At 65.6% G+C, this 45833-nt stretch carries 65 protein-coding genes; 5 read left to right on the top strand and 60 right to left on the bottom strand.

Going from position 1 to position 45833, the window contains the following annotated elements:
- Nucleotides 1-43 precede the first annotated feature (43 nt).
- From WC683_07630 to WC683_07810, 37 genes are all read right to left on the bottom strand, one after another.
- Complete coding sequence (locus WC683_07630) at nt 44-709, bottom strand: hypothetical protein (GenBank protein ID MFA4972469.1); 666 nt, start codon at nt 707-709, stop codon at nt 44-46.
- Nucleotides 710-718: 9 nt separating this feature from the next.
- Entirely contained in the window at nt 719-1225 is a 507-nt protein-coding gene (locus tag WC683_07635) for a hypothetical protein (protein MFA4972470.1), read from the bottom strand.
- Nucleotides 1222-1899, bottom strand: a complete 678-nt coding sequence (locus WC683_07640; GenBank protein ID MFA4972471.1) for a hypothetical protein — start codon at nt 1897-1899, stop codon at nt 1222-1224. Before WC683_07640 ends, WC683_07635 begins: the two co-directional genes overlap by 4 nt.
- Before the next feature lie 10 nt (nt 1900-1909).
- Nucleotides 1910-3613 (bottom strand): portal protein, encoded by a 1704-nt coding sequence (locus tag WC683_07645; GenBank protein ID MFA4972472.1) that lies wholly within the window; start codon nt 3611-3613, stop codon nt 1910-1912.
- Nucleotides 3610-3921, bottom strand: coding sequence for a hypothetical protein (locus WC683_07650; GenBank protein MFA4972473.1), 312 nt, complete (start codon nt 3919-3921; stop codon nt 3610-3612). The genes WC683_07645 and WC683_07650 overlap by 4 nt, the downstream gene beginning before the upstream one ends.
- Before the next feature lie 162 nt (nt 3922-4083).
- Nucleotides 4084-4278 carry a hypothetical protein gene (locus WC683_07655; GenBank protein ID MFA4972474.1) on the bottom strand — a complete coding sequence of 65 codons (195 nt, stop codon included), beginning with the start codon at nt 4276-4278 and terminating at the stop codon, nt 4084-4086.
- Nucleotides 4278-4568 (bottom strand): hypothetical protein, encoded by a 291-nt coding sequence (locus WC683_07660; protein ID MFA4972475.1) that lies wholly within the window; start codon nt 4566-4568, stop codon nt 4278-4280. Before WC683_07660 ends, WC683_07655 begins: the two co-directional genes overlap by 1 nt.
- Complete coding sequence (locus WC683_07665) at nt 4565-4987, bottom strand: hypothetical protein (GenBank protein ID MFA4972476.1); 423 nt, start codon at nt 4985-4987, stop codon at nt 4565-4567. Before WC683_07665 ends, WC683_07660 begins: the two co-directional genes overlap by 4 nt.
- On the bottom strand, nt 4984-6543 hold the full coding sequence (locus tag WC683_07670; GenBank protein ID MFA4972477.1) for a hypothetical protein: 1560 nt from the start codon (nt 6541-6543) through the stop codon (nt 4984-4986). Before WC683_07670 ends, WC683_07665 begins: the two co-directional genes overlap by 4 nt.
- Nucleotides 6536-7027 (bottom strand): hypothetical protein, encoded by a 492-nt coding sequence (locus tag WC683_07675; GenBank protein ID MFA4972478.1) that lies wholly within the window; start codon nt 7025-7027, stop codon nt 6536-6538. Before WC683_07675 ends, WC683_07670 begins: the two co-directional genes overlap by 8 nt.
- Nucleotides 7028-7030: 3 nt before the next feature.
- Nucleotides 7031-7408 carry a hypothetical protein gene (locus WC683_07680; protein MFA4972479.1) on the bottom strand — a complete coding sequence of 126 codons (378 nt, stop codon included), beginning with the start codon at nt 7406-7408 and terminating at the stop codon, nt 7031-7033.
- Nucleotides 7405-7632: a hypothetical protein gene (locus tag WC683_07685; protein MFA4972480.1), complete on the bottom strand. Its 228-nt coding sequence runs from the start codon at nt 7630-7632 to the stop codon at nt 7405-7407. Before WC683_07685 ends, WC683_07680 begins: the two co-directional genes overlap by 4 nt.
- Nucleotides 7629-7823 carry a hypothetical protein gene (locus WC683_07690; protein MFA4972481.1) on the bottom strand — a complete coding sequence of 65 codons (195 nt, stop codon included), beginning with the start codon at nt 7821-7823 and terminating at the stop codon, nt 7629-7631. The genes WC683_07685 and WC683_07690 overlap by 4 nt, the downstream gene beginning before the upstream one ends.
- A 17-nt stretch (nt 7824-7840) precedes the next feature.
- On the bottom strand, nt 7841-8071 hold the full coding sequence (locus WC683_07695; GenBank protein ID MFA4972482.1) for a hypothetical protein: 231 nt from the start codon (nt 8069-8071) through the stop codon (nt 7841-7843).
- A 246-nt stretch (nt 8072-8317) separates the two neighbouring features.
- Entirely contained in the window at nt 8318-8494 is a 177-nt protein-coding gene (locus tag WC683_07700; GenBank protein MFA4972483.1) for a hypothetical protein, read from the bottom strand.
- Nucleotides 8484-8834, bottom strand: a complete 351-nt coding sequence (locus tag WC683_07705) for a hypothetical protein (GenBank protein MFA4972484.1) — start codon at nt 8832-8834, stop codon at nt 8484-8486. Before WC683_07705 ends, WC683_07700 begins: the two co-directional genes overlap by 11 nt.
- Nucleotides 8835-8911: 77 nt before the next feature.
- Nucleotides 8912-9067 (bottom strand): hypothetical protein, encoded by a 156-nt coding sequence (locus tag WC683_07710; protein ID MFA4972485.1) that lies wholly within the window; start codon nt 9065-9067, stop codon nt 8912-8914.
- A complete protein-coding gene (locus WC683_07715; protein ID MFA4972486.1) occupies nt 9064-9345 on the bottom strand; it encodes a hypothetical protein in 282 nt (93 codons plus the stop codon). The genes WC683_07710 and WC683_07715 overlap by 4 nt, the downstream gene beginning before the upstream one ends.
- Complete coding sequence (locus tag WC683_07720; protein ID MFA4972487.1) at nt 9338-10015, bottom strand: hypothetical protein; 678 nt, start codon at nt 10013-10015, stop codon at nt 9338-9340. The genes WC683_07715 and WC683_07720 overlap by 8 nt, the downstream gene beginning before the upstream one ends.
- Entirely contained in the window at nt 10012-10491 is a 480-nt protein-coding gene (locus WC683_07725; GenBank protein ID MFA4972488.1) for a hypothetical protein, read from the bottom strand. The genes WC683_07720 and WC683_07725 overlap by 4 nt, the downstream gene beginning before the upstream one ends.
- Nucleotides 10488-10805: a hypothetical protein gene (locus WC683_07730; protein ID MFA4972489.1), complete on the bottom strand. Its 318-nt coding sequence runs from the start codon at nt 10803-10805 to the stop codon at nt 10488-10490. The genes WC683_07725 and WC683_07730 overlap by 4 nt, the downstream gene beginning before the upstream one ends.
- Nucleotides 10802-11038: an HNH endonuclease gene (locus WC683_07735; protein ID MFA4972490.1), complete on the bottom strand. Its 237-nt coding sequence runs from the start codon at nt 11036-11038 to the stop codon at nt 10802-10804. Before WC683_07735 ends, WC683_07730 begins: the two co-directional genes overlap by 4 nt.
- Nucleotides 11038-11547, bottom strand: coding sequence for a hypothetical protein (locus WC683_07740; GenBank protein ID MFA4972491.1), 510 nt, complete (start codon nt 11545-11547; stop codon nt 11038-11040). Before WC683_07740 ends, WC683_07735 begins: the two co-directional genes overlap by 1 nt.
- Nucleotides 11544-12431, bottom strand: coding sequence for a hypothetical protein (locus tag WC683_07745; GenBank protein MFA4972492.1), 888 nt, complete (start codon nt 12429-12431; stop codon nt 11544-11546). Before WC683_07745 ends, WC683_07740 begins: the two co-directional genes overlap by 4 nt.
- Nucleotides 12409-12822, bottom strand: coding sequence for a DNA N-6-adenine-methyltransferase (locus WC683_07750; GenBank protein ID MFA4972493.1), 414 nt, complete (start codon nt 12820-12822; stop codon nt 12409-12411). Before WC683_07750 ends, WC683_07745 begins: the two co-directional genes overlap by 23 nt.
- Nucleotides 12823-12835: 13 nt before the next feature.
- Nucleotides 12836-13597, bottom strand: a complete 762-nt coding sequence (locus tag WC683_07755) for a ParB/RepB/Spo0J family partition protein (protein MFA4972494.1) — start codon at nt 13595-13597, stop codon at nt 12836-12838.
- Nucleotides 13594-13905 (bottom strand): hypothetical protein, encoded by a 312-nt coding sequence (locus WC683_07760; GenBank protein MFA4972495.1) that lies wholly within the window; start codon nt 13903-13905, stop codon nt 13594-13596. The genes WC683_07755 and WC683_07760 overlap by 4 nt, the downstream gene beginning before the upstream one ends.
- Before the next feature lie 11 nt (nt 13906-13916).
- Entirely contained in the window at nt 13917-14699 is a 783-nt protein-coding gene (locus WC683_07765) for a hypothetical protein (protein ID MFA4972496.1), read from the bottom strand.
- Nucleotides 14665-15225 carry a phage antirepressor KilAC domain-containing protein gene (locus WC683_07770; protein ID MFA4972497.1) on the bottom strand — a complete coding sequence of 187 codons (561 nt, stop codon included), beginning with the start codon at nt 15223-15225 and terminating at the stop codon, nt 14665-14667. Before WC683_07770 ends, WC683_07765 begins: the two co-directional genes overlap by 35 nt.
- Nucleotides 15216-15407, bottom strand: a complete 192-nt coding sequence (locus tag WC683_07775) for a hypothetical protein (GenBank protein ID MFA4972498.1) — start codon at nt 15405-15407, stop codon at nt 15216-15218. Before WC683_07775 ends, WC683_07770 begins: the two co-directional genes overlap by 10 nt.
- Nucleotides 15404-15868, bottom strand: a complete 465-nt coding sequence (locus tag WC683_07780; GenBank protein ID MFA4972499.1) for a hypothetical protein — start codon at nt 15866-15868, stop codon at nt 15404-15406. Before WC683_07780 ends, WC683_07775 begins: the two co-directional genes overlap by 4 nt.
- A gap of 1 nt (nt 15869) precedes the next feature.
- Entirely contained in the window at nt 15870-16547 is a 678-nt protein-coding gene (locus WC683_07785) for a hypothetical protein (GenBank protein ID MFA4972500.1), read from the bottom strand.
- A 13-nt stretch (nt 16548-16560) separates the two neighbouring features.
- Nucleotides 16561-17553 carry an ERF family protein gene (locus WC683_07790; protein MFA4972501.1) on the bottom strand — a complete coding sequence of 331 codons (993 nt, stop codon included), beginning with the start codon at nt 17551-17553 and terminating at the stop codon, nt 16561-16563.
- The gene (locus tag WC683_07795) at nt 17550-17804 is read right to left on the bottom strand and encodes a hypothetical protein (GenBank protein MFA4972502.1); all 255 of its coding nucleotides are present in this window, start codon (nt 17802-17804) and stop codon (nt 17550-17552) included. The genes WC683_07790 and WC683_07795 overlap by 4 nt, the downstream gene beginning before the upstream one ends.
- A gap of 20 nt (nt 17805-17824) precedes the next feature.
- Nucleotides 17825-18040: a hypothetical protein gene (locus WC683_07800; protein MFA4972503.1), complete on the bottom strand. Its 216-nt coding sequence runs from the start codon at nt 18038-18040 to the stop codon at nt 17825-17827.
- Nucleotides 18040-18327 (bottom strand): helix-turn-helix domain-containing protein, encoded by a 288-nt coding sequence (locus WC683_07805; protein ID MFA4972504.1) that lies wholly within the window; start codon nt 18325-18327, stop codon nt 18040-18042. Before WC683_07805 ends, WC683_07800 begins: the two co-directional genes overlap by 1 nt.
- A complete protein-coding gene (locus WC683_07810) occupies nt 18324-18584 on the bottom strand; it encodes a hypothetical protein (protein MFA4972505.1) in 261 nt (86 codons plus the stop codon). Before WC683_07810 ends, WC683_07805 begins: the two co-directional genes overlap by 4 nt.
- A gap of 90 nt (nt 18585-18674) precedes the next feature.
- On the opposite strand from WC683_07810, the gene WC683_07815 reads away from it, so the two are divergent.
- Entirely contained in the window at nt 18675-18863 is a 189-nt protein-coding gene (locus tag WC683_07815; GenBank protein MFA4972506.1) for a hypothetical protein, read from the top strand.
- On the opposite strand, the gene WC683_07820 is transcribed toward WC683_07815, so the two are convergent.
- Nucleotides 18853-19044 carry a hypothetical protein gene (locus tag WC683_07820; protein ID MFA4972507.1) on the bottom strand — a complete coding sequence of 64 codons (192 nt, stop codon included), beginning with the start codon at nt 19042-19044 and terminating at the stop codon, nt 18853-18855. The two genes, WC683_07815 and WC683_07820, sit on opposite strands and share 11 nt — an antisense overlap.
- Nucleotides 19041-19295 (bottom strand): hypothetical protein, encoded by a 255-nt coding sequence (locus WC683_07825; GenBank protein ID MFA4972508.1) that lies wholly within the window; start codon nt 19293-19295, stop codon nt 19041-19043. Before WC683_07825 ends, WC683_07820 begins: the two co-directional genes overlap by 4 nt.
- A gap of 110 nt (nt 19296-19405) precedes the next feature.
- Between WC683_07825 and WC683_07830 the strand changes: the two genes are divergently transcribed.
- The 4 genes from WC683_07830 (at nt 19406) to WC683_07845 (ending at nt 22264) form a co-directional block, all read left to right on the top strand.
- Entirely contained in the window at nt 19406-19762 is a 357-nt protein-coding gene (locus WC683_07830; protein MFA4972509.1) for a helix-turn-helix domain-containing protein, read from the top strand.
- Nucleotides 19763-19893: 131 nt separating this feature from the next.
- Nucleotides 19894-20775 carry a hypothetical protein gene (locus WC683_07835; protein ID MFA4972510.1) on the top strand — a complete coding sequence of 294 codons (882 nt, stop codon included), beginning with the start codon at nt 19894-19896 and terminating at the stop codon, nt 20773-20775.
- A gap of 109 nt (nt 20776-20884) precedes the next feature.
- Entirely contained in the window at nt 20885-21052 is a 168-nt protein-coding gene (locus WC683_07840; GenBank protein ID MFA4972511.1) for a hypothetical protein, read from the top strand.
- Nucleotides 21053-21139: 87 nt separating this feature from the next.
- Nucleotides 21140-22264 carry a tyrosine-type recombinase/integrase gene (locus tag WC683_07845; GenBank protein ID MFA4972512.1) on the top strand — a complete coding sequence of 375 codons (1125 nt, stop codon included), beginning with the start codon at nt 21140-21142 and terminating at the stop codon, nt 22262-22264.
- On the opposite strand, the gene WC683_07850 is transcribed toward WC683_07845, so the two are convergent.
- The 21 genes from WC683_07850 to WC683_07950 form a co-directional block, all read right to left on the bottom strand.
- Nucleotides 22229-22777: a hypothetical protein gene (locus WC683_07850; protein MFA4972513.1), complete on the bottom strand. Its 549-nt coding sequence runs from the start codon at nt 22775-22777 to the stop codon at nt 22229-22231. The two genes, WC683_07845 and WC683_07850, sit on opposite strands and share 36 nt — an antisense overlap.
- A 3-nt stretch (nt 22778-22780) precedes the next feature.
- On the bottom strand, nt 22781-23056 hold the full coding sequence (locus WC683_07855; protein ID MFA4972514.1) for a hypothetical protein: 276 nt from the start codon (nt 23054-23056) through the stop codon (nt 22781-22783).
- 12 nt (nt 23057-23068) lie between these two features.
- On the bottom strand, nt 23069-24523 hold the full coding sequence (locus WC683_07860; protein MFA4972515.1) for an InlB B-repeat-containing protein: 1455 nt from the start codon (nt 24521-24523) through the stop codon (nt 23069-23071).
- Nucleotides 24523-24963, bottom strand: coding sequence for a hypothetical protein (locus WC683_07865; protein ID MFA4972516.1), 441 nt, complete (start codon nt 24961-24963; stop codon nt 24523-24525). Before WC683_07865 ends, WC683_07860 begins: the two co-directional genes overlap by 1 nt.
- 87 nt (nt 24964-25050) lie before the next feature.
- The gene (locus WC683_07870; protein ID MFA4972517.1) at nt 25051-25647 is read right to left on the bottom strand and encodes a M23 family metallopeptidase; all 597 of its coding nucleotides are present in this window, start codon (nt 25645-25647) and stop codon (nt 25051-25053) included.
- Between the two features lie 3 nt (nt 25648-25650).
- Nucleotides 25651-25875 (bottom strand): hypothetical protein, encoded by a 225-nt coding sequence (locus WC683_07875; GenBank protein ID MFA4972518.1) that lies wholly within the window; start codon nt 25873-25875, stop codon nt 25651-25653.
- 11 nt (nt 25876-25886) lie between these two features.
- Nucleotides 25887-26543, bottom strand: a complete 657-nt coding sequence (locus tag WC683_07880) for a hypothetical protein (GenBank protein MFA4972519.1) — start codon at nt 26541-26543, stop codon at nt 25887-25889.
- 31 nt (nt 26544-26574) lie between these two features.
- Nucleotides 26575-26823 (bottom strand): hypothetical protein, encoded by a 249-nt coding sequence (locus WC683_07885; GenBank protein ID MFA4972520.1) that lies wholly within the window; start codon nt 26821-26823, stop codon nt 26575-26577.
- The gene (locus tag WC683_07890) at nt 26810-27118 is read right to left on the bottom strand and encodes a hypothetical protein (protein MFA4972521.1); all 309 of its coding nucleotides are present in this window, start codon (nt 27116-27118) and stop codon (nt 26810-26812) included. The genes WC683_07885 and WC683_07890 overlap by 14 nt, the downstream gene beginning before the upstream one ends.
- Before the next feature lie 7 nt (nt 27119-27125).
- Nucleotides 27126-29189, bottom strand: coding sequence for a hypothetical protein (locus WC683_07895; GenBank protein ID MFA4972522.1), 2064 nt, complete (start codon nt 29187-29189; stop codon nt 27126-27128).
- A gap of 1 nt (nt 29190) precedes the next feature.
- On the bottom strand, nt 29191-36096 hold the full coding sequence (locus WC683_07900) for a hypothetical protein (GenBank protein MFA4972523.1): 6906 nt from the start codon (nt 36094-36096) through the stop codon (nt 29191-29193).
- Nucleotides 36093-38432: a hypothetical protein gene (locus WC683_07905; protein MFA4972524.1), complete on the bottom strand. Its 2340-nt coding sequence runs from the start codon at nt 38430-38432 to the stop codon at nt 36093-36095. Before WC683_07905 ends, WC683_07900 begins: the two co-directional genes overlap by 4 nt.
- Nucleotides 38433-38441: 9 nt before the next feature.
- Nucleotides 38442-39749: a hypothetical protein gene (locus WC683_07910; protein ID MFA4972525.1), complete on the bottom strand. Its 1308-nt coding sequence runs from the start codon at nt 39747-39749 to the stop codon at nt 38442-38444.
- Nucleotides 39746-41725 carry a hypothetical protein gene (locus WC683_07915; GenBank protein ID MFA4972526.1) on the bottom strand — a complete coding sequence of 660 codons (1980 nt, stop codon included), beginning with the start codon at nt 41723-41725 and terminating at the stop codon, nt 39746-39748. Before WC683_07915 ends, WC683_07910 begins: the two co-directional genes overlap by 4 nt.
- Nucleotides 41726-42664 (bottom strand): hypothetical protein, encoded by a 939-nt coding sequence (locus tag WC683_07920; GenBank protein ID MFA4972527.1) that lies wholly within the window; start codon nt 42662-42664, stop codon nt 41726-41728.
- A gap of 3 nt (nt 42665-42667) precedes the next feature.
- Nucleotides 42668-42808 (bottom strand): hypothetical protein, encoded by a 141-nt coding sequence (locus WC683_07925; GenBank protein MFA4972528.1) that lies wholly within the window; start codon nt 42806-42808, stop codon nt 42668-42670.
- A 64-nt stretch (nt 42809-42872) separates the two neighbouring features.
- Nucleotides 42873-43115, bottom strand: coding sequence for a hypothetical protein (locus WC683_07930; protein ID MFA4972529.1), 243 nt, complete (start codon nt 43113-43115; stop codon nt 42873-42875).
- A 29-nt stretch (nt 43116-43144) separates the two neighbouring features.
- Nucleotides 43145-43567, bottom strand: coding sequence for a Bbp16 family capsid cement protein (locus WC683_07935; GenBank protein MFA4972530.1), 423 nt, complete (start codon nt 43565-43567; stop codon nt 43145-43147).
- 15 nt (nt 43568-43582) lie between these two features.
- Nucleotides 43583-44572, bottom strand: coding sequence for a major capsid protein (locus WC683_07940; GenBank protein MFA4972531.1), 990 nt, complete (start codon nt 44570-44572; stop codon nt 43583-43585).
- Between the two features lie 21 nt (nt 44573-44593).
- Nucleotides 44594-45400 (bottom strand): hypothetical protein, encoded by an 807-nt coding sequence (locus WC683_07945; protein MFA4972532.1) that lies wholly within the window; start codon nt 45398-45400, stop codon nt 44594-44596.
- Nucleotides 45400-45672, bottom strand: a complete 273-nt coding sequence (locus WC683_07950) for a hypothetical protein (protein ID MFA4972533.1) — start codon at nt 45670-45672, stop codon at nt 45400-45402. The genes WC683_07945 and WC683_07950 overlap by 1 nt, the downstream gene beginning before the upstream one ends.
- Between the last annotated feature and the right edge of the window lie 161 nt (nt 45673-45833).

Genomic DNA, 45833 nt, shown 5'->3' on the forward strand with positions numbered 1-45833 from the left:
GAAGACCCGCGAGCGGGTTGCCCCACCCGCGGGTCTCGCCTGTTTACATGCCGGCAGGCAGCGGCAGTTCCGCGAACACGATGCTCACGACGTAGGTCGAGGACGAGGCCACGACGCCCACGACGGAGATCGCGGTCGCCGGCGGCAGGATGAGCATGCCGTCGAAGTCGTAGTGCAGCCACGCGAACTCGAGGTTAGCCTCGGTGCCGGCTGCCCAGGAGCTGAGCCCCAGGTTCATCAGCACGGTCGGCTGCGTGGTCCAGGTGACCGCCGCTCCTGCGTACCGGGCCTGGCAGGCCGGACCGTTGAGCAGGAGGTTCTTGGGGGCGATGTTCGTGAAGGACGCGAACGTGCCGCCCGTCGCCACCTCCGACGCGGCCGGGGTGTAGGCCAGCATGTAGCTGTTGTCCAGGTACGTGGCGATCGCCGCCATGCCGAAGTTTATTCGGATGGGGATCACCATCTTGTTCGAGGACGGCGGGTTCCACAGCGTGGGCGAGTTGGTCGCCGTGCTGTAGATGGGGAGCGCCGCCGGAGCCGCGGGGCTGGTCACGGTCGAGTACATGTAGCCCCGCCGCGTCCACTCGAGATAGGTCGGGGCGCCCGGAGCCATCAGGATCTTGCCGAAGTCATCGACCGGGACCTCGACCGGCTGACCGTTGGAGACCGGACCGACGAGTCCAGGTTTCCCCGAGATTGGAGTACCCATGGTACCCTCCTATGATCCGAGCTCGCGGTCGACCTCTGCCGCCGCCGCGTCACGGTCCGGACCGTGACCGCTCTGCGCCTCGAGGATCGCGCGTATCTGCTTGAGCTCAACGAGCGTCAGATACGTCATCTTCGCGAGCTGTGAATCCTGAATCTGAAGCACCCCGGCAGACGCGTAGGCTTCATCCATGGAGCCCGCGCCCTGCCGGGCGAATACCTGCACATCGACGAGGAAGTAGCCCTCGATGATGCAGCGAACCGAACCCTCGGGCTCGGCGACCACGGTGAGGTAGTCGGGCTGCTCGACGACGTAGGTCCCCTCCCAGCGTCGTCCCCTGTCTGGCTGGATCGGCCCCTCGACGAGGTTTGCCTTCCCGGGGCACCCAGCCAGCACCGTCCCGACAACGTCCCCTTCGTTCTCGAACGTGACCTTTGTCACGACATAGACGTAGCCTGCCTTTGGCTCGACAGCCGTCCCGCTCGCGAGAGCGTTGTAGAGGTGGATCTTGGCGCTCATAGGACCTCCAGAACGTAGGTCATGCACGTGATGGAGCCGGTCTCGAGCTCCGGCTGGTAGAGCACGTGCAGCACGTTGTCCTCGTCGGTCTCCACGATGACCGGGTACGTGCCCTCTGCCGGCAGGAGCAGCGCCGCGGGGATGACCGGGGACCGCAGCTGCGCGGTACTCACGACCGTCGGGTGCCACTGGTGGTAGGTGCTGCCGGTGTCCCTCGAGAGCCGTACGTGCAGCTCGAACTCGAGCATCCACGGCGCGTCCGTGTACTCGCCCTCGGCCAGGGAGATCTCGTGCGTGTCGATCAGAACGGGAGCCTGCCTCACGTAACCCCAGGTGACCCCGGAGTCGGTGATCTCGTCCCCGTTGCCCGTTGGGCCCCCGCTCGAGTCGGAGGTCCCGGCCGCGGTGCAGATGTACTCCTTGAGGTCGTCGTTGGTCGCACGGTCGCCTACCGCGTAGACGTGGGAAGCCGCCCAGTTACGCGGACTGATGACGACCATGAAGCGCGCGGTGGCCGGCCCCTCGGCCTTGCTCACCTTGCCGGCGAGCTTCCCCCGCACGACCATGCCGGCCTTGAGGTATCCGGAGCCCAGGCCCAGGACGGGCACGAGCTCGGCCGCCTCGGCCTCGGTGAGGGCCGAGTAGTTCGCGTCCAGTGTGTACAGCACGCTCATCTTCTCTCTCCTATGCCGCGCCCGGTACTGCGCCCTGGGGCGCGCCCGTCGTGGCGCCCCGCCGCGCGGCCGCCTGCTTGGCGATCTGCTCGAGCATGGATCCCTGCTTCACGGGCTGGTTGAGGCTGTCGGTGTTCTGGATGATCTGCGCGTCCTCGACGGCCGCGGACTGCGCGGCCTGCTGCTTGGCGAGCATGTCGGCGCGCCTCTTGCGCCTCATCTCCCTGTCCGGGATCTCCCGGATGATCCGCTGCGGCATCCCGGCGCTGTCCATGCCGATCCGGTAGAGCTCGTCGTCGTCCACGTTGTCCATGCCGTCGGGGGAGAGCTTCACGAGCCGCTCGAGGAGCTCGAGACCGGCGTCCACGCCCTGGCTCTGGTGGGTGCGCCGCTGCGCCTGCGCGAGCGGCCCCTGGAGCTCCACCTTGATCCGTCCCTGCAGCTGAGGAGGGGGCGCCGGAAGAGCTCCGTTCGCCTTGAGGATCAGGAAGCTCCTGCGCACGAGGGGCACGAGGACCTCGGAGTTGAACCGGCCGATGATGGCACCGAGGACCGCGGCCTGCTCGGCGACCCGCTGCCGGATCTCGGTCGCCGTGTACGGGCCGTGCTCGAGCTGCTGAAGGAGGAGGAAGATCTTCGCCCGGAAGATCTCGTGGATCTGCTGGCGGACCGCCTCTTCCTGGTCGCGGGCGATCGGGTAGTTCCGCGAGACGTCGATCGTCTCGATCTTCTCATCGGGATTGCTGTAGTAGTTGTAGCCCTGCGGGACGAGTCGCTCCTTGCCGCGCAGCGCCTCTGGCACCATGAGCGGTGGCATGCTGGCCATCTGCGCCGACTGCAGGAGGTGCATGGCCATCTGGTTGACCCGGAGGATGTCCTGGATCGCGTCGGCCGCCGGCGAGCGGCCGTACACCTCGTCGCTGTTCTTCCGCCACCGGCCGACCAGGTACGGGAACGTCTCGTAGCCGCCCTCATCGAGCGGGGTCTTCATGTCCACGTCGATGTAGATGGACGAGTACGGGTGCCGCGGGTCGCGCTGCGTTCTGAATGACTGGTCCCTGGAGGGGAACACGGCGTGCAGGATGTGACCCTTGGTGAAGGGGTTCGTCTTGGCGGCCTCGCGCCGCCGATCGTCCACGGCCTGCGGCCAGGTCTCGACGATCTGCCGGTTCGGCATCGTGTACACGCGGTAGAGCACGTCCACCTGGCCGTTGCGGTTCTCCGCGATGTAGCACTCCTTCATGTGGCGCGTGGAGAAGATGATCGAACGGTTGGTGATGTCGTCGTCCACGAGCATGACCGCGGTCCCGATGGAGGCCAGGTCCATCAGGAACTCGTTCATCGCCTCGTAGAAGGCGGTGCGCTGGTAGTAGGCGAGGAAGATCTCCTCGACTCCCTCCAGGTAGTCCGCCACGCCCGGGAGGACTTGGAGCCTCCGGTCCTCCATGACCAGGCGCATCCACGGGAACGCGGGAGAGACCAGGTTCCCCTGCATCCCGTCGACGAGGAGCTGAAGGTCTCCGATCGCGGTGCCGTCGTAGCACTTCGTGGCCGGCACCTGGCCGCTCGTCGCCTCGATGTCCCAGAAGCTCCTGCGCGGCAGTACGTAGTCGGTGATGTCCTGCCAGAGCGGCTTCCAGAGCTCGCGCTCTCGGGCGAGCTCGGTACTTCTCCGGATGTGGTCCTCGACTACTTCGGGCGCGGAGGCGATCAAATCGTGAGCCTCCCGCCGCCCCGCCGTCCCGCGCTCGGGTAGAGAACGTCCTCGGGCCCTCGCCGCGGAGCCGCGGCCTGGCCGAGCATGCTCTTCGTCTCGGCGATGGGCTTGGTGAGGACCGTCTCGGAGCCCGCGAGGATGCTCCTGGCTGCCTCGGCCGCGACGTCATCGCTGCCGACGAGCCGGACGGCCTCCTCCCGGGTATTCACCCGGAGGGCCTCGCGGAGACGTTTCCAGACCTTGTCGGGAGCGCTCGAGATCTGCTGACCGATGTCCTGGGGCTGGGTACTGGCTGGATCCGACATGGTGCCTCCCGGAACAGGCAGTGCGGGGGGCGAGTACTTGACCACGGCTCTCTGCCTGGTCGTCAGCTACTCGTTGGCCCCCCGCGCCGCCGGTTATTCCGGGTTGGCACGATGGTTCAACAGCGCGAATCTACCCCAGGACGGCAGCACCTGTCAACGGGGTCACTCCACCGTTTCCCGTACACGGCTGCTCTCGATCTGGCCGTCGATGCGCTTGGTCTCGTTGTAGATCCGCTTGATGGTGGCGACCTGGCCGTCCCTGAGGTAGGCGACGATGCCGACCTCGCCGTACGGCACGGACAGGACGGTCCTGCGGAACCAGGCGATCAGGTCCTCTACGGTCTCCGGCTGTCTCATCAGGGCTCCTTCTGCACCGGGAACTCCAGCGCCGGCATCGTCGAGGCGAGCTCGATCTTCCCGGGCAGGAACTCCCCGCAGGTGTCGTGGTTCAGGCGAACCGAAGGCCAGACCGCGATCGCTCCCATCTGGCCGCCCTGGCCCTGCATCGGGAACGCCGCCGGCGGGTAGCGGATACACCGCCCGAGCCCCTGCGGCGCCATCTCCGGCGTCGTCATGCTGTGCTTGCAGTGGATGCACGCGTTCCCTGCGCCGTTCCGCGCGGCGCCTTTCATCTTCTGTTCGCTCATGTCCCCTCCCGTGAGATATCCATCGCGTCCATCATTCCCGGCCGCCTCCCAGCTGCGTCCGTGATCACGTTCACCACGCGGATGACCTCGTTGAGCTTGATGTAGATGTTCTCCATGCTGGCCGCCATGTCGCACTCCGCCTCGGTCACGTGTGCCTTCTCATCCTCCGCACGCCAAGCCATCTTGACAGGCTCGATCGGGTCCGGATTCTGCCTCAGGAAAATCTCCGTTGACAGCAGCGGATCCGTCGAGGCGCTCGGCTTCAACTGCCGCGCGTCCGACAGCGCTTTGTCCAGGCGCGCCATCAGGAACCATGCTTCCGACGTCGAGAGGTACTGCACTGGCCACTGAGCGTTGGCCAGGCATATGCACGCCCCTCCCGTGCCCAGGTCCACGGCTTTGACACTGATCTTACTCATCGTCTCCCTCCCAGTCCCCACCTCAGTGGGTCGTACTGCTCCTGCGGGGGCGCGCTCAACTTCATCGGGTCCTTCTCCTCTCCCTGAGGGAAGGCCGCCCCCAGCTCGTCGTCCATGATCCTCGACAGCGCGTCGAGCATGTCGTCGTGCACCTCGAATGGGTGCGCCTTGTACTCCTCCTGCAGGAAGACCCGCACCAGGTCTACCAGCTCCCCGTCGTACTGCGTGTACGGTAGCGACTCCGGGATCCAGATCCGCCCCGCGGAAAAGGGCGCGACCAGACGTCCGATACGCTCCGTCTTGCTCAGCCGGCCGGCCAGTGGCTTGATGCCGAAGCGGTAGTTGTCCCGCTGCATACGGTCATGGAAGTGCTCGATGTCCGCCTGGAGGCCGTACTGCTCGTAGCCGACCTGCACGGGCCGGTACTGCTGGTGCCACTTAAAGAGCACGTTGGCCCGCTCCGTCAGGCTCAGCCGGTCGCGGATCATGTTGATGAGGTAGTAGTTCCGGTCGGAGCCGAGACCCACCACCCAGAACACCGTGTAGTCGCTGCCCAGTTTCTTCGAGTTGGCCGGATCCACAAGAATGTAGAGGTTCAGCCCTTTGGAGCGGTCCGCGCGCCAGTAGCGCAGCCACTCCTCCCGGAAGCCCTCCATGCTCGACTGCTTCGGATCCAGGAATAGCTGGCACGCCGCGTTGTACGGGCCGAGCTCCTTGATCCTCTCCGCCAGGTGCTCCCGGGTCCAGATGACCGGCTCTCCGGACTCTGTGCCATCGTACGTCGCTGTGTACTTCCGCTGCCGAAAGACCCCGTCCTTGATGAGCTCGAGCACGGGGTCCGCGTAGTGCCAGATCGTACCCCGAAGCCGCCGGCGGCCATGCTCCGTGCCCAGGTTGAACGAGAGCCGGATGGAGTCCAGCGTCTTCCGGATCATCGCCGGCGTGCGCACCGAGTCGATCGTGACCGCGTCCTCATAGTCGACGTCGGTGAAATGCTTCGAGGTCGGTTGTCCATCCACGATACCCCAGGCCTCGATCGAGGCTTCCTTGGGGTTGCCCAGGCGCTTGAACACCAGGCCGTCGTCCTCGCTCCACTTCGGCGCCTCACGCTTGGGGTCTCTCCAGAAGATGTCCGGCCAGAGCTCGTGCAGCGCCGGGTTCGTCTCGCACTCCGTCTTGATCTGCCGGAGGAAACCCTTGGCGATCGGCCGCGTAAAGGAGAGGATCCCGTACGTGCGCTCCACGTCGTGGATGATGCCCCACGGGATCCCGCCGTGGGTCCCGATCGAGCTCTTGTAGTGCTCACGGGCCCAGGTGTCCGCGATGCCATCGTTCTCGCGCTGCCACTCCCGGCATCGCGCGAACACCCACGGCTTCTCTACGTCCTCGCGGTTGTAGACGTAGCGGAGGAAGAAGAACAGGTCCCGCTCGCCGAGCTCCCTGGTCGCCGCCTCACGCTGCCCTCTTGTCTTGCACCCGTTCAGGGCGACCTTGTACCCGTCGAGGGCGCGCTGCATGCGCTCGGCGTCGGGTGGCCTGAGGGGTTCCTTACGCATCGCTCACCACGGCATCGATGACGCGCTGCACGGCTTCCGGGAGACGTTCCTTTTCGCTGTCCTTCCCGTCAGACACGGACCGCCTCCTGAGGGAGGCCGACAGGAAAGCGTACTTGAGGCCCAGGTCGTACCAGCGGAACTTCACCAGGTACCACTTCTGCTTCTCCTCGACGTTCGTCGACGCCTCGATGAGGCGGTTGAGCTCGCGGCCGTCCCGCTCGTAGTCCTCCTCCACGCTGAGCATGGCCAGGCGCCGGCGTCTGTCTCTCTGGGCCTGGGCCTTGGTCACCATGGCCCGGATGTGTTTGACGTGCCGGCGGACCGAGGCCTCTGTGAGCCCGTAGGCCTTTGCGACAGCGTTGACCGGCTTGCCCTTCACGAGGAGCTTGTCGATGAGGGCCCGCTTGGGGTGCTGGCAGACCTTGCAGCCCCTGGCCCCTTTGCGTGGGGTTTCCGTCGTTTTTCGTCGCCGTGTCTCCGGCACCGCTTACTCCGTGAGGTCCTCTGTGCGGTCCTCCCCGTGCCCTCGGCCGTAGACGGGCTTCGGGTTCCTCCTCCACCTCCAGAGGAAGGGGAAAGGTTGCCGCCCGTAGAGCTTTCGTGGATCCACCCGGTACACCCGGCCGTCCGCATACACCTGGGTGACAGCGGTCCCGAAGACCAGCATGTCCACGATCTGGCTGAACGCGACTCGCATCGCTCGATTGATCTCGGCGTAGGCCAGCTTGGTCGCTCTCTCCAGCGCCGTCGCGGTGACCGGCTTCGCGTTCGGCTTCGGCCGCGGCGTGCCGCTGAGGAAGCGCTCCATGGCCGCAAGGCGGCGGGCCTCCTGCAGGGTACCCAACTGGGCCAGCGTGATCTTCATCGTTCCCCTCCCACCATCACCGCCGCGAGTACCGCGTAGAGCGCCCTCGCTTCTTCCGCCGTCCCGCACCGCGCCACCCCGTGCTGCGAACCCACCGCGAAGGGCACCCACCACTCGCCGTTGTGAAGCTCCTCGTGCCAGACCAGGATGGTGCGGTCCACCGGCCCAGGCGCGGCAGACCCGGAGAGGCAGAGGCAGGCGGCGAGCAGGAGTAGGGGCCTCACAGCGTACACTCGTCGTCGTCGTCAATCTTTGGCACAAAGGCCATTGCTATTCGCAGTTGCTCCTCCGCCTCCCGCGCCCTACGCGCCTGACGCCGCGCCTCGGAGAAGGCGTACAGCGCCAGGTCGTCCAAGTAGTGCTCACGGCTACGGCGGAGACGCACCACTTCGCCGGTCACGCTCCTTACGGTCACCCACCTCGACGGTCGGGTCATCGCTTCCTCCCTATCTGCGCCATCGCAGCAGCCGTCACGGCCTCGGCGTGAGCCAAGGCCCCGTCGAGCGTCGTGATACCCAGCTCGTGCAGCTCGCGCAACTGCGCCTCGACTTGCTCATCCGAACCGAACGGGAAGCATGTCGCTCCCCACAACAGCGTCATCAGGTCGCCTTCCGGTATCTCAGGGAAGTAGCGAGTGATGGCGTCCACGCACTTCATGCTCATCGCTTCCTCCTTGGGACACAGCCGCGACATTGCCACCATATGAGTAACGTCTCGAACCAGTAGATCAGCGAGTGCCGCCTCAGATGGACAATCATCTCACGCCACCGCCGCGACCCGCCGTCTACACGATACCAGCGAAGCCACCGTTGCCACAGTTGCCGGGTCATCTCACCCTCCTCATCACCACCGCCAGCCCCACGAACACCATCCCGGCTCCCGTCGCTACGCCAAGGAGGTACACGAGGATCACGGCTGTTCCATCCGCGACTTCAGCGCAGCACGGTAGACGTTGATCGCGTCCAGTTCTATGTCGTTCCGGGATGCTGCAATGGCGACCAGTCGATCCTCCACCGCCTCCCGCAGCCGGTCCCGCTCCGCGCAGACCTCGGCGTACTCCTCGACGCTGATGTAGTCACTGCTCATGGTTGGCCGCCTTCGCGAGTTCGCCATCATTTAGCCATGCAACTACACCCCTGTGGTCCTTCGTCCCCATCGCGGCTGGGTCATCTTGGTAGATGTGATAGGGTTCGGTGATTCGGTGAATCTCTGGCAGGATGTTTTTGGTAGGCCGGTGGTGCGCTATGTGGTGCACATTCCCAAGCGCCTCCCGCAGCCGCTTGATCTCCGCCTCCTGCGCGGCGACGTGGGCGAGGAGGGCGTGGCGGTCCTTCGCTGCGTCATCCAACCATCCAGACAGGCTCGCCGGATACCCAGGCTCGCCGGTCGCCCGCTGCTTTACCGCTGCCAGTTCTGCCGCGTTCATCGCTTGGCCTCCTTCTGCTCCGCGACCCATCTCTCGGCGTCCTCGCGGCGTACGAAGTACATCTCGTCTATGCCGTTCTATTGCATCGCCTTGAACGCCGGAGTGCACTGTTCGCATGTCTCTCCACACGGCATTAGGTCGTCCACCCCGCACCCGCACTCGCAGTCCGCGTAGCACAGCCCGTCATAGCCATGGTCGCGAAGCCACTGCGCCAGTATGGTCTTGGCGGTCATCGCTCCTCCTCCCGTGAGTAGCGGGCCCGCAACTCCTCAAAGTCGAAGCTCGTGTCCAGTACGATGTCAGCGTAGTCGTCCATCAGCAGATGCTTCTCGACGGCATCAAGCGCCTCGTGGTATCCCGCCCGCCGCAGCCGGTCCCGCTCCCGGCGAAGGCGCGTGACCTCGGAGACGAGACGGTCGATGATGGCGACAAGCTTGTCCCGGTCCACCAAGTCCCACCCGCGAGACTTGCCTACCGTCTGCCACTCCTCCGTCGTCAGCACGTCACTCATCGCAGCGCTCCTTGTGCTCCGCTGCCACCATCTCCGTTAGCCATCCGTTGTACCGTTCCCTGGCCGCATCACAGGCCGCAGACCTGGCCGCATCACAGGCCGCAGCCCCGGCCGCAGCCCAGGCCGCATCACAGGCCGCAGACCTGGCCGCATCACAGGCCGCAGCCCCGGCCGCAGCCCAGGCCGCATACCTGGCCGCATCCCAGGCCGCAGCCCAGGCCGCATCACAGGCCGCAGCCCAGGCCGCATCACAGGCCGCAGCCAAATCCATGTCGGTCGCCTGTCCCGCCAGCCACCGACGCTTGGCCGCCATCGCCTGCCAGCATCGCTCGTCCGTCACCCCGGCCAGCTTGAGTGCATCCTCAGCCACCCGACAGGCAAACTCATGCAGGATCCGAGTCGCATCTACCTGCCACAGCGGCTTGCGGTGCCGACTGCACAACTTGTCGGGCTGAATCTGGACTTCTCCCCAGCATTCCACCCGTCGCACCAGACTGCCATGTGCATACTGGAGAGCATCCAGTATCCGCTTGCTGGCGTGCATCCCGTTCTCGCACATCACAAGCGGACCCTTGGCGCTGTACGTCTTCCCGATGATCTCCTTCACCCCGTCCTGCGCACGCGTCCCGTCGTCCTTCACGAAGTGCCACGCCCAGACCACCTCGCTCATCGCTCGGCCTCCTCGATGCGCTCCACATCAGGGTCAAGGCGCTCCACGCGCTCGACGGAGAGGTAGTGGTCTTCGCTCGCCTCCCCGATGAAAACGAGGTGTGGATACTCCCAACCACGTTCACTGTCCCAGTACGTCCCCGTCCCGCTGTCCTTCCCGCGCCACCAGCGCACCCTGTCCCAGCGCTTGAGCGGAGGTGGGGAGGGAGGGAGGAGATACCAGCCCGTGTCGAGCCCGAGCGCTGCGGAGTCGTGCAGGAGGCAGTACATACTCGCCTCAGTCTCTCCGCGCCGATGGCCCGCGTTGCTCTCTCCCAGGCCGTCGTTCCAGACCTGTTCGCCGCGCAAGATCATCACGGCTGCGAACTCCCGGCTCCCCACCACCACCGGGATGACCTCGCGCCATGGCGGCGGGAACCCGTTCGTATCGTTCTTGATTACCACCAGTTGGTCGTCTTCGCCAATCCAGTACCTCATGTCTCCTCCTCGATCAGTTTGCGGCAGCGCCGCAGCACACCCTCCCACCGCTCCATGCGCCTCGCCACCGACTCCGCTCTCCTCACCTTCGCCCGCGCCCTGTCTGACTCGGCCATCGCTGCCCGGTACACCTCCCGCAGCGTCAGCGCCTCCTTACGCCACCGGTCCCGGTCACGGGTCAACGTCGCCACCGTTCCGTACAGGTGGATCTCCACCCGGTCTGTCGGCTCCCACGGCGCCCCGTACACCCGGCAGATCGGGCAGGGACCGCGGCGAGAGGTGAAGCGGCCACAGGTGCGACAGCGGAAGGTCACCACGTGCTCACCCTCCTGTGGCACCGCTTGCACAACGCCATGAGCTCCTCGGGACGCTCGGCGCCGAAGTGCTCGTAGGACCGGTGGTGCACCTGGTACTCCCGATCGTCGAAGTTCACACGCCCGCATACCTGGCACCGGTAGCCCGCGCGCCGTATCGCCTCGAGCCGCCGCTCCTTCCACGCCTTGGAGCGAAGATACCGACGCCAGACCTTGGCAGGGGGAGCTCTCATCAGAACGTGCGCCTCCATTTCCGCCTCGCCTTCACTCGGTCGATCGCGTTCTTCCCGCGCCTGGTCTCGCACATGACGTGCAGTACCACGACCTTCCTGAGGTCCAGAGCCTCGGCCACCTGCGCCCAGCCGTAGCCCATCAGGTGGAGCTCGGCGGCTTCCGTGACTTGGGCATCCCGCATAGCCTTCTCGCCGTACCGCGTCTTGGCCTTCCGCTTCCCGTCGCACCACGCCTCCAGTTTGCGTGACACGGCCTTCAGCCCGACCACGATCTCGTGCTCCGGAATGCCGGTCGCGTCCTCGATGTCCACCGGCGCTAAGTACTGCGTGGCCATCTCGATCACTCTGCGGAGCTGCTCGGCCGTCCAGACGCCAGGATCCCGGAGGCTCACGGCGTCGAGCTCAGCATCGTGGCGAGCCTTCGCCGCGGCCACAGGATCCTCAGCAGGGGCCCCTCGGTCAGCGAGTGCGTCCTGGTAGGCGATCAGGCGCGTGTGTCGCTCGGTCATGGGCGCACCCCCACCGCGAGCTCGGCCAGGTCCTCGGCGGTGGCGCGCGGACCTGGCTCCTCACCGGGACCGGCCCCACAGGAGAGGCACGTGAAGCCTGCCATGGGTTTGCCGCAGGCCGGGCAAGGCCGAGATGACGCCTCGGGACGCTGGGGTGGGGCCCAGGCAGTCTCGAAGTCCTCGAGGAACCAGTGTGCGTGCTTGTTCGGCGGGGCGGTCTGTATGAACCTGCGGAAGCCGGCTCCGAGGGCGGCGTGGCCGTGGGTCTGGAGGAGCTCGAGGAGGCGGACCTGGTCCTTGGGGCTGATGGCGAGCTTCCTGCCGCGGGCCTTCCGGTGTAGCCGATCGATGTAGCTCAGGAACACGGCGCCGGCGTTCTGATCTGAATCCTGCTCACGAGGTGGATCCATGGGAGAGGGACTCTCTCTCTCTTCTCTGTCTTCAGTCTCCGGATCCGGAGTATCAGTATGTCCGAAAGTACCGGACACGGTTTCACCGGACACGGTTTCACCGTGTCCGGTATCTTCGGACACGGTGTTTTCGGACACGGTGGAATGCTCGAAAACCAGGTATCTGGACCCGGAATATCGTCCCTTTTGACGAGTCTGCTGCCTGACGACGTACCGCGCCTCGAGGAGCTCGCGCAGGAGGACGGCGACGGTATCCTTGTTGGCGCCGAACTTCCTTGCCAAGTGCCGGACGTTGAAGTCCCAGTCGTCGGGCATGCACAGCATGACGATCAGAAGGCACCTGGCGGCCGGACTCACGCGCACGTCCATCGCGGTGGCCTTGGCGACCATGACGTACGGATGCTCGCGGTCCTTCGGGTGCCGGAAGATCGTCCGCTCGTCCTCCAGGCCATCAAGGCACTGCTGCACTTCCACGTTCCCCTCCCCCTCGCCACACTACGACCATGCTGGCAAACGTCGGCCTACCCGCCCCGGCGTGACCTGCGAATCGCAGCCTGCCCCGGATCCAGCGGATCTCCGCGCCGGTCCCCAGCACGAGCTCGTGGAACCAGGCCGTATCGGTCCTCACGGGCAGAAGAGCGACCACGGTCGCCCCTCGCTGCCACTCCCCGACCGCGCGGCGGAGCCACCGCGGGATGTCCCGGTACGGCGGGTTGAGGAACACGGACCGCCCCCAGCGCGCGCACATGCCGTCTCGCGTCGGGTCGGCCGGCACGGGGTCGCAGTCGAAGCGGAACTCGGCGTCGAGCCGAGCGTACAGGTCCGGCGGCGTCCGCCAGGTCTGATAGTTGCGTCCCGTGGCCACGCTGCTTTTGCCCCTATGCTCGCTGATTCTCCGGCCTGATCCGTTTCGCCTTCAGTCGCAGAAGCGCCTCGATGGCCTGGTCGCGGGCCTCCGCGTTGGCGCACACCACATGGATCGTGAGCGAGCCCTCCCCGCCCATGATCGCGATGCCGCCGCTCCGGTCGATCCTGGCCACCCGCCGGCGGATCTCCCGCGACTCACCGATCGCCGCCTTGTCACCTGCGACGGCCCTCTTGGCGGCTTTCATCCGAGCGTCCACGTCCCTCACTCGCGAAAGATTCGTCAGATCCGTCTTTGACATACCATTGAGCTCCGCCTCCGACACCCCCGCGGCAAGGAGCTCCTCCGTCATCTTCGCGGCAGAGTACGTGTCGTAGACCCAGGCGTCCGACTTTCCCACGAGTTTCCCGAGCTGGTAGGCCGAGATGCCCGGGCGCGTGGCCTTGATCGAGTCAAGGGCCGCGGCAACCTCCCTGGCGCTCATGTCCTTCCGCTGCACGTTCTCGATAAGCTTCAGGTAGGGGATCTCCGAGCGGCTCACGTCAGAGCGGATGATCGCCGGGATGGTTGGCTCCTTGCGTGCCTTCATGGCCGCGAGGCGACGGTGGCCGGCGACCAGTTCGTAGCGACCGTCCTCGAGGGGGACGACGAGCACGGGCTGGAGGATGTCGAACTTCTCGATCGACTCCATCAGCCCGCCGAGCTCCTCATCCGGATCCAGCCGGACGTTCTTGGTGACCACGATGCTCTTGAGAGGGATCTCCTTGACCTTCATGTCCTGCTCCTCATGAGGCGCCGATGCGCCCGCTGCCTCCTGCGCTCAGCCCGGGCGCGCTCCGCGCTCAGTGTCCGGCTCGACCCGCGGTGCCCGAAGCTTCGCCCGCTTCTGCGCTTCTCGAGACGGCTCCTATGCGTCCACACTTCAATGCCGTGCTGCGCCCATGTGGATCTCAGTCGCCGTAGTCGCCGCTGCCGGCGGACCACGGGCGCCTTCACGCTCGCGAGCTTGGCGCGGGCGTTGCGCCGGCGGTTCCGGGCCTTCCGGAGCATGACCTGCTTCGAGGTCGGTACCTTGTGCTTCATCGTTCCTCCTGTCACGCCGAGGCGTTCTTCGGCTCGTCGTTCACTTCGTGGATGAGAACCCGGATCGCCTTGATGAGGTTGTGCGCGACTTCGACCCTGCGCGCGGCGGGCTCGAAGGACAGGATGTAGCGCCGCACCAGGTCGAGCATGCTCGTCTGCATCGCGTCGTCCGCGTTACCGGCGATCCTGAGATGAGAGAAGCGCTCGGATGCTTCCTGGAGTTCCTTCAGGTAGGCGTCAGCACGTCGCAAGACGTCATCGATGTCCTCGAGCGATTCCCCAGGGTTGCTGGCCTGCGTCTCCTTGGCCTCCGCATCCCGACGCCGCATCCTGGCGTTGAACTCGTCTACGCGGGCCTGCCTCTCCGGGTCGAGTTTCCTGCGCTTCTCCACCACGCCGCGCACGTGCTTCTCGGTCACCCGGCCGGGGCGAGCGGTCTTGACCGCCTCATCCCATGCCGCGGCCTGCTCCTCGGGCTCGAGCTCGGCAAGGGGACGGACCTGGCGCTCGTTGTCCGGTTTGGGACCCATGGGTCCCATTCGTCCGGCGATCTCCGCGGCTTGGATCTGGCGGTTGACGTGCCTGTGGCTCCACCCCCACCGCTCTCGGCAGTAGTCCTCGAAGGTGTCGTGCGTCGCGCGGTACAGCCGCGAGTCGCGGATTGACATGAGCGCCCCTCCGACCTCGATGAAGGTCTGCTTCCCGCGCTCGATGATCTTCTCGTACTGCTCGAGCCGGATCCGCTCGATCCTGGTGAGGTCAGTCGACGACGATGAGATCATCGAGTACTCCATCCTGGATAGCGGCCTCGATCTTCCCCCGGAAGTAGGCAAGCCCTTTCGGGGAAATGAGCGTCCGGCGCTGCACCTTCGGGATGCCGTCCTCGGTCTCCTGCCGAGTTGGCACGTCCTCGAGCTTCATCCGGCCGGCGTCTACGTGCTCCTGGAAGGGCCGGTGGTAGAGCCATCCGCTCACCGGGTCCTTCTTGCGCATCACGGCCGAGGTGTTCCTGAGGTAGGCGTAGAGCTGGTTCTGCCCCAGACGCTTCCCGTTCCCGAGGTCGAGCGCCATCTCCTTGGCCGCCTCGTCGACCGTGTACCACTTCGTCCCGCCGCGGGCCTCGGTGACCGCGCGTCCGATGCTCTCGTTCTCGGTCTTCCTAGTGAGCCTGATTCGTGCTTCCTGTAGAAGCGCGGTGCTCTGCCGCAGGAGGATGTCCATCTGCCCGATGAACCCCAGATCAGATCCGTCGCCTTCTGTCGTCACGTCGTCCTTCACGTATCCCCTCCCTTGCCGCTGACCGCTACCATTCAGCCGCACACCGCCGGCTTGCACCCGCCTCGGCACCGGAGAGCGATCCTCTTTCTCGTGTAGCTCTCCCGGATCTCCTCGAGGCGGGCGCCGCAGCGCGGGCAGCGCTCAGTCAGAACGCGAACCGTCGTGCCCTCTCCAGCGCGCGCCAGCGGATCGTTCGTGGCTCCGTGAGTCTCGGCTCCCTTCATGGAAAGACTCCTCTCCGGGCCCCGCCGGTGGGCCAGGCCTTGTCATGCGAGACTCTACGAAGGTTGTTCCGCTCCAGCACACGCGTAGCCCTCGTTGAGTGATCAAAGAGCGTAGCGACAGGTGGCCAGCCCTGCGCCAGAGACCCCTGCGGGGTGCCCGCCAACGGCGGGCTCGCGGCCGGCGTTCCGCTATGGGGGAGGCGGGAATCGAACCCGCAGCGCCGTTGTCCATCGTCCGCGCTCGCCTTGCAGCCCCGTGAAAACGGGGGCGTGCGGTCGTTACCCGCCGAGCCAGGGTAAGGAGTGTGGAACCCCTGGCGCCGCCCCCGACGATTCGTCCAGACCAGGCCCACCGCGATCGCCAGGAGAGAGCACGCCACGACAGTCGCGGAGAGGCAGATCACCACTACCACCGCCGCGCGCAAGATCGTCTCGCCATCCCCGGCGACCAGGCGGACCATCTCAGGCAGCCTTCAGCTTGTTGTTCAGGTCGTACAGGTCCCTGCAGATCAGGAACCGCGCGATGTGCCCCTGCAGGTTCGGCATCCGCGCGTACTCGAAACCCTCGTCCTCGGAACGACCGATCCGGAGGATGTAGTCCTCCGCCACCTCGTAGCCGTTCTCCTCGAGGAGCAGGTGGTAGCCGGCGAGCTGGCTCCACTTCTCGTCGGCGGCCCCGTACAGGGCCTTGCACGTCTTGATGTCCACGAGCGTCGGCACCCCATCGATGCGCGCGTAGATGTCGCAGGTGCCGCCAAATCGGTGCTTCTCGCTCACGAGCTGGAGCTCGCGGCCGAGGACCTCGATCTCGTGCTCCTTCATCCAGTCCAGGAACTTGATGAGGCTCGTCTCCGCCCGGTCGTGGTCAACCGCGGAAAACTCGTCGAGGTAGCTCTGGTCCGCCTCCTCACCGGCGATCATCTCCTCGGCGAGGTAGTGCGCCAGAGTGCCCGCGTTCGCGAGGGCGTCGACGTACTTGCTCGAGTCGATCCCCTGGAGGCCCAGGTTGTTCGCCCACTTCACGAGGGCGGGCTTGTCCATGACCCCGGTGATCGTCGTGCATCCCGGTACGCGGGTGCCGTCCTTCAGCCGGTAGATCTGATGTCCGCGGTCGCTCTTTCGAGCCTTGTCTGCTGCCATGCTGTTGCTCCTTTCACCACACCTGGTCGATGGGCTCGGGGATGTCCATCTCCTGCTGCTTGGTCTCCCCGCCCACACGCTCCGCATCCGTTGCCGACTTCTTGATCTGGTCGAGCTTCTCCATGTCCCGCTCACGCTGACTCTTGGCGGGGGGCTTGCCCGCTTCCGTCGCGGGCTTGGCCTCGACAGCCGGCGACGGCTGCGTCTGCTGCGCCGGCGAGGGCTCTGCACCAGCAGCCGGCTTCTGGGTCGCCAGGACCTGCTCCTTGACCTTCACCAGCTCATCCACGCTCTTCGCCTGCTCGATGCGCTCCCGCAAGGGGACCCGCTGCTCCTCGGGCAGATTGAGCTCCTTCACGAGCGCCGTGATCTCCTTGATGACCTCCATCTGGTCTGCCGGCCGCTTCCGACCGCCGTTGTGACTTGGCGCCTGGGCCTGCTTCTGCTCGCGCGCCGGCGGCTCGTGGTCGTCGACGCTGTTGGCGTCGTCGTCGTCGTCAGCCGTCATCAGCCCGAAGGCGTTGCAGAAGGCGTACCGCTTCGCGTAGGTCAGAGCGCTAGCGACCTTCTGCGCGTCGTTCATGTAGGCCGTGGGGTCGATCGGGATCGAGAACTCGCTGATCTCGACGTGGCCACCGGCGTGGTGGGCCTCGCACATGGCGGTGACGGCCTGCGGGTCCTGTCGGCTCTTGATCGTGTAAGAGAAGCCGTACTCCTGCAGCAGCCCTTTGATCTGCTCGACGATGGTGTCGAGGGGCGCGTAGCGGTAGCGGATAGTCCTGTTGTCGCGGCCGTACACGACCTTGGTCTTGGCGATGCTCGGGCAGTTGGACTGGAACCTGGCCAGGGCCTCGAAGAAGGCCTCCCGCGCCTGCTCCGCCTTGATCTGCTGCCGCATCGCCAGCAGCTTCTCCATGGCGTCAACTGGCAGGCCCTTGCCAATGGCCTGCGCGATCAGGTTCTCTGCGCTGAACACGCGCTCGGTCGATACCTGAGTGTCACTCATGGGGTTACTCCTTGTCTTGGCGGGGTGAGGATCGGGAACAGCGTCTCGGCGCCGCCCCACCAGCGCACTGCGCGCTCGATGTGGTCGAGGGTCGCCCCCTCGAGGAGCTGCAGGATGTCGCTGTCCGCCTGGTCGAGCCGGATGGACTTGACGGTGATGTGCTCTCCGGCCTTGTCGATGGGCATGGGCCAGTCGGCCTTGATGACGAGCTTCACGTCCCTGACCGTGAGCTTCATCTCGATCGTTGCCATGGGTACTCCTTGTGAACCGATCAGCGAGACGGACGACGTCCCGCTGTCCTGCGGATCGCGACGGCGACCCGCGCGACTGCGGAAGCGGCACCCCCTTTCTCCTCCCGGTGGTTGTGATGGGTTGGGCGGACGTTCCAGTTCAGGTAGACATGGAACGGGATACGCATCTCGGGCGCGGCGTACTCGCTATCGAGGTATCTCTCGGCGGCCTGGTCGATCTCGGTGTCGGAGTACATCAGCCGGCCCTCTGGTCGATCCAGTCGAGGAGGGCGCGCTCGCTCAGGACGTAGACCCGCTCGCCGAGCCGCTTGTAGGGCAGGCGGCCAGACTGCATCTCGCGGCGGACTGTGGTCGTGGAGGTATGCAGAAACTCGGCTGCCTGGGAGATATCGAAGACCCTGGGCCGTGCGTCGGCGCCGAGGGCGGCTTCGTCAGCGGCCTTCCGCTCGAGCTCCAGGCGGGCAGCCTCGAGGGCCGGGACCAGGTGCCGCAGGATGGTGGCCGCTACGCCTGCCGCGCTCATGCCTGACCCCCCGCCTGGTCGTCTTGAGGAGTACTCGCGTGTACTGGGAGCGCGTCCTGACCCTCTTCCTGGTCCTGGGATACCTTCCGGGCTTTCCGGAGCGTCTGGAGGCGTTTCTGCTCGCCGGCCTTCCTGGCCGCATACTCCTCGATCGCCACGACGGCCAGGTTGCCGACGGTACGGCGCTGGACCTTCGCGATGGCGCGGAGGATAGAGGCGGTTTCGTCGTCGACGGTGAAGCTGAAGCGGACGCTCATGCTTGACCCCCGAATTGCAGGGGCCCTCCCGCCGGCGTAGACTGGAGATCGGTGAGTATCCCAGTCAGACGTCCGAACAGGAGGGCCCGCATGAACACAGGAAAACCGGTCAACAGTGAAGACGCTCGCCGCGAGAGCTTCGACCTGCTCACCAAGATCCTGGCCGCGAAGCCGGACTTCATCACGGCGTCGATTGATCCCGAAGAGACAGCGGAGCGATTCCTGAAGGCAGCGCGGAAGCTCGGCGCGTACATCTGGCCGGACTTCTTCAAGGCCTGACGGACTTCCAGCAGGCGCGTTTGAGGACGACCGTCAGGTAGCCTTCGACGTCCTTGATCTCTCTCACCTCGCACCCGGCGGCCTCGAGCACGTCCACGATGCGCTTGAAGTCGACCACCTGGCGGGGTGGCTCCTTGGGTGTCTTCTCCGCCAGGGGGGCACTGTTCTTGTGGCCTCTCATCGCTTTTCTCCTTCTCTCTCGTCCGGGACCGTCAGGCGCGGCGAGTGCATCCGGATCCCAGGCCGATTGATCCTGTTTTTCGCGGCCTCCTCGCGGTCGAGCGCCGCGAGGATCGCCTCGCGCACCCACGCACCCCGCTTCATCGGGCGGCCCGGACCGCAAGCCTTGTCGAGGCGACTGCGCTCGTCGCGGTCCAGGGGTACGCTCAGGGCCAGAGTCTCAACGCGATTGCGTGTTTCTTTCAGCGCCACGGCCATATAGATAGCGCGTTTGCGTATTCTTGTCAATAGGAACTTAGCGGTTCTCCGCAATTGCACTATGTTGCTGTGTGGGGAGGGGTTAGGAGTGCTCGTTGCTCAAGATGCTGGAGGTCATTCGCGAGAGTGAGTACAGCCCAGAGAAGTACGGCGCGGCCAAGCGGCTCTCCGAGAAGTCGGGGATCGCGTACAGCACCATCCGATCCTGGTTCGATCGCGAGAGCAGGCCAAACGTGGAAGAGGCCGCCAGGATCGCAGTGGCAATGGGCGTATCGCTCGACTACCTGATCACCGGCCAGGAATACTGGGCCGAGTTGCAGAACGGCAGGGTCAGGCGGCTCTGCCGGCGCCTTGGGGCGCTCTCAGACCACGACATTGAGACCATTGAGATGTTGGTCGACCGATGCTTCGCCAGGATGAACGCCAACCCAGAGAGAGGTGCCGAAGCGACCAGGGCATGAGATTCCCCATCATCGGTTCGGCGTGGTGCTCCCTTTTCCCGGATCGGGAGTACACTGAGGCTGGTGTGCGAAATCCCTGAGGCGAGGGGCACGGCCGGTGATTCGTGATAGGATGGCCAGAGGAGGCCGCCATGGTGCGCCGATCGCCACTGCTCTTTGTGCTTCCTCTCTCTTGCGTCCTGTTCTCCGCCTGCCAGCTCATCGAGCCACCACTCCAGCAGACGCACACAGTGAGCGTGTCGGTTAGCCCTCTTGCGTCAGGCTCGGTGGTACCTTCGGGCGGAACGTGGGATGACGGATCGGCGGCGACCTTCACGGCCTTCCCCGCGAACGGATATGTCTTCGACCGATGGGACGGGATAATCGGCAGCGAGAACCCAGTGACTATCGTCGTCGAGTGGGACCTCGAGATCACTGCACGCTTCGCACGGTTGTACGCCTATCGATTCAAGAACGATTCCTCTCACAGCGTCACGGTGATCCCCTGGCAGTACCAGACGTGGGAGCAGTTTGAGCTCGAACGCTTCCGGACGATCACAGTCGAGTCCACGGACGACGAGATCTCCTTTGACTACGAGCCTGTGGACCTGGTGAAGTTCACGGACAGCATCGTCGACTGGAACGCCACCGCCGGCGAAACAATCACCTTCCACAACCGAACCCTCCTCACGGTCTCGAACAGGTGCGGAAGCGATCTGCTCTTGATCGAGTGGGAGACGGAGGCGGACAGCCTCTACTTCTTTGGCAACGACGACATCTGGTGCGCGACGCTCGGTGAGCCCGTCGGCGGCATGCGCGACGGCCACTCCGACACGGAAGAAGTCAGTCCCGGGTCAGGGTACATCAGCTTCTGGTTCGCCGAGTATACGGGCCAATACAGGACATCGGACGTAGTGACCATCGAAGAGGGCGACCAGATCTACTTCACGTTCTACGGCTCCACTTACATCGAGCCGGTCTCGAACGTGGCCGTGGACGCGCGTGCGTCGCTTTCCTCGTACAGCGGGCGATGATGGGGGCAAGACTGAATGCGGGGCAACCGTGCGATTCCATTCCAGAAAACCGACGCGAAGTATTCCACGCCGGCAGACGACCGCGCCGGCCCCGGGTGTGACACGACGTGTGACAGCTACGGCAGAGACGCCGCCGCAGGACAGGCCGCTTTCGCGCCAGGCGGCGCCTGACGACCTCGCCAGGCCCCGGTTTCCGCAGGTGTCGGCGGCCATCGCCGGCATCTACTCATCGTATCTCTCCGCGGAGAGAGGAGGTGCCGAAGTGCAAGTCCACTGACATGAACCACTTGCGGCATTTCCGCCTACCATGATCGAGCGGCCGCTCAGGCCGACTGTGACATTTCTGCGACAGGGAGGAGGCGCGATGCGGTACTCGAAACCCTACACGCTACACCGCCGTGGAGAGGTCTGGTACTACCTCCTGCGAGGCGAGAAGACCAGGCATTCCACCGGCGAGAAGTCGAAACGGAAAGCCATCGACTTCATGGACCGGATCATCGGCGCACCACGCGGCGCCCGGCTTACACTGGCGGAGTTCGCGGACGGCTTCTACCGTGAAGGATCCGACTACCTCACCCGACAGCGCTCGAGGGGGAGGAGCATGGGGAAGCATTCCGCGGCTGACAGGCAGACGCACCTCGACCGGTGGATCCTCCCGTCGCTCGGCAAGACACTGCTCTCCGAGCTCACCCCGGTCACCATCGAGCGGTGGATCAGCAGGATCCAAAGGTCGAACCAGACCAGGAACCACATCCTCCTCTCCCTCCGGATGATCCTGCGCGATGCTCGTCGTTCGGGCCTCCTCTTGCACAACCCCGCTGACGACGTTGAGCCCTTCGGTCGAGTGTTCCGCCACCGCGACGCGCTCTCCCTCGAGGAGCTCGCCCTGCTGTTCCCTCCAGAAAGGGAGGAGCTCGTCCGGATCTGGGGCAGCGGCCGCCAGGCCGTCGCCTACCTGCTCATGGCCACCACCGGCATGCGACTCGGGGAGGTCTGCGGGCTACGGTGGGAGCACATACGTTTCGACATCCCCGCCGTGCTGATCGTCCAGGCCGTGAAACGCGATGGCTCCATCGGGCCGCCAAAGAACGGGAAGCCGCGCTCGGCGCTCCTGCCGGAGCGGACGGTCGAGCTCCTGACCTGGTGGAGGAGAGCCACGCGCTACCCCGACTTCGTGGTACACGGTCTCCACGGCGGACATGGGAGCACGTCGGCGTTGGCTCATGCGTGGGGCGTCGCGGCCGGGCGGGCTGGGATCTCCGTGAGCGGACGCTTCCTGGGCGCACACGCCCTTCGGCACACGTACGAGACGCGCCTGAGAGGACTCATCCCCGATGACGCCCTGCGTTACATGCTGGGCCACCAGTCGATCGCGATGACGGAGCGCTACGACCAGGCGACGCCGGAGGAGCGAGTCCTCCGCATCATCGGGCAGCGATCGGCACTCGATGGGCTATGGAATGAGAAGGACCGCGAGCGCCCCGAGTAGCACCGCGGCCGGGATCCCGGCCAGCGCGACGACGCGCCACGTCCGCGCGCTACTCTCCAGCGCCAGGATCCTCGACTCCGCCGAGCGCTTGTAGGCGGAGGAGGCCTTCGACAATGCGTCCAGATCGCTCCTCAGCGCTGCGAGCGAGCTCCTCGATGCTGCCAGCTCCGACGACAGCGTCTCCAGCGAGTCCGAGAGCTCCGCGGAGTGCTCCTGCCAGAGCTGTAGCCTCGCGTCGAGCTGCTGCGCTTTCTGCTCGGCTTGCGTCAGCTTCTGCTCGAGCTCGGCGCTCAGCAGACTCTGCTCGCTCGACTGCCGCCCGAGCTCCTGCAAGGTCAGCTGCAGCTGTCGCGACTCCTCGAGCAAACTCCCGATCAGCGCGGTCTCGCTCGGCGTCAGCGCGGGCAGTGGCCGCGGCAGAAAGAGCGCGAGCAGGACGCACGCCCAGCAGAGCCACCGCGCCCGCGCCCAGGAGAGCCCCGGCCAGGAGCGCCAGGAGGATCGGGAGCGCACGCTTCATCCCAGCTTGTCAGCCAGGCGGCCGGCGACCTCCGGAAGCTTCTGGACGATCACCACGTATCCGGCCTCGGCGAGCGTTAGGATCATGCCCGCGATGAGCACCCGCAGGAGCCACGTCTGTCCGATCGCGAGGCCCCAGGCCACGGCGACCAGCGCCAGGAGCGCGCGCCAGACCCACGTCGGCGCGTTCCGGAAGTAGCCCTTGACGTGCTGGATGGTGCCGACCGTCGCCACGACGGCGAAGCCCACCAGCGCCACGATCGAGATCTCCATCGTTCCCCTCCCCTACCCCGCTATCAGCGCGCACTTCAGCTTCCACTGCGCGTATAGCGTCACGTTGGCTGCCGGCATCGTCAGCGTAGCCCCCGGCAGGTAGTCCGTCCCCTCGCCATCCGCTTGTGTGTTCCACCCGACGAAGTCCCGGTAGGACTCCCGCGCCAGTCCCCCGGTGTTACCGAGGACGGTGACGGACTCGCCCTCGTTGTAAGGGCTCGACCCGTCGCTCGGCACACTCCCACTCGTCGCCCCGTTGTCGGCGTACACCACGGCATACGTCTCAGCCTCTCCCTGTAACGGATGCGGGTAGGTGTACGGAGTGTACGGGTAGTAGGCGTTCGCCCCTTCCGCAGAGAACGTCATGTCGTCATCGCCAGGGTCGCCAGGATATGTCGACTTGCCGCCCGTAGCCGCAGGGGCGTGCATGAAGTAGTCCCGATTCTCTTGGATGAACACAGCATCCTTTTCGGAATCCTGGAGGTCGATGGCCGTGATCGCCACGCTGTCCAGCGTGTTGTTCCAGAAGAACGAGTTGAAGATCTGATCCTTTGCCGGCCACGCTTCTCTCAGCGGCGAGAACAAAGCAGTCTGCCAGGACTCCTCATCGGACAGGACAATCTCTCCGGCAGTTGATGTGACCGATGTGAACGTGTTGTCGTGCATCAGAATCGATCCACCACGGAAATAGCAAACCCGATATGCTTTGTCGTAGGTGAAGGTGTTCTCGTAGACCTCCACCAGCGTTTGCCCCCGATAGTCCCATGCGTCCGCCGATTCTGGGTCAACAACGCCGTCGCCCCAGTTGCCATGGACATCGATCGGAGAGAAGAAGTCGCCATACGCCGAGGCATCGAATGCGTTGTACCGAATGACCGTTCTGGCCCCTTGCTGGTGGTAGATGCACTCGTTCAACCCCGATATCGCACTCCCATCGTGCGTGAACGTGTTGTCCTCAATAAAGAGTGCATGCTCCGTCCCCGTGGCAAACGTTCTCGCCCATGCACGGTTGTCATCACCAATGATCCTGATGGATAGGTTGCAGTTCAGAAAGGTGTTGTGGTCAACACACCCCTCGACCCACCCCTGAACCAGCAGGTTTTCACCACCATTGAGCAGCCGTGTGAACTTGCAGTTGTCCACCCTTACCTGAGTCAAGCAGTATGACCCATCGCCGGCGCCCGCGACCGACGCTCCCTTGCCGTCGACAAAACCGATACCCGTCAGTCGGCAAGCCTTGTCCGAACCAGGAGCGAGCGTAATGAGCCGTCTCGCCGCACCATCCGCCGTCAGCACAGTGCTTGCCGACCCGGCCCCCTGTACCGTAATCCCCTTCGCGACCGTGAGCGTTCCGGCCCACGTCTCTGCTCCTGCGGGGATCGCCAGTACATCTCCGTCAACACACGCCTCGTATGCCGTCGTTACGTCTGCGAGGGATGCACTGTCAGCGGTGTGAGTGTCACCCACTATGATCTCCTGCGCCGGATCGTAGCGGCCTTCACCGGAACCGCCCCGCCGGACTCATTGTAGGTCACCCACATCACATATTCCCACGTCCTGTCAGACGCGGCACTGTCACCGAAATCGTCCGGGAGCGTCGTTGACCCGATGTTGTAGTACCCGGAGTCTCCCGCGCCGGTTGCCATGTAGTACATCTCCAGATTGGCCGCAGTAACGAACACAATCCAGTACGGAGTGTTCGCCGCCAGCGCTACCTCAAACGTCCCGCTCGCTTCCGCAGGCCCCCCAGTAGCCTTGACGATGGTGACCGCCGCCGCCAGACGATTCGCCGGGAGGTTGTTGGCCGCGTCGTCCGAGTACAGCGCCATGTATACGTTGGCATCACCTGCCCCCAGGTTATTTACATAGCAGTGCAAAGTCACCGAGTTGCCACCAGTCGCGGGCATCGTGTACTTGGCGAAAAGGGCCAAGTTGACGTTAACCCCGAATCCAGCAGATCCGTCTGTCGTTGTATACCCAAGCGTCGCCATCCCCTACCCCCTCAGTCCTGCGACCGGCGCACACAGCACCTCCGGGTCCGGCCGCTCCCCGTAGGGCGTCAACACCCAGCCCTTGTGGATCTCCCAGTGAACATGGGGCCCGGTCGAATACCCAGCGTTGCCGACTTCTGCGATGACCTCGCCCTCCGCAACCACCGACGACCACGCCAACGTGTGCCAGATCATCGTCGGCCACCTCGTATCACTTGGCTGCTCCTGGTAGGACCACTCGTGTTCCCACGACAGCTTCCGCAGTTGCCGCATGTACGTGTGCGCGAACAGGTGCACCGTACCGCCGTGCTCCTGGAGCAGCGTCACGCCCCCGTAGATGTCGTAGGTGTACTCGCCCCATGGCAACCGTCGCTTCAAGCCATCCCGCAGATCCCACGCCCATCCCGGCCCGCCGGGAGCCCGCACCACGACAAAGCGCCAGACGTGCCCCGCGGCCGGGGCGTAGATCGGCTCGCCTACGCCGGCCGCGATGTCCACTGCGCCGTGCACATGGTCGCGCTGCGCCTCCGGCACGGACAACGGGCGCATCTCAGCCCACCGCGACGTGATCGTGCCTTGGCAGGGCCAGACGTAGCTCACACCTCACTCTCCCATGGGGAACCGAGCGGCGATCCCATCGTCGCCGCCTCCCATCACCTGGATCTCCACGCTGACTGCGATCGCTGCAGGAGCAGTGATCGTGCCGTTCCACACAGGCGCCGGCGTGACCGCCGACCATCTTGGTGTCCTATCAGAGGTGAACGCCGGGAACGCGCCCCCAGGGAACGAGCGCAGCGGGAAGGAGTTGATCGGGCCAGGTTGGCTCATGCGTTGCCCTCCTACAAGGAGATGACGACTTCCGAGCGATTGCCGCTCGCATCCACCGTCATCACCACGACAGAGTTGACCCCGCCGACCTCCTTGAACGTGAGCGTCGTGGACGCGCCTCCGGACGCCAGGCCGACCAGGATCGCGCCCATGATCCTGGTCATCTGCCGCAGGGTGTAGGTGTTCACCACCACCTCATCGAGGACCGCATCTGCCGTCGCCTCGGCGTCCAGCGGTGTCGCGCTGTCCACGTGCAGCGCGTCACTCCTCATGTAGCCGGAGTCCGTCAGCGTCGTCGGCACCCGCGCCGAGAGCCCGCTCAGGTTCTCGTCCTCGAGCTCCACCGTCCCGCCGATGACGATCATCCCGGTGATGGTGCCGCCCCAGGCGACGAACTTTCCGGACCCCGCGGCGAACGCCGCATCCGGCAGGTCGAGCCGACAGACGCCGTCCGCGACGTGGATGAAGCCGCCGTCCGAGTGCGCGGCATCCACGCTCGCCAGGGTGGCCTCGGTGATGGCGGTTTTCGTTCCGCCCTCGCGCCAGTACCACAGGTCAATCCCCGAGCTCTCGAACGTGACTGCCGTCTCTGGCGTCCCGTCCGTCGAGTCGATGACCACCACATCCACAGAGACGTCCGTGGTTCCCTTCTTGATTGGCCCTCTCATATGTCCTCCCTCGCGGCTTCTATCCTTGAGCTCACAGGCCAGCCGCCTTGAGCAGCCGGTCGAGCTTCTCGTTCACCGCCTTCATCGCCTCATCCTGGCGGGCCTGCCACTTTTGGTAGTCCTCGCAGATCGCCTCAGTGTGCGCGATGCGCCGCTCGTGATCGGTGAGCCGTTGCTGCGGCCCCACTGACGCTGACAAGCCGAAGGCACCTCCGATGACGCCGATCACCAGGCCGGCGACCCCGAGTGCCTTCACCACGTTGCCGTTACCGTTCGCCACTGGATGCCTCCGTTCTCGCCAACGCCTTCGCGAGCTCCTCGCGTAGATCAGCGCCGTCCGCCACTGCAAGCAGGATGTCGGGGAGGGCGGTCGCCAGGGTGGCGCGGCGGGCATGCCGCGTCTTTTCCGCCACATCGACGGCGGGGCTCGCGATCTCGGCTCGTCCGGCTACCACACGCACTGTCTCGCCCGGCGATAGATCGCGCTCGAGCTCGTACCAGTCTGGACCCGGCGGCTCCCGCGCCCAGCGCTTCTCAGTCTCGTGCTCGCCCCGTTGTATCCACCAGAGTTTCATCACGCCCTCACACCAGTGGCCCCAAGAAGAAGAGCACTCCGCCCGCTCCGTACAACGCATTATTCGCCGCCATCGGATGGGACCCGATAGCGCCGAAGTTCATGACCACTTGCCACGTGATGTACGGAACCCCGGAGACCCAGAAGACCGGGACGAGAGCCTGCGCGTAGACGGCATGGCCCACCGCAACTCCAGCGACGACGGCATCGCATCGCACCAGGCAAAGGTAGTTGGCTGCCGTCGGGGCGGTATTGTAGGATGTCGAGTAGACGGCGTGCGCACTGAACTCACTTCCGAGGTCAACCTTGCCGGCGGCAGCGGATAGGGAGATTCCGCAGAGTACGAGAGCGCCGCGGACGTTCGTCAGCGTTGACGGCAGGACAGACGCGAGACTCACGTTCGTGAGTGACGACGACGCAACCTTCCATGTGCTCGTATCGGTGTAGCCCACTTCGACTGACGAGATATAGGTCGATGCGTTCTTCCAGTGGACGTGCCCCCCGTAGGCCATGCCGCTCATGATGGGCGAGTTGGATATGTCGTGGATCACCGCCCCGGCGGCGTCCTTCGCGAGCAGCCCCGTGGACGGCGAGACCTCGATGCTCCGGTTCCAGTCGTCGGTCAACCCGAGCGCCCCGTCGTGCAGGCGGATACCGTAGCGGTTGATGCGCACGCTCCGGTACTTGTTCGTGACCTCGGTCGGGTCGTAGTATCGCACGCCGCCGGAGTAGTGCGTCGTCGTCTCATCCTCGGTGGACGCCTGGTAGCAGAGGTCCGCGAGGTAGCAGGCGCAGGCGTACCCCGTGACCAGGCCGCCGACGTAGAGGTAGTTCGACGCAAAGGACATCGAGGCTATCGTCCCGGCGCTGCCCGTTGCGGTCTGCTCGACCCCGTCCACGAACAGACTCAGCCCGTCGTTCGCGCAATCCCACACCACCCTGATATGCTGCCAGGCCCAGAGCGAGTTGTCCGTGAAGGCGTTCGTGGAGCGGACGACGCGGTAGTTACTGCCGTCGACCGCGGCCCACGCCTCCCACTTGTCGCTGGCCGCCTCGTAGAGCAGAGAGATCTGATTCGTCGCCGCGCCCCCGCCGAGTCGCCAGACGTACTTGTCTCCCGTGGCGTCGTAGGTGAACAGCGGCCGGACCCAGACGTCAATCGTTCCGCTCAGTGCCGGCGACAGCGGGTACCTGCAACTCCCTACCGAGCGCGAGGTCGGGGCGTAGGGCGTCGGGTAAGGCTTGAGTTGGACCTGGAGCGCCGTCGCGTAGACGTTCGCGTTGTCGTCGGCCGACCCCGTGTACACCCGCAGGCTCATCGTCGTGCCGGTGAACGCCGTGGTGATCGCCCCGACAAGTATCGCGTCCGTCCCGATGGCCTTCGCGAAAGCGAGCGTCCCGGTGGACGCGGTAGCGGTCGGCGTCGCTCCGGAGAAGTCGCAGTCTACCTGGCAGCGCAGCGTCGCCCCATCGTAGGCACGGAGCGTCGGGGCGTTCGTCGTCCCCTTCTTGACGACGGCCTGGATCGCGTGCACGTCCGTCGTGACCGTGATCTCCTGGTACTCGTAGCCGGCCGCGGCGCTGCTGTTCTGGATGAGCCACAGCTTCCGCCCTTGGAGCGTGTAACCGCTGTCCGTCGGCGCGTCGACGTTCGACTCGCTCCACGAGCTCGTGGACAGGTCCTCGGGGTCGACGACCAGGTTCGTGACGGCCGGAAAGCACCCGATGACGCCGAGACCGCTCCACTTCGACCAGTTGTTCGCGAGCTCCGTCCCGAGCTCGTCCTTGATGTAGGCCGGGCTGTACACTATCTCCTTGGTCGTCGGCTTGCGCCCCAGGCTCGAGACACAGTCCGGCTGGCTCAGGTCGAAAAGCTCGCCACCGGCCGGGACAGGGTCCAGACCGCGGATCACGGAGTTGCCAAGGGTAACCGTCTCGTTCCGGGCGACCAGGGCGTCGATCGCCGCGAGCATTCGCCTGAACTGCGGGCCGATGAGCCTGCCGGTCACCTCGAGGTCAGAGAAACGCCCGAACGTGGCCCCCTCGTCCTGGTAGCGAGACTTCGTCGGCACGCTACTTCTCCTTATCCTCGGCCGGCACTCGGCCGATGAGCTCGCGGAGGTCGACCTCCCACTCTCCGCCCTCCACGTCGTAGGCCGCGCGCACCAGGTTCTCCAGGGCCGGGACGGGCACGCCCAGGTACTCGAAGACCATGGCCGCAGCGTTGTACACGTCCTTCTCCGTCATGGTGCCGGCGGCCAGCTTCGTGAGCGCCTGGGCTACCTCCGAGACGGGCTCGAAGACGTTGATCCCCTCGTAGCCATATCCCTTCGCCCGGGTCGGCTTCAGGCCCGCGGCCTGCATCCCCTTGGCGATGGTCGGCTCGAGCACCTGGCCGAGGCCGAAGGGCGCCAGATCCGAGAGGCCGAGGAGGGCGTCCTCCATCCACTCGTCCGCGTTCTTCGGCGGCCGCTTCCGGCGGACCATGCCGATGATCAGCGCGGAGATCCCCACGGAGACGAGGATCCCGATGGCGCGCTCGAAGTGGTGCTCCTTGATCGCCTGCGGCAGATCGTAGCCGACCATGTTGAGCATCTTGTTGGACTGGTCCGTGAAGCGCAGCATGAACCGCACGAACTCACTGTTGGTCCAGTAGATGGGCGCGCGGTCCCCGGTCTCGCCGGACGGCTGCGTACGGTAGGTCGCGTCGTTCGCCGCGGCGATCGCCTGCGCCTCGTTGACCTCGCCCTTGCCGGCCTCGGCCGCGCGCTCCATGCGGTGCATCTCGGTGTCGTAGACCGCCTTCCATCCACTCAGGATGGTGAGCTTGTTCGCGAACTTCATTCCTGCGAACCCGGCCCGAATGAACTGGGCCCACGCGCGCCGCGGTCCGGAGCGGAGGCTTGCCGCGTTGGCCATCTCTGACAGGATGGGATCGATCGCGCGGGAATCGATCATCTTGCTCATGCCCGGCGACCGCTCGGTCACGAACTCCATCAGCTGCTTCGGATGGATCGTGGCCTGCACCAGGCCGGAGAGCACGTGGCCGAGGTCCGTGCGCTCGAGGTAGCGGAAGGGGCCCTCGGCCTGGATGAGCACGGTCGAGAGCTTCCAGGCGAGCTGGGCCGTGCCGAGGGATCCGTACACGAACTTCACCCACTTGTTGGCCAGGTGCGCGCCCTCGAGGGCGTCCCACAGTTGAGGCCGCGCGCGCAAGGTGATGTACTGCTGCAGGACCCGGACAGCCTCCTCCCCGTGCTTGTGGCGGAGCGCGTTCCGGAGTTCCTTTGCCGTCTCGCTCCTGCCGTTGACCAGGTAGTGCGCATCGCGCACCCACTGCTCCTTCGCGATGTATGAGGTCTGCTTCTCCACCGCCTCCTTGACCAGGCCGAGGAGGTTGGTCCGGAGCTCGGGCTGATGCTCCGGCTTGATCTCAATGCGCTTCTTGAGCATGCCCTTCTGCAGGAAGGTCTTGCCGATCGCAGAGCGCGCGTTGTTCTCCGTGCTGAGCTCCTGCGCGTAGGCCATGCCGATGTCCGTCAGGCGTTTGATGGGGAGGTAGCGGGCGACGCGCTCGGTCTCCAGGTTGTCGATCTCGAGGCGCACGCGCTCGAGCTCCGGGAACGTCTCGCTGAAGATGTCGATGATCGCATCGACCCAGTCGCGGTGCGCCTGGGGCAGAAGGCTGAGTACCTCACCGAGGCGCCCTTCGCTCCAGCGGTTGCCGTACAGGAAGGCCTCGCGCGCATGCTCATCCTGCTGCGCCCCGTAGGCGTACATCGCGTCCTCGATGTTCACCCTGGTGCCGTCGGCGAGCGTGAGCCACTTCACCATCTCCACGGGGCGCAGGTTCCCCTTCTCGTAGGCGGCGCGGATCTTCTCGTCCCAGGCTTCGGCTAGCTTGACGGCCTCGGCATCCGCGGCTTTGAACTCCTCCCAGAAGAACTTCTTGAACGGGCCTGCCGTATCGCCGACCCCGGAGGTCCCGTCCAGGGCCTCGAAGAACCGCTGCGGCGTGGCCAGGTTGACGTTGAGGACCTTCTTCCGCTTGAGCCGCGATGCCTCCCGCTCTGCCGGCTCGGAGCCGAGCTCCTGGGTCCACGCAACTTTGCCGCCGAGGGCGCCGATCATGCTGCTGCCCATGTTCTGCCGGCGGATGGACTGCGCGTTGAGCCAGGCCTTGCGCAGCGCCGTGCCCTCTTTGCGGAGCTTCTGCACCGCTTCGGCGAGCTCGTCCACCTCGTCAACCGTGAGCTCGTTGATGTCCTTGCGCAGCAGGATCCCGCCGAGGACGTCGGGCGGGACCTGGTTGGGGTGCTCGTCGGCCCACTTCTGGATCCGGTTCTTCACCCTCCGCAACGTCTCAGGGAGGGGCCTGCCGATCGTGTCCTGGATCGCACGCATCTGCTTGGCGTAGTCCCAGCGGACGAGCTGCCCCGGCGGACGCATCAACTGCTTCACCCGGCGGGCCACGTAGCGGTTGGTCTTGACGAGCGCCTTGTACCGCTCGAAGGCCTGCCCGGTCAGGACGCCCTTCCGCTTGGCCTGGGCGAGAGCCTCGCGCATGACGCCGATCTTTCCTCCGAGCTCCGCGTGCTGCTTGCGTAGAGACTCGACCTCCGCGCGCAGTCCCTTGACCTCCTCCGACTCCTGCTCCTGCTTCTTCTCGTCCTGCTCGACCGCGGCGATGAGCGGGGCATCGTCAGGATTTCCCTCCTCGTCCTCCACGGGGATCTGCTCGGCCGTCTGGTCGAAAGCCCCGTCGATGTCGTCCTCGCCGGGCTCCACATTGTAGCGGGTGGAACCCTTGTCGGACTCCGCGGCTTGGTCTATACTTGGGATGGAGGGTACGGTTGTGGCCAAGCGTCCGGATACGTTCTTCGTGGACCACGATGGCGTCCCGCTGTATGTCGAGAGGAACTCGCTCAAGGCGTTCCGGGTCCTCTCTGACAGGATCGACTCCAAGCCATACCCGGCCAGCCTCAACGCGATCTTCGCCGAGGATCCCACGATCTCCCGAACGGAAGCGTTCCAGCTCGCGTTGCGGAGAGCGTCATCCCAGGCGGCGTCATAGAGCGACCAGCTGACAGCCGATAGTTCCTTCAGGATGCCAGCAACCTTCGGAGTGGCTTCCACTTTCCCGTCGTCGATTGCCTCGCGCAGATCCCTGAGCACGCGGTAGATGACGTGCCCTGCGCCATCTTTCGCCTCCTTCATGGCCTTGACGGTTACCTGGATCTCCTGGATCGATCCGTTGGACAGCCTGATGTTGAGCAGCACGTCACGGTAGCCGTCGTCAGTCGGGTGCGAAAGCCTGTCCTTGATGCGCGGGACGCGCTCGGGTCCAAGAGCCGCCAGTTCCGCGACGATGGCCCGGACATCCTCCACCGAGCTCGCCGTGATCGTATTCCCATCTATGTCGAGGACGCGGTCGAACACCGGCGCCGCGGCGCCTTCTTCGCGGGCGTACCCGGTCGCCTTCCGCTCCGTGCGCGCGCGGTCCTTGAGCTCCTCCCTCGCGCTGACATCGGCGCCGTACTTCGAGGAGATCCCCTCGGCCAGCGTCCGAAGCTCCGCGCGCCCATCGGCCGCCAGCTGGTAGATCGTCTGCACGTCGGCCGTCGGCTGCCGGAGCGGTGCCGCCGTCTGGCGGTTGAACATCGTGCCTGTCTCTGCGACGTCGTCTGACTGGAAGAGGTCGAGACTATCCTTGCCAAGCCCGGCCCGCTTGCGGAGTTCCGTCTGCTTCTCCGCGCTCGTAGTCCAGTCCGACCAGGCCAGGATCTCGTCCTCGAGCTCCACTATCCGCTTCTGGATGGCTTCCGTGTCTCCGGCCTTGAACCCGTACCGCCGGACAACCTTGGCCTGCTCGCCTCTCGAGAGGCGCATGGCGGCCTTCAGAGCAGCGGACTCAGCGCGCAACTCGGCCTGCTTCTTGGCGGCTTCCTTCGCGAGCGCTGCCGCTGCGACCATGAAGGACTCATTGCGGCCGAAGAGATCCCCCTGCTCGGCCTCCTCGATCCCCGTAGTCTGCTGTTTCAGGATGGCGAGGTAGTTGGTGAGTTCCTGGGAAGTGAGTTCCTTGGCCTTCTGGATCCCTGCATCCTGCAGGGCCTCGTTGGTAGGAGCAGCTGCCGCTATTGCGGCGGCTTTCTCTTCTCCGATCTCACCGTTTCGGTAGAGGGCATATAGACCATCGGAGGCATACTTGCCAATTGCGAAGCCCTTGCGTCCCTTGTCGCGACTAAGAAGTCCTCGGCTGGATGCTTCTTCCTCGGAAATGGCAGAATGTTTAAAGTAGTTCGCATAGTCTCGTACGCTCCCTTGCCCGTCGCGGATGTTCGCTTCCGCGTCGAACGTCATGGCCCGTTCGGCCGTGAACCCTTCCGACTCCCGCACGATCTGCGCCGGAATCGTCTTCTCGCCAAGACGCCGCGCCAGGTCCAGACGGTGCCGGCCGGTGATGACCTCCAGTCTACCGTCGAGTCGCTCCCAGACTACGATCGGGGCCGTGCCAAGACGCTGGTAGCGCTCGGCCCGCAGGGGCTCGATCACTCCCTGGGCATTGGCGCCTTCCTTGAAGTTAGGGACCTCCTCAGAAAGCGTCAACTGGTCGAGGGGAACCTCGACGCTTGGTACCGCAGCTGGATCAATGATGGTCGGGGTTTCTGGCGGGGGCGCCTCCGCTGTCTCACCGAAGAGATCCGCCTGTACTTGCCGCTGCACCGCGGTCGGAGCAGGAACTCCCGTGGCTGCGGCAGTCGTGCTCGGTGAACTCTCGATCCCAAGGACCTCGTCCATGACCCGCTTGGTGTCCTCCGGGATCAGGTCGTCGTAGTTGCGCCGTGCGTTGCGGAGCAGATCGGCCATCTCCGTCATCAGCGGCCTGAGCTCCTCGAAGGCGGTCTCCCCGGTCTGCCAGAACTGGATCATGCCCTCGGCCCAGCGCTCCTCGCCCTCGGCGCCGGTGCCGAAGGAGCGCTCAACAATCGCCCGCTCGTCGGCGCTCAGGTGGCGACCAAACACGTGGGCGAACTCGTGGGTCAGAGCCTTGAAGTCAGTTTGCTCCACGGCATGGATGATCGCGCGCGAGTCCGCGAGGAAGTCCACTCCGGCATTCGCCTGTACACCCTGGGCCCTCGCCTTCTCGATGATCTGGCGCGACTCCTCGATGGGAGAGAAGATCCCCTCCGCAAAGGTCTCCTCCACGTACTGAGCGCTGGTCTTCCCCTCGCGCTTCGCGCGGAAGTCCACCAGGAGTGAGCTCGCGGTGACCTCCCGCTCAGATAGTTGCGGGAGGCGCTGGCGGATGATACCACGGACGGTCTCTTCCTCGGGCGCGAGGGGCACGACCTGAGAGGTCGGGCCTTGGGGTGGTGCTGGCGCCTCAGTCGCGTACTGGCCAACGACCTCGTTCAGTTCGTCACGCAGCTGCGCGAGCTGGATCATCTCCTCGGCCGCGGCGACGTCGAACTTCTCGAGCTTGCCGAAGGCCTCCTCCCGTTGCGCGAGGGCGGCATCGATCTCGGTCCCGCGGAGCTCGAGCTTGGCCAAGGGCTTGGCAACCTCGGCTGCCGGCTTGCCGGAGATCTCCGCCTGAGTCGCGATGACCTGGTCGGCCAGGCCCTGGACGAACTCGGTCTTAGCCTGCTGCGTGCGGCCGAGGATCGTCCCGGGTTGCTCGCCGGCCATGGCCTTGTGGATCACCATCTGCTGCTTGACTGTGAGGGCCTGGCGGTACTGCTGTACGCCGGCGCCCACAGAGCCGGGGGCCCCCATGACGAGCATCGCCAGAGCGGTCTGGACGTAGGTGTCTTTCAGCCTCGTGGCCACTTCCTCTCGGCTCGCGATCGGCAGGTTGGTCCCGTGCGTCTGATTCATCCACGAGGCCGCCAGGGCGTCACCGACGATGTTGACCGCTTCCTGGGCCACCTCGGTTACGGGCTCCGTGACAAGGCCCGAGACCATCGCTCCAGCTCCGGCGACCACAGCCTTGCCCATGCCCGTGGTCGCGCGCTGCGCGAGCTTGGCCAGCGCGCCTTTGACCACGACCTCCTCGCCGATCTCGCGGGCGATCTTCCCCTTCACGGCGCTGAGCAGTTGCTTGACCCCTGGGATGTTGTACAACTGCACCATCTCGAGGGCCGCGTTGACGGCGCCCACGGGCATGGACACGTTCCGGGCCACGTCCTTCGGTATCCCGGCCTGGATGAGGGTGCGGTACTGCAGGCCCCCCTCGGTCTGGAAGGAGTAGGCAGCGGATCCCATCGCCATGCCGCGGATGAACCAGGAGGCGAACACGGCCGGGAGCGCCACCTCGGCGCCGGTGAGCGCCACGGCCCCGGTGACCGCAGCGGCACCAGCGGCAGCCTTGGGGGCGGCGTACTTCCAGTTGTTCAGCATGAATGGCGCCAGATTGGCCGCGGCCTTGAAGGCCTGGACCGGCAGGCTTCGCCGTATGGTGTCCGGATCCGGGAGCTTGGCCTCGAGCTCGAGGATCTGCTGCTCGATCTCCGGACTGTCGTCGCCCATCATCTGCCGCGAGGCGAGCATGCCGATCTGAGATTGTAGGTTCGCCGTGGTCCACGAGTCGGCGATCGCGGTCCGCGCGGACTTGGCCGGCATCGTCCGACCCCAGTACTCCTCGGCCACCGCGTCGTGGTGATCGTAGACTTCAGGGAACGGGATGCCGAGGGCGTCCGCCAGGAAGGCCGAGCTCACGATCTTGTCCAGGTCCTCGTCCGGCTTTGCCGATGTCTGCAGCACGGTCTCGACGAGCTTTGTGTAGGGGAGGAGCGTGCTCTGCAGGCGGGCGATCTCCGGCTCGCGGTTGGTGTTCCAGTCCGGGAGCCTGGGCTCCTCGGCGTCTGTCTGGCGAACAGCGGCGAGTGTCGGCATGGCCGGCAGTCTGCGCAGACCGATGGCGTCTTTCGGGTCCTCCTCCTCGCCCCACCACCTCGGCAGCACGCCTTCGCTCATCGCTTGGCCGCCTTCTCTGCGGCGTCGAGCTTGTCGGTCAAGGAGCGCTGCATTATCCGTAGCCCGGTGGATCGCTCGAACCAGCCGCCGAACAGCCCACGCCGGTGTTCGTACCTGGCCAGGAGGTCCTCAGGCGGCAGCTTCAGGGCATCTTCGACCGTCGTCACCGTCGTTGTGGGCATGGCGGGCTCGGCGGTCTCGGAGGGTTCCTGCGGTCCCGCGAGGGCTCGGGCTCTGCCGAGCCGCCCGGTGATGTCGTTGTTCGTCTCGCGCTCGCCGGTGGAGCGCTTGAACCATGCACCGAGGATGCCCTTCTGCTCGTACAGAGGCAGGAGCTCGGCGACGTCCTTCTCGGTCTGGGCAAGGAGCTCCTCTTCGGCCGCGGTCCGCGCTGCTGCCTTGGCCGCCGCGCGGGCTGCCTCCGCGTTCCGTTCCGCGTAGGGCCGCTGATCCTCGAGGACCTTCCACTGCCGAGTGTTCTTGTCGTACTGCTCGAGCTTGGGAGCTGGATCCGCGTACTGGGCAGTCTTCTCATCGACGACCTGGGGGGCAAAGCGGTACAGATTTCCGCGGGTGGCGTCGCCCGGATTCGCGGGGTCCTCGTACCAGAACGTCACTTCGCCGTTACGCTGGATCGCGTAGTTCGTCGGGGTGGCTCCCACGTACTCGGCCATCCTGGTCTGCATCTGGAGCGCATGCTGGTTGATCAAGACATCGAGTTCCCCGGAGTCGTCCCGGCCTCTCCATTCCGTGAACCAGTTGTTCGCGACGTCGTTGAGAAACTGCTCGGTGGTGTCCATCACCAAGACGCGGCCGCCGAACCTCTGGTTCAGCGGAATGGATTCCGTGTACGCCTTCTCGATCCTCTTCCGCGCAGCAAACCGGGCGGCGATGTCGGGCAGATCCGCCTCGGCATAGAGTCCATTGGCGAAGCCGTCGCGAAGCTCCGCTACCAGGTCGCCGGCCTGCGCGTTGTTGAGGATCGGGATCGGCTGCTCCTTGGTCGGCTGCGTCGCCTTCCAGATGATGTCGGTGGCCGCGCGCAACTGTACGTTCACCTTGCTTCCGAGCTGATCGTGCTCGCTTTCCACGAAGCTCCTACGGATCCTCGGCTGCGCAACGCCCTTCTCGTCGACGTACTGCCCGTAGTTGTAGAGCAGGTACGTCTGCAGATCGTCCGAGCTCGGGATCCTGCCGACCGCCAGCGTCTTCATGCCGGAGTGCCCGTACTGCGGCTGGCTTGTGAGCGGCCGGCCCTGGTTGTACGCGGTCTTCAGTTGGAGGTACTCGCTCATCCGGGCCGGATCGTCGTCCTTGTCCAGGTCCGGCCCGCCCGAGCGTGTCGCGGCTGCTTCGATGGCGTTGATCCGATTCGTGAGGTAGTCGGTCCACCGCTGCATGCGGCCCTCGAGGCGGAACTGCGCCGCCGGCAGGGTGTCCCGGATCTTCCGCAGCCCCTCGACGCTGTCGATGCTCTCGTGCACCTTGGCCTCGATCGCGAGGTCGGCCTCGTCGTCGTGCAGGTCGTGCAGGCGCGCCTGTTCGCGCTGCTCCCACTCCACGCGGCTCCGCACCGTGTTCCGCGCGGCCTCGCGCTTGGCCGGGTCGAGGTCCCAGAACGACGTGTTGGCGTCCAGCCACTTGTCGGCAACGGTGGTATCCCACTTCGCCGCCTTCGCCTTCTCCACTGCGGTTCCCACTGCCCAGGAGGACTGGATCTCCGCGGTGACCTTCATCAGGTAGATCGACGCGTCGTCGGCGTAGCGCAGGCCCCGCTCCACGTCCGAGCGCAGGAGGGGCGCGATCCTCTCGACCCGCTCGTCGGGAGTGAGGGAGGTCTTTTCGGACCAGTACTTGATATTCCGGTCGCTCTCGGCGATGAGATCGTGGGTCTTGAAGGTGCCCCACAGTTGCGCGACCTGGTCGTAGTTCTGCACCCCGCGCTGCTCAAGCACCTGCAGGAGTTGCTCCTGGGCCTGCTTGTTCCGGTAGTTCTGCCGGATGAAGTCACGCTGCGTCCGGAGCAGCGCCTCATGGTCGGCGGCGAGCTCCGTCTCCTCTATCTGTCCGATGGTGAGCTGGGATCCCGCGCCGTCCTCCGCGGCCACGGTCCCCGCGGTCTCGTCGCTGCTCGCCGGCCGCGCCCAGCGCTTCTCCTTGAGCGAGCGGTTGTACGTCGAGAACGCGCGGTCCATCGCGGCGAGGCCTGAGGAGTACTGCGAGACGCGGTCCGCCTCCTGGAGGCGCGAGGAGAAGCCGCTCAGGGTCTCGCCGAGCTTGCTGAAGCCCTCGGCCCACATGCCCGTCACGTCGCTTGGGTTGATGTAGTCTGGCATGCTCGTCCCTTACCCTGCTGACAACTGGAGGCCGCCGCCGCCGCCGCCCATGGCCGATGTACTCGAGGTCGCCGGAAGAGAGGCGAGTAACGACTCCGTGGAGCTGAGAACGCCTGATGTCGCGCCGAAGGCCGCGGCCGCCACGATGGAAAACCGATTCGTGACCAGGTCCTTGCGATGCCTCTCGACGTCGGTCAAGTTTCTGCGGTACTCCGCGGTGAGGATGTCTGCCTCCTGCTGGATGTCCTCCTTGGCCTGTGTGGTCGCCAGGATCTTCGCGTCGAGCTCGGCCTGGAGCCGGCGCCGCTCGTCCGCCGCGGCGTTCTTCAGGTCCTCGATGTCCTGCTGGTAGTCGAGGTCCTCGGCTTTCAACTTGGCCTCGATGGCGGCCGCACTCTGCACCGCCTCGCGCTCGATGTCCGCGGCGCTCGCCGTGAGGTTCGCGTACGTGTGGGCCCAGTCCTGCTCGGCCCGCTCTCGTGCCTGGTCAAGCTCCATGTCCTGGAGCGCGTTCTGCGCCATGACGTCCTCGACGGACTGCTCGGCTTCGGTCCGTGCGGATACCACCTTCTGCCCGAAGCCCATGGCGCTCGCCTGGATGCCGTAGGCGGCCTGCTGCTCTTCCTCCCGCCGCGCGGCCTTCGCCTCCTCTTCCACCTGGCGGATCGCGAGCAGTGGCGAGCCGCTCTTCCGGACGTACGATCCGGCGATCCTTGCGTTGGCCTCCCCGATCTCGAGGGCCGTCTCGACGCGGACCCTCCCGGTCTTGTACTCGACCTGCTCCCCGGCGCGGTTCAGGGTCAGGATCGCCTCGTCCTTGGTCTGCGCAAGGAACTCGTCGCGCTTCGCCGTGATCTGGCCGACCTCGCGCTCCGCTTCCACGTCGCCTGCGGCAATCCGCTCCGCCAGGTTCTCGATGGTGAGCTCGCGCTTGGCCGCAGCCTGCTCCAGGTCGAGGGCGTTCCTCTCGAGCGCTGCCTTCTTGTTGGCCTCGAGGTTCGCGCGCTGGGTCTCGGCCTCCTCCGCGGACAGGAGGTGCTGCTCTTCGCGCTGTCGGATGTCCTCCTCGAGGTCGGCGACGACGTCTGCGTCCTCCGCGAGGATGCGATCCCTCTCCACCTTGAGGGCGTCGTCAGCCTGGGTGAGCTCTCGATCGCGGGAATGCTCGACAGCTATGATCTGCTGGTTCAGTCCATCGATCGCGCTCTCGAGGTCTGCCAGGAGCTCCTTGACCTTCATGTCCGCTGCCGCAGCCTTCTGGAAGGCTCCGATGAAAGCGGCGCCAAAAGACAGGAAAGCCAGAACGGCGCCGATCACGTGTCCACCTCCGGGATCAGCGCGAGGATCTGGCTACGGTACGGCTGGTCCTGGATGGCCATGACCCAGGTGTCGACGTTCCAGTCGCCCCGGAAGGGGCACTCCACGTCGCCGGTGTAGGGCCCCGTGATCGGCACAGTCTCGAGCTCCGTCGAGGTCGTGACTCGCCCGAACTTGAAGGGGTAGCAGTCGAGCACGCGCGCGAGGATCTTGGCCACCTTCCGGATCCGCATCTGCCCCGTCCCGTAGGGTCCGTCCGTGACCAGGCGCATGCTCTGCATCGTGCAGGTGAACCCAGCTCCCACCACCAGGTGGTCTCCCACGCACGCCGCCGGCGTCGTCATGGAGCCGGCCGCCACCGCGGCCGTGTAGACCGCCTCCTCGGTCGCGTTCCAGATCGTTGCCGTCGTGCCGTTGAACCGATCGAGGCCCGTGACCGTCGCGCCCGCGGTGGCCACGTCAACCCACGCGTCCAGGGGGATGGCCGTGAGGTCCTCGATCCCGTCGAAGAGCTCCACACAGTAGTACGTCCCGCGCAGCACGATCGCCCACACCGCCGAGCGCGAGGTGCCGTCGGCAACGCCCACGCTCTTGTACAGGCCCCCGCCGCCGGATTCCAGCCGGTGCCAGGCGCGCATGCCGAGCTTCTTATCGTACGCGAGCGCGCACAGGACCCCATCCGATCGGACCGCGTAGACGATGGGCCACGGGACGCCGGCGAAGGCCGACTCGACAACCGTGCCCGCGGTCGGACTGAAGAGGTGCTCGGCGTGGTAGCTCAGGTCCTCCACAGACTCCTCCGTGGCGCCCGCGGTAGGGTACTCGCGCAGCCGCGTGGCGAGGTTCTGCCAGAAGAGCATCGCAGAACCGACGAGGCATGCCGGTACGGCTGCCCCGCCGAAGTGGGTCGATGGCTGCAGCTTCTCCGGCGTGAGTGCCGTCATGTCCGGCGGCACCACGTACTCCACGCCGGCCGTGGAGATCAGCAGCACCGTGCCCGCGACGAGCTCCTGGACCACCATGCTCGTGTCGCTCGCGAGGGTGAGCTCCATTGCGGCGTCCGCGGTGACGACGTTGCGGTAGACCGTGACGGTCTCGAGCTCGGGGATGTCCGGGTCTGCCCAGTCCGCGACGTCCGTGAGTTGCTCGACGTCGTAGCGCAGCCGCTCGTAGTAGGTCATGTCGATGCCGCCGGTGGCGCACCAGTAGGACCAGTGCGCCGTCCCGTCCGTGATATCGGCTGCCGTGGTCGTGGGCCCGCCGGATCCAGCCGAGGTGCCGGCTGTGATGCAGGTGTAGAGCTTGAGCGGTGTGGCGCCGTTGCTGACGATGTCGCCGATCTCGTAGGCCGTCGAGGCCGCCCAGGACACTGCCCGGGCGTCCACGTAGATCCCGGCGCGCGAGGCCCACACGGTCTGGCTCTGGTTGGTGGATCTGCCGAACCAGAGGCGCTGTCCGTACCCCGCGATGGCCCCCGGGTAGTCTCCGGTTGCCGAGAACGGTACCGCCCCGGTGTTCCCGACAATGACCGAAGTCGCGATCGTGAACGTGCTCCCGGTCCACGTTACCTGCCGGATCGCGTAGCTCGTGTGAGAGATGAAGAGCGTGTTGCCGTCCACCGCGAAGCGGAGCTCGCGGCAGTGCGCCGCGGTCGTGTAGGGAGTCGTGAGCTCGAGGGGGGCCCCGAAGAGTGTTCCGTCGGCCTTCCAGAACCGCAGCACCAGGGCGGTGAACTCGAGCATGTAGGAGACGCCGTTCGGGAGCTTCCAGCCGTAGAGGCGCCCCTGCACGTTGTTCTTCGTGGTGGCCAGGTACTTCGATCCCGGCCGGGTGATGATCCCGCCCTGGGAGAAGGGCATCCAGTTCTCGAGGGTGAGGCAGCCCTTCGCGTAGAGCAGCAGATCGGAGCGGCCCGAGAGCTTCGGCGTGAGCTCGCCGCCCGTGAAGTCGGTGATGAGGAGCGCCGAGACGGACACTTACACATCCTCCCAGCGGACCACTTCCTCGGGAGCCTCGGCGCCCTCGGACATGGCGACCGGGCGTGCGGTGGCGTACCAGCTCGCGAACCGATCCTCGAGCTCCTTCTTCTTCGTGGTCTGGCCCGTCACGTAGTAGGCGATCTCAGCCGCGATCCGCATGGAGATCACGGTCGGTAGCAGACTGTCCCACTGGTTCGGGTCGGTCTCCTGCCTCACGTACTTCGCGATGCTCGGGTCCTGGTTGGTGTAGACCCACATGCCCTCGCGGCGGAACTGGATCCCCTGGGTGGTCTCTGCGGTGGCGGCATCGCTCGGGATCTTGAGCAGTCGCAGGCAGTCGGGGGGGAGCACGAAGAGGTAGTCGAAGGTGGTGTGGTTCTCCGGTGGGGTGCCGTAGTAGCACCAGTGCACCGTGTTGTCGGTGATGTCCGCCGTCGTCCCCGTGGGCCCTCCCGACGCGGCCGAGGTCCCCGCGGTGATGCAGACGTAGACCTTGCCCGTGTCGTTGCTCACCAGGTCGTCGACCGCGTAGGCCGTGCTCTTCACCCAGCACCAGTTGTTCGTGGTGGTGGACGCCTCCATGTACTTCCAGACGACAGTGCCATCGGTGATGGCGGCCGTCGTTCCGGTCGGACCTCCGGAGGACGCGGAGATCCCCGCGGTCGTGCACTCGTAGGTCTTGGCGGTATCGTTCGTGCACCTGTCGCCGAGCCGGTAGGCGTGGCTCGCGGTCCAGGGCGTGGCCTGGTCGTGCCACCCCTTCATCGAGGCACGCTTGATGCACGCCGGCCAGGGGAGGAGTCGGAGCACCTCGTCGCGACACACGGAGTACGCATCGATGGCCGCTGCGGGGTTCTTCGCCGTGTCGGACATGCTCGATGCCTCGGGACACCCGAGCTCGCGCAGCGCGCGGTTGACGACCTCGAGATCTGTCATGGTCTACCGCTTCTTCGAGCCGCGATAGCCCGACGCGTAGGCCGCTTGGCCCTGGCGCGCCGCCCTGCGACGCGCTCCCTTGCCGCGGTAGACCTTGCCTCGGCTACCCCATCGGTAACCGCCCTTCACCTTCCGCACCGGCATGGCTCCCCTCCCAGGAACCGGGCGGGCCCCGAAGAGCCCGCCCGTATTCACATTTCCCGAGCCGCTACGCGCTCGCGCGTATCTTGGCCGACTTGGCCGCTCGCGCGCGCTGCTCGCGGTCTGCGTCCGCCTGCTTCTCGATTTTCCTGGCCTCCTCCAGGGGGACGTCCTGCGTTGTCTTGAAGTACTTGAGCAGTCCGTTGTCCCTGAAGCGCTGCACGTCCAGCGGGTAGGTCTTGCCCTGCTCGTAGAGCATGCAGGCCGACGAGTCGTAGCAGGTCTTCACGCACACTGCATCGACGACCATGAATACCTCCTCTCAGCCCCGGTCGAGGGCTACAGTATCGGTGCCGGCGGGTTGATGACCGGGAGCATGTCCCAGGCGCCCGCGGTGAAGACGTCGGTGCCGATCGTGTAGATCGCACCGAAGTACTGGAGTAGCGTTCCCTGGCCGACCACGGGGATCACGTAGGGGATCGCCCCTACAGCCCACGCGACGATGGTCGCGTTGGCGATCACGCCGCTGTCCCACAGGACCGTGTTGGAGGTCAGGGCCTCCGCTGCCGAGGTCACCATCTGGATCCTCAGCGTGCCACCGCCGGCGGACACGATCGCCGTGTCGATCCGGAACACGTACCACAGCGGCTCGTAGAACCGCCGCCCGGCCGCGCCCCAGTCGACCACGTTGTCGGAGATGTGGGAGTCGACCGTCGTCTCGTCCTGAGCATCCGAGAGGATGCCGTTGTACTCGATGTACACAGCTTCCTCCTTTCCTTAGCTGACCACCGACTCGGTGTTGAGGATCGAGTCGTTGCGCTTGATCGGGATCCCGTTGAAGGACAGGATCGGTTTGCCTGCGGGCTGGTCGATCGTGAGGTTCACGTTCGACTTCGCCGCAGCCTGCTTCCACAGCCAGGAGCGCACGGTCCGGTTGCAGTAGAAGACCGGCCGGCCCATGTTGACGTCGGGGATGCGCTCGTAGGCGTCGATCATGGCCGCGAACAGATCGACCGTGGAGGTCGTGATCGCCGAGGTGTCGATGTTGCAGACGCGGACGCAGTAGCGCCAGTCGCGCACCGTGAGACCGAGGTCCCACTTGTAGTGGCTCCGGTAGCCCTCGTAGCGGCCGTCGGCCGCATCCAGGAGCGTGACCTGGCCCTTGTCCTCGTGCTGGAACCCGGCGACCGATCCCTTGGGGTAGATACCGTGGACGGTGTTCTCGCCCCACACGATGAGCAGCATGCTCGTCTGGTCCGACCCAGAGGCCGAACTGTAGGCGCTCACCGTGTTGTAGGTGCTCACCGTCGAGTCGGTGCCGACCGCCGCGTAGCGCGGGTTGACGCCCGTGAACCGCTCCGGGTACGTCAGCACGGAACCATAGACGCTGGTGGTCGCCATCGCCTGGTTCATGGCCTCGAGGAAGGCCCGATCCTCCGAGAGCCTCCACGCCGCGCTGTTGCCGTTCAGGTCCGCCAGGGCCTTGTCGACCTCCGCGTACGCCTCCAGCATTCCGCAGGTGTCGGTGATCTGCGACGTGATGCTCTTCGACGGCTGCACGCCGTAGTTGAGCAGACGCCAGGTCACCGTCGGGAGACCCGAGCGGATCGTGGTCTTGTGCCCCGTCTGCAGATTCCCCTCGACGATGACCATGTCCTCGAGGATGGGGTTCGTCTGCGCCAGGAGCTCGATGATCGTCCTGATCTTGTTGTCGGGGTCCAACCTGGACGCGAAGTCCGTGTAGGAGACCCCGGTAAGGGTACTCATATGGTACCCCCTTTCCAGACCTTACTTCTGGTTCGGGTACAGTACCTCCGCGGGATCCTTCGGCACCGGCTTCGTTGCCTGACCTTCGACAAACGCGTGCTCGGCGGTGTCGCGCCCGATCTTCGCGAACATGCGGATGATCCGCTTGTCGTTGCCGAGGCCTGTCCTCGTGAACAGGTCGGCAATGTCTGGCGTGAAGTACCGCTGCACACCGCGCTGCATGTAGCCCATCTCCAGGTCGTAGTTTCCCCGGAGCTCCGCCCGCAACTCCGCGTCCGTCTGCTCGAGGGTGGCCTTGATGGTCTTCGCGGCCGTCTCGGCCTCGGTCAACCTCTGCATCTGGTGCCATCGGTGCATCTGGGCGGCCTGCTCCTGAGTGAGTCCCGCCTTGTGAGCGAGTTCGCGCAGGCTGGCTTCCATCGCTGCCGGATACTCGAATCCCGCTGGGGCCTTCGCCTTGTCCAGCTTGTAGTCCGTGGGTTTGTCGGGCACGCCAGCCGCCTTGCGGTAGGCCGCCCTCTCCTCCTCGGTCGCATCCTTTCCCGGTAGACGCACAGACTCGCCCAGCTTCCTCTCTGCCTCGAGGTACGCCTTCCCAAGCTCGCCAAGGTTGGCGTAGCGGTGCAGGCGCTCGTTGGCCTTCAGGTCGTCGGGGAGCTGCGCCACCCATGCGGGAGGCGTCTTCGGAGCGCCACCTTCCGCCAACGGCGGTGTGGTGACCTCGGCAGTCGGCGCCTTCCCGGTGAGGATGCTGCCTCCCTGTCCCGGTGCTTCTGCGGCCGGCGAGGTGCCCGGGGTCTCCGGATTCGCCGCCTGATTCTCTGCCATTACGGCCCTGCCCTTTCCGCGATCTGCTCGACGAGCAGCTCGCTCTGTCGCTTCTTGCCCAAAGGATCCCCGTCAAAGAGGCGGAGGATCTCGATGGCCACGTTGTGGCGGACGCGGCCCTCTTCGCTGCTGATGGTCTCCAGGAGTTGCAGCTTGGCGAACAGCACGCCCATGACGATCTGCCCGTCAGCGCTGGCGGCCACCCTACGAAAAGCCTCGTCAATGCGCTGCTGTACCTCCTTGGGAGTCAGACCTTCCAGTTCCTTGCGCATCGGCTTCCCGTCTCCTCTACAGAAGACCCGCGAGCGGGTTGCCCCACCCGCGGGTCTCGCCTGTTTACATGCCGGCAGGCAGCGGCAGTTCCGCGAACACGATGCTCACGACGTAGGTCGAGGACGAGGCCACGACGCCCACGACGGCGATCGCGGTCGCC

Source organism: bacterium (assembly GCA_041648665.1).
Classification (GTDB): Bacteria; UBA10199; UBA10199; order 2-02-FULL-44-16; family JAAZCA01; genus JAFGMW01.

What these genes read in the sequence shown, in the direction of transcription:
- WC683_07630 (MFA4972469.1), bottom strand. Translation starts at nt 709, where the DNA reads ATGGGTACTCCAATCTCGGGGAAACCTGGACTCGTCGGTCCGGTCTCC.
- WC683_07635 (MFA4972470.1), bottom strand. Translation starts at nt 1,225, where the DNA reads ATGAGCGCCAAGATCCACCTCTACAACGCTCTCGCGAGCGGGACGGCT.
- WC683_07640 (MFA4972471.1), bottom strand. Translation starts at nt 1,899, where the DNA reads ATGAGCGTGCTGTACACACTGGACGCGAACTACTCGGCCCTCACCGAG.
- WC683_07650 (MFA4972473.1), bottom strand. Translation starts at nt 3,921, where the DNA reads ATGTCGGATCCAGCCAGTACCCAGCCCCAGGACATCGGTCAGCAGATC.
- WC683_07655 (MFA4972474.1), bottom strand. Translation starts at nt 4,278, where the DNA reads ATGAGACAGCCGGAGACCGTAGAGGACCTGATCGCCTGGTTCCGCAGG.
- WC683_07660 (MFA4972475.1), bottom strand. Translation starts at nt 4,568, where the DNA reads ATGAGCGAACAGAAGATGAAAGGCGCCGCGCGGAACGGCGCAGGGAAC.
- WC683_07665 (MFA4972476.1), bottom strand. Translation starts at nt 4,987, where the DNA reads ATGAGTAAGATCAGTGTCAAAGCCGTGGACCTGGGCACGGGAGGGGCG.
- WC683_07670 (MFA4972477.1), bottom strand. Translation starts at nt 6,543, where the DNA reads ATGCGTAAGGAACCCCTCAGGCCACCCGACGCCGAGCGCATGCAGCGC.
- WC683_07680 (MFA4972479.1), bottom strand. Translation starts at nt 7,408, where the DNA reads ATGAAGATCACGCTGGCCCAGTTGGGTACCCTGCAGGAGGCCCGCCGC.
- WC683_07695 (MFA4972482.1), bottom strand. Translation starts at nt 8,071, where the DNA reads ATGAGCATGAAGTGCGTGGACGCCATCACTCGCTACTTCCCTGAGATA.
- WC683_07700 (MFA4972483.1), bottom strand. Translation starts at nt 8,494, where the DNA reads ATGAGCAGTGACTACATCAGCGTCGAGGAGTACGCCGAGGTCTGCGCG.
- WC683_07705 (MFA4972484.1), bottom strand. Translation starts at nt 8,834, where the DNA reads ATGAACGCGGCAGAACTGGCAGCGGTAAAGCAGCGGGCGACCGGCGAG.
- WC683_07710 (MFA4972485.1), bottom strand. Translation starts at nt 9,067, where the DNA reads ATGACCGCCAAGACCATACTGGCGCAGTGGCTTCGCGACCATGGCTAT.
- WC683_07715 (MFA4972486.1), bottom strand. Translation starts at nt 9,345, where the DNA reads ATGAGTGACGTGCTGACGACGGAGGAGTGGCAGACGGTAGGCAAGTCT.
- WC683_07720 (MFA4972487.1), bottom strand. Translation starts at nt 10,015, where the DNA reads ATGAGCGAGGTGGTCTGGGCGTGGCACTTCGTGAAGGACGACGGGACG.
- WC683_07725 (MFA4972488.1), bottom strand. Translation starts at nt 10,491, where the DNA reads ATGAGGTACTGGATTGGCGAAGACGACCAACTGGTGGTAATCAAGAAC.
- WC683_07735 (MFA4972490.1), bottom strand. Translation starts at nt 11,038, where the DNA reads ATGAGAGCTCCCCCTGCCAAGGTCTGGCGTCGGTATCTTCGCTCCAAG.
- WC683_07740 (MFA4972491.1), bottom strand. Translation starts at nt 11,547, where the DNA reads ATGACCGAGCGACACACGCGCCTGATCGCCTACCAGGACGCACTCGCT.
- WC683_07755 (MFA4972494.1), bottom strand. Translation starts at nt 13,597, where the DNA reads ATGAAGGTCAAGGAGATCCCTCTCAAGAGCATCGTGGTCACCAAGAAC.
- WC683_07760 (MFA4972495.1), bottom strand. Translation starts at nt 13,905, where the DNA reads ATGAAGCACAAGGTACCGACCTCGAAGCAGGTCATGCTCCGGAAGGCC.
- WC683_07765 (MFA4972496.1), bottom strand. Translation starts at nt 14,699, where the DNA reads ATGGAGTACTCGATGATCTCATCGTCGTCGACTGACCTCACCAGGATC.
- WC683_07775 (MFA4972498.1), bottom strand. Translation starts at nt 15,407, where the DNA reads ATGAAGGGAGCCGAGACTCACGGAGCCACGAACGATCCGCTGGCGCGC.
- WC683_07780 (MFA4972499.1), bottom strand. Translation starts at nt 15,868, where the DNA reads ATGGTCCGCCTGGTCGCCGGGGATGGCGAGACGATCTTGCGCGCGGCG.
- WC683_07785 (MFA4972500.1), bottom strand. Translation starts at nt 16,547, where the DNA reads ATGGCAGCAGACAAGGCTCGAAAGAGCGACCGCGGACATCAGATCTAC.
- WC683_07790 (MFA4972501.1), bottom strand. Translation starts at nt 17,553, where the DNA reads ATGAGTGACACTCAGGTATCGACCGAGCGCGTGTTCAGCGCAGAGAAC.
- WC683_07795 (MFA4972502.1), bottom strand. Translation starts at nt 17,804, where the DNA reads ATGGCAACGATCGAGATGAAGCTCACGGTCAGGGACGTGAAGCTCGTC.
- WC683_07800 (MFA4972503.1), bottom strand. Translation starts at nt 18,040, where the DNA reads ATGTACTCCGACACCGAGATCGACCAGGCCGCCGAGAGATACCTCGAT.
- WC683_07805 (MFA4972504.1), bottom strand. Translation starts at nt 18,327, where the DNA reads ATGAGCGCGGCAGGCGTAGCGGCCACCATCCTGCGGCACCTGGTCCCG.
- WC683_07810 (MFA4972505.1), bottom strand. Translation starts at nt 18,584, where the DNA reads ATGAGCGTCCGCTTCAGCTTCACCGTCGACGACGAAACCGCCTCTATC.
- WC683_07815 (MFA4972506.1), top strand. Translation starts at nt 18,675, where the DNA reads ATGAACACAGGAAAACCGGTCAACAGTGAAGACGCTCGCCGCGAGAGC.
- WC683_07820 (MFA4972507.1), bottom strand. Translation starts at nt 19,044, where the DNA reads ATGAGAGGCCACAAGAACAGTGCCCCCCTGGCGGAGAAGACACCCAAG.
- WC683_07830 (MFA4972509.1), top strand. Translation starts at nt 19,406, where the DNA reads ATGCTGGAGGTCATTCGCGAGAGTGAGTACAGCCCAGAGAAGTACGGC.
- WC683_07835 (MFA4972510.1), top strand. Translation starts at nt 19,894, where the DNA reads ATGGTGCGCCGATCGCCACTGCTCTTTGTGCTTCCTCTCTCTTGCGTC.
- WC683_07845 (MFA4972512.1), top strand. Translation starts at nt 21,140, where the DNA reads ATGCGGTACTCGAAACCCTACACGCTACACCGCCGTGGAGAGGTCTGG.
- WC683_07855 (MFA4972514.1), bottom strand. Translation starts at nt 23,056, where the DNA reads ATGGAGATCTCGATCGTGGCGCTGGTGGGCTTCGCCGTCGTGGCGACG.
- WC683_07865 (MFA4972516.1), bottom strand. Translation starts at nt 24,963, where the DNA reads ATGCCCGCGACTGGTGGCAACTCGGTGACTTTGCACTGCTATGTAAAT.
- WC683_07875 (MFA4972518.1), bottom strand. Translation starts at nt 25,875, where the DNA reads ATGAGCCAACCTGGCCCGATCAACTCCTTCCCGCTGCGCTCGTTCCCT.
- WC683_07880 (MFA4972519.1), bottom strand. Translation starts at nt 26,543, where the DNA reads ATGAGAGGGCCAATCAAGAAGGGAACCACGGACGTCTCTGTGGATGTG.
- WC683_07890 (MFA4972521.1), bottom strand. Translation starts at nt 27,118, where the DNA reads ATGAAACTCTGGTGGATACAACGGGGCGAGCACGAGACTGAGAAGCGC.
- WC683_07900 (MFA4972523.1), bottom strand. Translation starts at nt 36,096, where the DNA reads ATGAGCGAAGGCGTGCTGCCGAGGTGGTGGGGCGAGGAGGAGGACCCG.
- WC683_07905 (MFA4972524.1), bottom strand. Translation starts at nt 38,432, where the DNA reads ATGCCAGACTACATCAACCCAAGCGACGTGACGGGCATGTGGGCCGAG.
- WC683_07920 (MFA4972527.1), bottom strand. Translation starts at nt 42,664, where the DNA reads ATGACAGATCTCGAGGTCGTCAACCGCGCGCTGCGCGAGCTCGGGTGT.
- WC683_07925 (MFA4972528.1), bottom strand. Translation starts at nt 42,808, where the DNA reads ATGCCGGTGCGGAAGGTGAAGGGCGGTTACCGATGGGGTAGCCGAGGC.
- WC683_07930 (MFA4972529.1), bottom strand. Translation starts at nt 43,115, where the DNA reads ATGGTCGTCGATGCAGTGTGCGTGAAGACCTGCTACGACTCGTCGGCC.
- WC683_07940 (MFA4972531.1), bottom strand. Translation starts at nt 44,572, where the DNA reads ATGAGTACCCTTACCGGGGTCTCCTACACGGACTTCGCGTCCAGGTTG.
- WC683_07945 (MFA4972532.1), bottom strand. Translation starts at nt 45,400, where the DNA reads ATGGCAGAGAATCAGGCGGCGAATCCGGAGACCCCGGGCACCTCGCCG.
- WC683_07950 (MFA4972533.1), bottom strand. Translation starts at nt 45,672, where the DNA reads ATGCGCAAGGAACTGGAAGGTCTGACTCCCAAGGAGGTACAGCAGCGC.